Annotated in this window: 50 protein-coding genes and 2 pseudogenes (2 of these 52 cut by a window edge); 24 read left to right on the forward strand and 28 right to left on the reverse strand. The window is 62.0% G+C overall.

Features of this window, described 5'->3' with window-relative positions:
- A protein-coding gene (locus NKH78_RS16860; protein WP_352506172.1) for an acyl-CoA dehydrogenase crosses the window boundary here: on the reverse strand, positions 1-387 show its beginning. It extends 1,410 nt beyond the left edge of the window; only the first 387 of its 1,797 coding nucleotides appear in the window; it begins with the start codon at positions 385-387; its stop codon lies beyond the left edge, outside the window.
- Between the two features lie 248 nt (positions 388-635).
- Complete coding sequence (locus NKH78_RS16865) at positions 636-1,097, reverse strand: MerR family transcriptional regulator (RefSeq protein WP_352506231.1); 462 nt, start codon at positions 1,095-1,097, stop codon at positions 636-638.
- A 552-nt stretch (positions 1,098-1,649) separates the two neighbouring features.
- On the opposite strand from NKH78_RS16865, the gene NKH78_RS16870 reads away from it, so the two are divergent.
- From NKH78_RS16870 to NKH78_RS16885, 4 genes are all read left to right on the forward strand, one after another.
- Entirely contained in the window at positions 1,650-5,504 is a 3,855-nt protein-coding gene (locus NKH78_RS16870; RefSeq protein ID WP_352738425.1) for a peptidoglycan-binding protein, read from the forward strand.
- A gap of 190 nt (positions 5,505-5,694) precedes the next feature.
- Entirely contained in the window at positions 5,695-6,618 is a 924-nt protein-coding gene (locus NKH78_RS16875; protein WP_023676949.1) for a sulfite exporter TauE/SafE family protein, read from the forward strand.
- A complete protein-coding gene (locus NKH78_RS16880) occupies positions 6,618-7,409 on the forward strand; it encodes a TIGR02186 family protein (protein ID WP_352448631.1) in 792 nt (263 codons plus the stop codon). Before NKH78_RS16875 ends, NKH78_RS16880 begins: the two co-directional genes overlap by 1 nt.
- Positions 7,410-7,518: 109 nt before the next feature.
- A complete protein-coding gene (locus NKH78_RS16885; RefSeq protein ID WP_352777893.1) occupies positions 7,519-8,775 on the forward strand; it encodes an Hsp70 family protein in 1,257 nt (418 codons plus the stop codon).
- 5 nt (positions 8,776-8,780) lie between these two features.
- Here NKH78_RS16885 and NKH78_RS16890 read toward each other — a convergent pair whose 3' ends face one another.
- Positions 8,781-9,683, reverse strand: coding sequence for a LysR substrate-binding domain-containing protein (locus tag NKH78_RS16890; protein WP_352738420.1), 903 nt, complete (start codon positions 9,681-9,683; stop codon positions 8,781-8,783).
- 279 nt (positions 9,684-9,962) lie between these two features.
- On the opposite strand from NKH78_RS16890, the gene NKH78_RS16895 reads away from it, so the two are divergent.
- From NKH78_RS16895 to NKH78_RS16905, 3 genes are read left to right on the forward strand one after another with little or no spacing between them, the layout of a single operon-like run.
- On the forward strand, positions 9,963-12,896 hold the full coding sequence (locus tag NKH78_RS16895; protein WP_352738417.1) for a molybdopterin oxidoreductase family protein: 2,934 nt from the start codon (positions 9,963-9,965) through the stop codon (positions 12,894-12,896).
- Positions 12,893-13,627: a 4Fe-4S dicluster domain-containing protein gene (locus NKH78_RS16900; protein WP_254816304.1), complete on the forward strand. Its 735-nt coding sequence runs from the start codon at positions 12,893-12,895 to the stop codon at positions 13,625-13,627. The genes NKH78_RS16895 and NKH78_RS16900 overlap by 4 nt, the downstream gene beginning before the upstream one ends.
- Before the next feature lie 10 nt (positions 13,628-13,637).
- Positions 13,638-14,573 carry a dimethyl sulfoxide reductase anchor subunit family protein gene (locus NKH78_RS16905; protein ID WP_352738415.1) on the forward strand — a complete coding sequence of 312 codons (936 nt, stop codon included), beginning with the start codon at positions 13,638-13,640 and terminating at the stop codon, positions 14,571-14,573.
- 2 nt (positions 14,574-14,575) lie between these two features.
- Here NKH78_RS16905 and pdeM read toward each other — a convergent pair whose 3' ends face one another.
- The 5 genes from pdeM to NKH78_RS16930 all read right to left on the reverse strand — a co-directional run bounded on the left by pdeM (position 14,576) and on the right by NKH78_RS16930 (position 20,537).
- The gene (pdeM, locus tag NKH78_RS16910; RefSeq protein WP_352738413.1) at positions 14,576-15,292 is read right to left on the reverse strand and encodes a ligase-associated DNA damage response endonuclease PdeM; all 717 of its coding nucleotides are present in this window, start codon (positions 15,290-15,292) and stop codon (positions 14,576-14,578) included.
- Positions 15,289-17,811: a ligase-associated DNA damage response DEXH box helicase gene (locus tag NKH78_RS16915; RefSeq protein WP_352702300.1), complete on the reverse strand. Its 2,523-nt coding sequence runs from the start codon at positions 17,809-17,811 to the stop codon at positions 15,289-15,291. The genes pdeM and NKH78_RS16915 overlap by 4 nt, the downstream gene beginning before the upstream one ends.
- A 67-nt stretch (positions 17,812-17,878) precedes the next feature.
- Entirely contained in the window at positions 17,879-18,790 is a 912-nt protein-coding gene (locus tag NKH78_RS16920) for a C40 family peptidase (protein WP_502896125.1), read from the reverse strand.
- Positions 18,753-19,103: a MarR family winged helix-turn-helix transcriptional regulator gene (locus tag NKH78_RS16925; RefSeq protein ID WP_023676939.1), complete on the reverse strand. Its 351-nt coding sequence runs from the start codon at positions 19,101-19,103 to the stop codon at positions 18,753-18,755. Before NKH78_RS16925 ends, NKH78_RS16920 begins: the two co-directional genes overlap by 38 nt.
- Positions 19,104-19,172: 69 nt before the next feature.
- The gene (locus NKH78_RS16930) at positions 19,173-20,537 is read right to left on the reverse strand and encodes a leucyl aminopeptidase family protein (RefSeq protein ID WP_352506160.1); all 1,365 of its coding nucleotides are present in this window, start codon (positions 20,535-20,537) and stop codon (positions 19,173-19,175) included.
- Positions 20,538-20,660: 123 nt separating this feature from the next.
- Between NKH78_RS16930 and NKH78_RS16935 the strand changes: the two genes are divergently transcribed.
- Positions 20,661-21,482 carry a tetratricopeptide repeat protein gene (locus tag NKH78_RS16935; RefSeq protein WP_254816398.1) on the forward strand — a complete coding sequence of 274 codons (822 nt, stop codon included), beginning with the start codon at positions 20,661-20,663 and terminating at the stop codon, positions 21,480-21,482.
- Positions 21,483-21,596: 114 nt separating this feature from the next.
- Here NKH78_RS16935 and NKH78_RS16940 read toward each other — a convergent pair whose 3' ends face one another.
- The 9 genes from NKH78_RS16940 to NKH78_RS16980 all read right to left on the reverse strand — a co-directional run bounded on the left by NKH78_RS16940 (position 21,597) and on the right by NKH78_RS16980 (position 30,660).
- Positions 21,597-22,613: a type II secretion system F family protein gene (locus tag NKH78_RS16940; protein ID WP_254816298.1), complete on the reverse strand. Its 1,017-nt coding sequence runs from the start codon at positions 22,611-22,613 to the stop codon at positions 21,597-21,599.
- Positions 22,614-22,622: 9 nt separating this feature from the next.
- Positions 22,623-23,636 carry a type II secretion system F family protein gene (locus NKH78_RS16945; protein WP_352506159.1) on the reverse strand — a complete coding sequence of 338 codons (1,014 nt, stop codon included), beginning with the start codon at positions 23,634-23,636 and terminating at the stop codon, positions 22,623-22,625.
- 29 nt (positions 23,637-23,665) lie between these two features.
- Positions 23,666-25,171: a TadA family conjugal transfer-associated ATPase gene (locus NKH78_RS16950; RefSeq protein WP_352475953.1), complete on the reverse strand. Its 1,506-nt coding sequence runs from the start codon at positions 25,169-25,171 to the stop codon at positions 23,666-23,668.
- A gap of 29 nt (positions 25,172-25,200) precedes the next feature.
- Positions 25,201-26,484, reverse strand: coding sequence for a CpaE/TadZ family protein (locus NKH78_RS16955; protein WP_352738411.1), 1,284 nt, complete (start codon positions 26,482-26,484; stop codon positions 25,201-25,203).
- A gap of 55 nt (positions 26,485-26,539) precedes the next feature.
- Positions 26,540-27,274, reverse strand: a complete 735-nt coding sequence (locus NKH78_RS16960; protein ID WP_352506158.1) for a CpaD family pilus assembly protein — start codon at positions 27,272-27,274, stop codon at positions 26,540-26,542.
- A gap of 14 nt (positions 27,275-27,288) precedes the next feature.
- The gene (locus tag NKH78_RS16965) at positions 27,289-28,818 is read right to left on the reverse strand and encodes a type II and III secretion system protein family protein (protein WP_352506157.1); all 1,530 of its coding nucleotides are present in this window, start codon (positions 28,816-28,818) and stop codon (positions 27,289-27,291) included.
- Positions 28,815-29,630, reverse strand: a complete 816-nt coding sequence (gene cpaB, locus NKH78_RS16970; RefSeq protein ID WP_254816292.1) for a Flp pilus assembly protein CpaB — start codon at positions 29,628-29,630, stop codon at positions 28,815-28,817. The genes NKH78_RS16965 and cpaB overlap by 4 nt, the downstream gene beginning before the upstream one ends.
- A gap of 188 nt (positions 29,631-29,818) precedes the next feature.
- Positions 29,819-30,337 (reverse strand): A24 family peptidase, encoded by a 519-nt coding sequence (locus NKH78_RS16975; RefSeq protein WP_254816291.1) that lies wholly within the window; start codon positions 30,335-30,337, stop codon positions 29,819-29,821.
- 152 nt (positions 30,338-30,489) lie between these two features.
- Positions 30,490-30,660, reverse strand: a complete 171-nt coding sequence (locus NKH78_RS16980; RefSeq protein WP_254816290.1) for a Flp family type IVb pilin — start codon at positions 30,658-30,660, stop codon at positions 30,490-30,492.
- Positions 30,661-30,995: 335 nt separating this feature from the next.
- Between NKH78_RS16980 and NKH78_RS16985 the strand changes: the two genes are divergently transcribed.
- From NKH78_RS16985 to NKH78_RS16995, 3 genes are all read left to right on the forward strand, one after another.
- Positions 30,996-31,418, forward strand: coding sequence for a pilus assembly protein N-terminal domain-containing protein (locus NKH78_RS16985; RefSeq protein WP_352506156.1), 423 nt, complete (start codon positions 30,996-30,998; stop codon positions 31,416-31,418).
- Between the two features lie 152 nt (positions 31,419-31,570).
- Complete coding sequence (locus tag NKH78_RS16990; RefSeq protein WP_352506155.1) at positions 31,571-32,131, forward strand: TadE/TadG family type IV pilus assembly protein; 561 nt, start codon at positions 31,571-31,573, stop codon at positions 32,129-32,131.
- A gap of 30 nt (positions 32,132-32,161) precedes the next feature.
- The gene (locus NKH78_RS16995) at positions 32,162-32,782 is read left to right on the forward strand and encodes a TadE/TadG family type IV pilus assembly protein (RefSeq protein ID WP_254816287.1); all 621 of its coding nucleotides are present in this window, start codon (positions 32,162-32,164) and stop codon (positions 32,780-32,782) included.
- Positions 32,783-32,884: 102 nt separating this feature from the next.
- Here NKH78_RS16995 and NKH78_RS32630 read toward each other — a convergent pair.
- Positions 32,885-33,013 (reverse strand): annotated as a pseudogene (locus NKH78_RS32630) (phosphate/phosphite/phosphonate ABC transporter substrate-binding protein); the annotation flags it as partial.
- A 157-nt stretch (positions 33,014-33,170) separates the two neighbouring features.
- On the opposite strand from NKH78_RS32630, the gene NKH78_RS17000 reads away from it, so the two are divergent.
- The 9 genes and pseudogenes from NKH78_RS17000 to NKH78_RS17040 form a co-directional block, all read left to right on the forward strand.
- The gene (locus NKH78_RS17000) at positions 33,171-34,412 is read left to right on the forward strand and encodes a phosphopentomutase (RefSeq protein ID WP_352738409.1); all 1,242 of its coding nucleotides are present in this window, start codon (positions 33,171-33,173) and stop codon (positions 34,410-34,412) included.
- Positions 34,405-35,295, forward strand: coding sequence for a bifunctional DNA-formamidopyrimidine glycosylase/DNA-(apurinic or apyrimidinic site) lyase (mutM, locus tag NKH78_RS17005; RefSeq protein ID WP_352506154.1), 891 nt, complete (start codon positions 34,405-34,407; stop codon positions 35,293-35,295). Before NKH78_RS17000 ends, mutM begins: the two co-directional genes overlap by 8 nt.
- Positions 35,296-35,319: 24 nt before the next feature.
- Complete coding sequence (locus NKH78_RS17010) at positions 35,320-36,093, forward strand: enoyl-CoA hydratase (RefSeq protein ID WP_352506153.1); 774 nt, start codon at positions 35,320-35,322, stop codon at positions 36,091-36,093.
- Between the two features lie 159 nt (positions 36,094-36,252).
- The gene (rpsT, locus tag NKH78_RS17015) at positions 36,253-36,519 is read left to right on the forward strand and encodes a 30S ribosomal protein S20 (protein WP_023676922.1); all 267 of its coding nucleotides are present in this window, start codon (positions 36,253-36,255) and stop codon (positions 36,517-36,519) included.
- Positions 36,520-37,358: 839 nt separating this feature from the next.
- Positions 37,359-38,906 carry a chromosomal replication initiator protein DnaA gene (gene dnaA, locus NKH78_RS17020; protein WP_502899814.1) on the forward strand — a complete coding sequence of 516 codons (1,548 nt, stop codon included), beginning with the start codon at positions 37,359-37,361 and terminating at the stop codon, positions 38,904-38,906.
- A 199-nt stretch (positions 38,907-39,105) separates the two neighbouring features.
- Positions 39,106-40,224 (forward strand): DNA polymerase III subunit beta, encoded by a 1,119-nt coding sequence (gene dnaN / locus NKH78_RS17025; protein ID WP_023676920.1) that lies wholly within the window; start codon positions 39,106-39,108, stop codon positions 40,222-40,224.
- 26 nt (positions 40,225-40,250) lie between these two features.
- Positions 40,251-41,399 carry a DNA replication/repair protein RecF gene (gene recF, locus NKH78_RS17030; RefSeq protein ID WP_352506151.1) on the forward strand — a complete coding sequence of 383 codons (1,149 nt, stop codon included), beginning with the start codon at positions 40,251-40,253 and terminating at the stop codon, positions 41,397-41,399.
- 79 nt (positions 41,400-41,478) lie between these two features.
- Positions 41,479-42,240 carry a molybdopterin-synthase adenylyltransferase MoeB gene (locus tag NKH78_RS17035; RefSeq protein ID WP_352506150.1) on the forward strand — a complete coding sequence of 254 codons (762 nt, stop codon included), beginning with the start codon at positions 41,479-41,481 and terminating at the stop codon, positions 42,238-42,240.
- Positions 42,237-42,719 (forward strand): annotated as a pseudogene (locus tag NKH78_RS17040) (GNAT family N-acetyltransferase); the annotation flags it as partial. The gene NKH78_RS17035 and the pseudogene NKH78_RS17040, both read left to right, overlap by 4 nt.
- Positions 42,720-42,790: 71 nt before the next feature.
- On the opposite strand, the gene NKH78_RS17045 reads toward NKH78_RS17040, so the two are convergent.
- Positions 42,791-43,792, reverse strand: coding sequence for a 2-hydroxyacid dehydrogenase (locus tag NKH78_RS17045; protein WP_254816279.1), 1,002 nt, complete (start codon positions 43,790-43,792; stop codon positions 42,791-42,793).
- A gap of 155 nt (positions 43,793-43,947) precedes the next feature.
- On the opposite strand from NKH78_RS17045, the gene NKH78_RS17050 reads away from it, so the two are divergent.
- A complete protein-coding gene (locus NKH78_RS17050) occupies positions 43,948-44,505 on the forward strand; it encodes an SH3 domain-containing protein (RefSeq protein WP_023676915.1) in 558 nt (185 codons plus the stop codon).
- A gap of 253 nt (positions 44,506-44,758) precedes the next feature.
- On the opposite strand, the gene irrA is transcribed toward NKH78_RS17050, so the two are convergent.
- The gene (gene irrA / locus NKH78_RS17055; protein WP_023676913.1) at positions 44,759-45,190 is read right to left on the reverse strand and encodes an iron response transcriptional regulator IrrA; all 432 of its coding nucleotides are present in this window, start codon (positions 45,188-45,190) and stop codon (positions 44,759-44,761) included.
- A 240-nt stretch (positions 45,191-45,430) separates the two neighbouring features.
- Between irrA and fabA the strand changes: the two genes are divergently transcribed.
- From fabA to fabI, 3 genes are all read left to right on the forward strand, one after another.
- The gene (gene fabA, locus NKH78_RS17060; RefSeq protein WP_352506149.1) at positions 45,431-45,949 is read left to right on the forward strand and encodes a 3-hydroxyacyl-[acyl-carrier-protein] dehydratase FabA; all 519 of its coding nucleotides are present in this window, start codon (positions 45,431-45,433) and stop codon (positions 45,947-45,949) included.
- Between the two features lie 124 nt (positions 45,950-46,073).
- Entirely contained in the window at positions 46,074-47,294 is a 1,221-nt protein-coding gene (fabB, locus tag NKH78_RS17065; protein WP_352740344.1) for a beta-ketoacyl-ACP synthase I, read from the forward strand.
- 13 nt (positions 47,295-47,307) lie between these two features.
- Positions 47,308-48,120, forward strand: coding sequence for an enoyl-ACP reductase FabI (gene fabI / locus NKH78_RS17070; protein ID WP_352506146.1), 813 nt, complete (start codon positions 47,308-47,310; stop codon positions 48,118-48,120).
- A gap of 36 nt (positions 48,121-48,156) precedes the next feature.
- On the opposite strand, the gene NKH78_RS17075 is transcribed toward fabI, so the two are convergent.
- The 8 genes from NKH78_RS17075 to infB all read right to left on the reverse strand — a co-directional run.
- Positions 48,157-49,170, reverse strand: coding sequence for a class I SAM-dependent methyltransferase (locus tag NKH78_RS17075; protein ID WP_352506145.1), 1,014 nt, complete (start codon positions 49,168-49,170; stop codon positions 48,157-48,159).
- 88 nt (positions 49,171-49,258) lie between these two features.
- On the reverse strand, positions 49,259-51,406 hold the full coding sequence (gene pnp, locus NKH78_RS17080; RefSeq protein ID WP_352702325.1) for a polyribonucleotide nucleotidyltransferase: 2,148 nt from the start codon (positions 51,404-51,406) through the stop codon (positions 49,259-49,261).
- A 407-nt stretch (positions 51,407-51,813) separates the two neighbouring features.
- Positions 51,814-52,125, reverse strand: a complete 312-nt coding sequence (gene rpsO / locus NKH78_RS17085) for a 30S ribosomal protein S15 (RefSeq protein WP_280940423.1) — start codon at positions 52,123-52,125, stop codon at positions 51,814-51,816.
- Between the two features lie 140 nt (positions 52,126-52,265).
- Positions 52,266-53,360: a magnesium/cobalt transporter CorA gene (gene corA / locus NKH78_RS17090; RefSeq protein WP_352740340.1), complete on the reverse strand. Its 1,095-nt coding sequence runs from the start codon at positions 53,358-53,360 to the stop codon at positions 52,266-52,268.
- A gap of 146 nt (positions 53,361-53,506) precedes the next feature.
- The gene (gene truB / locus NKH78_RS17095) at positions 53,507-54,460 is read right to left on the reverse strand and encodes a tRNA pseudouridine(55) synthase TruB (protein WP_352740338.1); all 954 of its coding nucleotides are present in this window, start codon (positions 54,458-54,460) and stop codon (positions 53,507-53,509) included.
- Positions 54,460-54,885, reverse strand: coding sequence for a 30S ribosome-binding factor RbfA (gene rbfA / locus NKH78_RS17100; protein ID WP_352475973.1), 426 nt, complete (start codon positions 54,883-54,885; stop codon positions 54,460-54,462). Before rbfA ends, truB begins: the two co-directional genes overlap by 1 nt.
- 96 nt (positions 54,886-54,981) lie before the next feature.
- Positions 54,982-55,332 carry a hypothetical protein gene (locus NKH78_RS17105; RefSeq protein WP_352506142.1) on the reverse strand — a complete coding sequence of 117 codons (351 nt, stop codon included), beginning with the start codon at positions 55,330-55,332 and terminating at the stop codon, positions 54,982-54,984.
- A gap of 214 nt (positions 55,333-55,546) precedes the next feature.
- Positions 55,547-57,407 carry the 3' portion of a translation initiation factor IF-2 gene (gene infB, locus NKH78_RS17110; protein ID WP_352740335.1) on the reverse strand. It continues 707 nt past the right edge of the window, so only the last 1,861 of its 2,568 coding nucleotides appear in the window; its start codon lies off the right edge, out of view — the gene reads right to left on this strand; the stop codon is at positions 55,547-55,549.

Genomic DNA, 57,407 nt, shown 5'->3' on the forward strand with positions numbered 1-57,407 from the left:
GCCGGCATACATCATGAGCGACATATTGGCCGACACCATGTATTCGGCAACCGCGGTGTGCACCGCGTAGGGCAAGCCTTGCCCGCCAAACTCGACAGGTGCGGCGAGCCCCATCCAGCCGCCTTCGCGATACTGGTCGAAGGCCTCCTTGAAGCCTTTCGGCGTCGTTACCGAACCGTCGTCATGGCGCACGCAACCTTCCGTGTCGCCGACACGGTTCAGCGGCTGCATCACGTTTTCAGCGAGTTTCGCCCCTTCGGCAAGGATGGCCTCGAGCACATCCGGCGTGGCGTCGGAAAATCCGGGAAGATTGGAATAGCGCTGATACCCCAGCACTTCGTTCAGCACGAACAGCGTGTCCCGGATCGGCGCCTTGTAGATCGGCATGCGTTTTCCTCCACCATGCGGTCTTGGCCCCGAAATCAGCCCCAGTGTACCAGTGTATGAGGATAGCAGGCGGGCCAGTATGACGGGTCGGAGATACCAAATGTTGACGTTTGCGTAAACGTCAATTCTGCGGTGCGACGAATTTTCTCCCGCGCGCCAAGACCGCAAACGGCGAAGGACGGCAAACGACGAAGAACCCCGCAGCGAAAGCCGCGCGGCTCTTATCCGTCGGAAATCGAAAGCTTAGTTTAGCTCGCCACGCTGGCCTGCGGCGTCGAGCGCTCGATCAGCATTTGCCGGACAGTCAACATCGAAGCACTCAGTTCGCTGATGGCATCGTCGATCAGCGCCCGCTGCTTCTGCAGACGGGCAAGCTGCTTCTCCGACTTGTCGAGCGCCAGCCGCAATTGCTTTGTGTTGGAGCCGTTCGGATCGTAGAGGTCCATCATCTGCTTGACGTCACGCAGCGAGAATCCGACCTTGCGGCCAAGCAGGATCAGCTTCAGCCGGGCCCTGTCGCGGCGCGTATAGAGGCGGGTCGAGCCGTCGCGCTGCGGGTTGAGTAAACCCTTGTCCTCATAGAAACGCAGCGTACGCAGCGTCACTCCGTATTTCTTGGCCATTTCGCCGATGCGGACAAGCTCTTCACCGGTTTCGCTCGACATATCGTTGGTATTGGCCGCGGCTTGACCGGGCGAAATAAGTTTCATGGTCACTGGCTTTCCCCGTCTGGTGGCGTCGCGGTCGCGGACCTTGCGTCGCCTGAGTGAAAGCGGGGGCGTGCTTCCACTCGTGGTTTCAGCTAACAAATCGCAAACGGCGTAATCCGCTCATTTACGTTTACGTCAATTCTATATCGATAGCCGCCTTACCACGCAAGAGCGTTCTAGGTTTGGAACTTTATGCCGCAGCGCCGGCGGATGACCTAAAAAGTCGTTGCCGATTTCGGGGACGATCATGCGGCTGATCAAACTTCCACGGCGTCTGTTGTGCGTCCAATAGAAGACACCCGGCGCCGTCCGCAGCCAGCCGACAAAGTTGCAACTTCTTAAGCTTGGTTAACGCGTTGTTTACCACGTTGGGGCGAAATGTGCGCATGTCGGTTACCCGTGTCTATCCTGTATTGAATTTTTCACGGTTTTCGGAGCGCGGATGAGACCCGGGAAGCTCGTCTTCCACTGCAACAAGCCACGCAGTCGCCTTCGTCCCGGCAGGACTTTGGGAACCTGGTGAAAGCCAGCAATTCTGAAACGGGCGCATTGATGAACAGCAAGCGGTCCTACCTCGATACACTCAACGCCGGCAGGCAACGCCGGCCGCACACGACGCTTGAAGAGCTCAACCGCTCCCTGGAAACTCTGGAGCAGCGGCTGGAGCGGACGCGCGAGGAGACGACAAACCACCCCGATCCGCGCCGACCCGCGGCAGAACCGCGCTATCCCAGCGCTCAACCCTATGGCCAGCAGCGCCGGTATGAAGACCCACGCGAGGCGCAGCAGCCGAAAGGTCCCGCAGCGGCCTTCGACCAGAACTACCAGGCGATCGCCCGCGATATCGACCGGGTGCGCGGTCAGGAGGACAGCGTCGCCTTAGCCGGCAAGATCGCCGGGGAATTGCGCGGCCTGCGCGAAGAGCTGCGCCAGCAGATGACCTCCGGCCTGCAACGCGAGTTCGACGTACTGCGCAAGAATATTGAGCGAGCCTTCCAGTCAAATGGCGGCGGCAAAGGCAGCGCCGAACTCGGCGTCGAGTTCGAGCGGCTTTCCGGCGCCATCCAGACACTGGCCGAAAAAAGCGACGACAGAAGCGTCAATATGCTGCGGCTCGAGCTTGAGCAGGTCAAGGCCGCGCTCGATACGCTAGCGCGCGAGGAGAGCGTGCAGGCGGTCGGCCGCCGCTGGGACGAATTCGACCGCCGCTGGACTGCCTTCGAGGACCGCGTCGACGCCGATCAGCGCAAGCGCTCCGACGCACCCGGCCTGTCGGCGCTGACGGAGCGGCTCGAACAGATCAGCAATGCCGTCAGCAATCTGCCGGAATCGCTGTCGCTGCGCTCGCTCGAAGAAAAGGTCCGCACGCTTGCCGGAGCGGTCGATCATTTCGCCCGCCAGCAGGACAATCGCGGCAGCGACACATTCAGCCAGATCGACGAGCGGCTCGACGAGATTTCCCGCGCGATCGTCGCCTCGACGGTTGCCGCGCAAGCCAATTCGTTCGACCCCGAGCCCTTCGAACGCATCGAGAAGCGGATCGATTCACTGGCCCAGCAAATCGAAGAAGTGTCGCAGGATCGTCCGGGCCGGGAGGTCATCGACCGGCTCAACACATTGTCGAGCCGCGTGGACGAACTGGCCGGCCGAGCCAATCTGCCGGAACAGGCGATGGAGCGCCTTGCCAGGCAAATCGCGCTTATCTCCGACAAGATCGACCACGCACCGGCCATGCCCGACGCCGATTACATCTTCCAGGGGCTCGAGCAGCGCTTCGACGTGCTATCCAGCATGATGGAACGCCGCCAGGGCGACGCCATCGAACAAGGCAACATGCTGTTTCGCGACCTCGAGCGCCGGTTGGACGAGGTCGCCGACAGGCTGGACCAGCGCATGCCGCAGGTCGACAACGCCGACATTATGGATGCCATCGACGCCCGCTTCACCGCGCTGGCCAAGCGGATGGAGACACGCGTTCCAGATCCCGCCAACGAGGCGGCGATCCGCGGCCTGGAGAGTCGGCTCGAAGACATCTCAAGCCGGCTGGATTCGTCCGCCGCACAAGTCGCCAGCATCGACCCGGCTTTGATCCGCAGCCTCGAAGCGCAGGTCGCCGGCCTGACGGCGCACCTTTCCAAGCCCGGCACGCCGCTGCCGGAATTCGACGACATCAGCCCGCGTCTCAACGAAATCGAGAAATCGCTGGCCGGAACCCGCGATTCCATCCTCGGCGCGGCGCGCGAGGCGGCCGAGAGTGCCGTCCGCTCGCTGGCCGGATCAAGCGCCAACACGGCGGCCGTTACCGGCCTCGCCCAGGACCTGAAGACGCTCGAGGCGCTGACGCGCCGTTCGGACGAGCGCAATTCGAGGACGTTCGAGGCTATCCACGATACGCTGCTCAAGATCGTTGACAGGCTTGGTTCACTGGAGACCAGCGAACCGGCAAGCGCCGAGTTGAGTAAGCGCTCCGGCCGGGCATCCAAGATCTCGGTGCAGGACGCACCGTCGATGGACATCGACCAGTCGCTGCCGTTAACGGGTAACATGGCCGATCTCGACGGCCGCGCCGCGGCGCTCGTGCGCGGAGAGCCAGGTCCGCGAACGCCGGCCGAGGCCGCCGCCGCAGCCGCACTGGCGGCTCTCGGTTCAGACACGACACGTGAAAAGAACGAACAAGGCGGCGGCAGGAAATCGATGTTAGGCGGGCTGGCGCGCGCCCTGAAGGGCAAGAAGGAGGCCGAGACGCCGCCGCTTGCAGGCTCGGCGCCGAGCGCCGAGATACCGAGCGTCGATCTCGACGAGCCCCTCGACCCCAAGCTCGCCAACCGGCCACTGGAACCCGGCTCCGGCGCACCCGACCTCAGCGCCATCATGAAGCGCGTGCGCGACGAGCGCGGGCAGCCGGCCAGAGAAGGCAGCGCCGAGGCGGCGAAATCGGACTTCATCGCGGCAGCCAGAAGGGCCGCGCAAGCGGCGGCCGCCGAGGCGGACGCCCTCAAGCGCCAGTCGACGATGAAAGGCCCGGTCAAGGCACTCAGGATCGGCGACCTGCTCAAGGCGCGGCGCAAGCCGATCCTGATGGGGGCAATCGCCATCATGCTGGCGCTTGCCGGCCTGCAACTGGGCAAAGCCTTCTTCTCCGACCCGGTCGAAGTCGCCGACAATGAGGCGGCGCCGGCCGTGCCCGTACAGCCGGTGGAAACCGCATTGGCCAGCGTTGCCAGCGAGCCGAAGGCGGACGCGCAGACAACAACACAGGAGAGCGAGCCGTCGCCCACCGTCAGGCAGGCCGAGCCATCCGCATCGATGACCAAGGACGACACGGCGGCGCAAACCGGCCCCGCCACACCGGCAGCCGAGGCATCGACGGCGCCCTCGCCTTCCGGAGCGTCCGCTGACCTGGCGGCGCCAGACACCACGGCCGCAGTGCCCGCGCCGGCAGCGGCGACCGCCGAGCCAAAGGCTGCCGCGCCTGCTATTGCCCCCGCTGCCACGCAGGACACGACCGGCACTGTGCCGCCGGCGGATGCTGCCCCGGCAGGCGTTGCCAAGATCGACGTTCCGGCCGATGCCGGGCCGGCCGCCCTGCGCGATGCAGCGGCCGGCGGCGACGCCAAGGCGCTGTTCGAGATCGGCTCGCGTTACGCCGAGTCGCGCGGCGTTAAGGAAGACATGACGGCGGCGGCCAAATGGTATGAGAAAGCTGCCGAACTCGGTTTCGCACCGGCAGAATACCGCATCGGCAACTTCTACGAGAAGGGCATCGGCGTCGCACGCGACATCAAGAAAGCGAAGACCTGGTACCAGCTTGCCGCAGAGCAGGGCAATGCCAGCGCAATGCACAATCTTGCCGTGCTGTTTGCGATGGCGGCGGACGGCGTGACCGACAACGAATCGGCAGCACGCTGGTTCCAGGCGGCGGCGGATCTCGGCGTCAAGGATAGCCAGTTCAATCTCGGCATCCTCGCGGCGAAGGGCGTCGGCATGAAGCAGAACCTCGAGGAGAGCTACAAATGGTTCGCACTCGTCGCCAAGACCGGCGACAAGGATGCGGCGGCCAAGCGCGACGAGATCGCCAAGGCGCTGAGGCCCGAGCAGCTGGAGCGTGCGCGGGCCGCGGCTGAACTGTGGAAGGCCAAGCCGCTCGATCCAGCCGCCAATTCGGCCGACGTTCCTGAATCGTGGCAGGACGGCACACCGCAGACGACCGCCGGCATCGACATGAAGAAAGCGGTCCAGAACATCCAGCGCATTCTCAACAAGAACGGCTACGAGGCCGGCAATCCCGACGGGATGATGGGCCAGAAAACCAAGAACGCGATCATGGCCTTCCAGGCCGACAACGATATGAAGGCAACCGGCGCGATCGACGAAAAGCTGGTCAAGGCGCTGCTTGCGAGTAAATAACGGCGGATGCGTCGTTTCCGCGACGCCCTTGCCACAGATTTGCCTGTTAACTGATTGAGTTGTTTTTGTTTCGGCGGTGCGGCGAAGTTTGACTTCACGGCCCGGCCGGCGCAAGAACGAGATAGCCTTCTGACGCAAAATGCCCGCAACGGTTGCATTCGCCAGGAGGCAAACTGATCGAGACTGACGGGTGGGCATCTATCTCCCGATCGCGGAAATTTCCGTCAACATCTTCGTGCTGCTGGCCATGGGTGCGGCGGTGGGTTTCCTGTCGGGCATGTTCGGCGTGGGCGGCGGCTTTCTCATTACGCCACTGCTGATCTTCTACAACATACCGCCGGCAATCGCGGTCGCCACCGGCGCCAACCAGGTCATCGCTTCCTCCTTCTCCGGCGCCCTGTCGCACATGAAGCGCGGCACGCTCGACTTCAAGCTTGGGGGCGTGCTTTTAGCCGGCGGCATCGTCGGCTCGACTGGTGGTATCTATGTCTTTGCGCTCCTGCGCCGGCTCGGCCAGCTCGACCTGTTCATCTCGCTGCTCTACGTCGTGCTGCTCGGCACCGTCGGCGGACTGATGCTGGTCGAGAGCGTCAATGCGCTGCGCGCTACTCGCAGCGGCGCCGCACCGGTGTTGAAGAAATCCGGCCAGCATAATTGGATCCACCGCCTGCCGCTGAAGATGCGGTTCAGGGCCTCGAAGCTCTTCGTCAGCGTCATTCCGGTGCTTGGGCTGGGCGCGGCGATTGGCTTCCTGTCCTCGATCATGGGCGTCGGCGGCGGCTTCATCATGGTGCCGGCCCTGATCTACCTTTTGAAAGTGCCGACCAACGTCGTCATCGGCACCTCGCTGTTCCAGATCATCTTCACCTCGGCTTACACCACGCTGGTCCACGCCACCACCAATCAGACGGTCGACGTCATGCTCGCCTTCCTGTTGATGGCAGGCGGCGTCGCCGGCGCGCAATATGGCGCCAAGGCTGGTCAGAGGCTGCGGGGCGAGCAACTCAGGGCACTGCTGGCGCTGCTCGTGCTGGCGGTAGCCATCCGGCTTGCCATCGATCTTTTCGTCACGCCGCCCAATCTCTATTCTCTGTCCGGCGTGGGCCTGAGCTGATGGCCGGCCTAAGGACGCTCGCGGCCGCCGTCTTGCTGTCGCTGCTGGCTGCTGCGCCACCGGCGAAGGCGCAGGCGCCACTAACCGAAAACATCCAGATCGGCCTTTCCACCGACAATGTCTCGATTACCGCCGGCTTTTCCGGCGCCGACCTGACCATTTTCGGCTCACTGGAAAATGCCGATCCGCTTGTCGCGCGGCAAGGGCGCTACGACGTGATCGTCGTGCTGGAAGGCCCGGCTCGGCCGGTCGTCGTGCGCCGCAAGGACCGGGTGCTCGGCGTCTGGGTCAATCTGGAGTCGGAGACCTTCAAAAACGTACCTGTCTCCTATTCGGTGGCGACGACGCGGCCGCTGCAGGACGTCACCGATCCGAACAGCTACAAGCAGCTGTCGCTTGGCGCCTCCAACCTCTATTTGCAGCCGGCCGACGCGGAGGACAGCCCGGCGACAATCGAGGAGTTCACCGCCGCGCTGCGCGAACGCAAGGCGGCGACCGGCCTCTACAGCGAGAATGTCGGCGGTGTGCAGTTCCTGTCGCAGAACCTGTTCCGCGCCACCGTCAGGCTCGCCCCAAACGTTCCGGTCGGCACCCATAAGGCCCGCGCCTTCCTGTTCAAGAGCGGCTTGTTCATCAAGGAAAGCTCCGCCCAGCTCGAAATCCGCAAGTCCGGTTTCGAACAGTCGATCTTCCGCGTCGCGCACGACTATTCCTTCCTCTACGGTGTCTTTGCCGTATCGCTGGCCATGCTGACCGGCTGGCTCGGACGACTGGTGTTCAGGAAAGACTGAACTCTCGTAAAAGTGGTTTCCCTTTCCGAGGGTATGGGTTAGACCGCGACCCCCGGGCCCGACCGGACACGAGCTGCTGCTCCCCAAATCAGAAATACAGGAACGCACGATGCGACCAGCATTCGCCGGGATCGACTTCGGCACTTCGAATTCCACCGTAAGCGTGGTCAGGAACGGGCAGCCGCGGCTGGTGGCGTTGGAAGACGGCCAGGTCACGCTGCCCAGTGCGGTGTTTTTCAATTTCGAGGACAACCGCACCTATTTCGGGCGACGCGCCCTTGCCAACTATACGGACAGTATCGAAGGCCGCCTGATGCGCTCGTTGAAGAGTGTGCTCGGCAGCTCGCTCGCCCACGAAAAGACACGCATCAAGGCGCGCTCGATCGGCTTCATGGAGATTGTCGGCCTGTTCGTCGGCCATCTGAAAAAGAAGCTGGAAGAAGAAGCCCATGACGCGGTCGACAGCGTCGTGCTGGGACGGCCCGTGCAGTTCGTCGACGACGATGCCCAGGCTGACGCGAAGGCGGAGCACGAACTCGAAAATGCCGCTCGTGCCCACGGCTTCAAGCACATCGCCTTCCAGTTCGAACCGATTGCCGCGGCACTCGACTACGAACAAAAGGTGACGCGCGAGGAACTGGCGCTGATCGTCGACATGGGCGGCGGCACGTCCGACTTCTCCATCGTGCGCGTCTCGCCCGAGCGCGCCCGCTCGCTTGACCGCAAGGACGACATCCTGGCCAGCCGCGGCATCCACATCGGCGGCACCGACTTCGACCGCCTGTTGAGCATCGCCCATGTGATGCCGCAGCTCGGCTATCTCTCACTGACCAAGGATGGCAAACGTAATCTGCCGGCGAGCTACTTCATCGACCTGGCGACGTGGCAGCGCATCAATCTGGTCTATACCGCGAGGGCGATGACGCATCTGCGCCAGATCCGCTATGAGGCGGAGCGCGCAGACCTGGTCGACCGCTTCATCCACATCGTCGAGCATCGTTATGGCCACGCGCTGGCGGCGCTGGTCGAAAAGGCCAAGATCGAGCTGACGGACCGTTCGTCGGCCGATGTCGAGGTCGCGCTGCCGGAGGTGAGGTTCACGGCAGAAATCACGCGCAAGGGTCTCGAAGCCACCATAGCCAGGGACATTGAGCGTGTTGCGGCTACGGTCGAGCAGACCATCCGCGACGCACAGGTGAAGGCCTCGGACATCACCGCGGTGTTCTTGACCGGCGGATCGACCGCGATCCCGCTGGCCAGGCAGCGGATCCTGGCGCTGGTGCCGCAGGCGTCGGTAATCGAAGGCGATGTGTTCGGCTCGGTCGGGCTTGGGCTGGCGCTCGACGCGCAGCGGAAGTTCGGCTGATCGGCTTAAAGCGGCGCGGGTATCTCAGCTTTGCCGCCAAGATGCGCCTTGAGCGCCATCTGGGCCAGGCTTGGCTGCCGGTCGCGATGCGTGATCATGGCAAATTCGCGCTTCGGCAGATCGACCGGCACAGAACGTAGGCTACCTTCGGCGACCGCGCGGGCGACGACGAGTTCCGAGATGATGCTGGCGCCGGCGCCGGCCTCGACCGCCTGGCGAATAGCCTCATTGCTCGGCAATACCAGGAATATCTGCAGGTCCGCGAACGAAATCCCGTCGCGTCGGGCAAGGTCCTCCAGCGCCTCGCGCGTGCCCGAACCGCCTTCGCGAATGATCCAGCGAAGCCCGCCAAGATCGGGATGTCCAGGCGAAACTTCCGCGATCTCAGGGTGCGAGCGCGCCACGACCAGCATCATGCGATCGATATCGACCTTGGCACGCCGCAAAATGTCGGATTCGGTGCGTCCCTCGACCAGGCCAAAATCGGCTGCGCCATCAAGTACATTGGTCTCGACCTGCCTGGTGTTGCCAATGCTCACGCTCAGCCTGACGGCAGGATAGGCTTCGTGGAAAGAGGCGAGCCGGCGCGGCAGCCAATAGCTGGCAATGGTCTGGCTGGCAGCGATCGAGAGACTGCCGGTGATCGTTTGCGAGACATGCTCCAGCACGTTGTGGGCGGCCGCAGCCCGCTCGAGGACCGCCTTGGCCTCGGGCAAGAATCGGCGTCCGGTTTCGGCGAGCTCGATGTTGCGGCCGACGCGGTTGAACAACTGGACGCCATGCTGCTGTTCGAGCGAGCGAATCGCGGCGGATGCGGCCGACTGTGAGATGCCCAGCAACTCGGCCGCTTTGGTCATGTGCGCCCGTTCGGCGACGGCGACGAAGATCCGCAACTGGTCCAGGGTCATTCCGACACTAAGAAGCAAATCCGATTGGAATTACAAGAGCAAGTTGTTAGACGGATCGGTCGCTTTGTTCTAAATTTTGGCCCGAAATTGGAAAAAAGTCGCGCCAGAGCAGTCGAGGGTAGAATTGGTGGGGCGGTTCAAATCCGCGTTTGCGCACTGGACCCGCAGCCTGCGGCGGCGGCTCTTGGGTGAACGCTATCGGCCGGAAGAGCATTACATGCGCGGCCCAGGCCCGAAGACGAGAGCCAAGTTCGCCGAGCGCAAGAGCATCACCGAACCATGACCAACAACCTGCTGCGCGGAGCCAATTCGGCACCATCACAACGGCCGCTTGCCGATACGCGAGCGCCCGCTGAACGCGACGGCGTCGATACTTCGCCTGATGTCTCCGACAGCATCGCCAAGACCACCTGCTATATGTGCGCCTGCCGCTGCGGCATCGACGTCCATATCAAAGATGGCAAGGTCCGCTACATCAACGGCAACAAGGATCATCCAGTCAATCGCGGCGTGCTGTGCGGCAAAGGCAGCGCCGGCATCATGCAGCATTACAGCCCGGCCCGGCTGACGAAACCATTGCTGCGCACCGGACTGCGCGGCTCGGGCGAGTTCCGCGAGATCGAGTGGGAGGAAGCTTTGTCGCTCGCGACAGAACGGCTTTCGAGCATCCGCCAGACCGATCCGAAGAAACTCGCCTTCTTCACCGGCCGCGACCAGTCGCAATCGCTGACCGGTTGGTGGGCGAGCCAGTTCGGCACGCCGAACTTCGCGGCCCATGGCGGTTTCTGCTCGGTGAACATGGCAGCCGGCGGCCTCTACACGATTGGCGGCTCGTTCTGGGAATTCGGCGAGCCCGACTGGGACAACACCAAATATTTCATGCTGTTCGGGGTTGCCGAAGACCATGATTCCAATCCGATCAAGATCGGCCTCGGCAAGCTCAAGGCGCGCGGCGCCAAGGTGGTTTCAATCAATCCCTGCCGCACCGGCTACAACGCGATTGCCGACGACTGGATCGGCATCCGGCCCGGCACCGACGGCCTGTTTGTGTTCGCCCTCATCCACGAATTGCTGAAGGCAGGGCGCGTCGATCTCGACTACCTCCTGCGCTACACCAACGCCCACATCCTGGTCATTCAGGAGCCTGGAGCCGCCGATGACGGGCTGTTCATGCGCGACGGCGACGGCAATCCGCTGGCTTGGGACAGGGTGGCGAAGACGCCTGTCGACGCCGGCGATACCGACGCAAAGCCCGCACTGACCGGCAGCGTTCTCGTCGACGGCCGCCGCTGCGTGCCGGTCTTCCAACTCGTCGCCGACCGCTATCTGGACGAGTGCTATTCACCCGACGCCGTCGCTGACCGGTGCGGCATCTCCGCCGACACGATCCGACGCACTGCTGCAGAACTCGCTCATGTCGCCTTCGAACAGCAAATCGAACTGCCGGTGGCCTGGACGGACTGGGCCGGCCGCCGGCATAAGACCATCAAGGGTCGGCCGGTGTCGATGCATGCGATGCGCGGCATCTCGGCCCATTCGAACGGGTTTCACACTTGCCGCGCCATTCATCTGCTTCAGGTGCTTCTCGGCACGGTGGACGTGCCGGGCGGCTTCCGCTTCAAACCGCCTTATCCGCGGTCCGCGCCGCCGGGTCCAAAGCCCGCCGGCAAGAATGTGAAGCCGATGACACCGCTCGAAGGCATGCCGCTCGGCTTCGTCTGCGGACCTGAGGACCTGCTGATCGATGAAGGCAGCAGGCCTGTTCGTATCGACAAGGCATACTCCTGGGACGCGCCGCTGGCCGCCCATGGGCTCATGCACACGGTCATCCGTAACGCCTGGGCAGGCGATCCCTACAAGATCGACACTCTGTTCATGTACATGTCCAACATGGCCTGGAACTCGTCGATGAATACGGTCGAGACGATGGCGATGCTGACCGATATCGATGCGGCGGGCGAGTACAAGATCCCGTTCATCATCTATTCCGACGCTTATTATTCCGAGACCGTGCCCTTTGCCGATCTGGTGCTGCCGGACACGACCTATCTCGAGCGTCATGACTGTATCAGTCTGCTCGACCGGCCGATCAGCCACGCCGACGGTCCGGGCGACGCCATCCGCCATCCCGTCGTCGAGCCGGACCGCGACGTCAGGCCGTTCCAGACGGTGCTGATCGAACTCGGCGCGCGGCTCGGTCTGCCCGGTTTCGTCGATGACGACGGCTCCGCCAAATACCGCGACTATGCCGACTACATCGTCAATCACGAGCGTACGCCAGGTGTCGGTCCACTCGCCGGCTGGCGCGGCAAGGACGGGACCTTGGTCGGTAAGGGCGACGTCAATCCCGACCAGTTGCAGCGCTACATCGACAACGGCGGCTTCTGGCACCAGGATTTCGCGGCCGATCAGCGCTACTACAAGATGGCCAACCGCTCCTATCTCGACTTCGCGGAGAGCATGGGCTTCATCCCGAAAGCCGAGCCGATCGTGTTCCAACTCTATTCCGAGCCGATGCAGCGCTTCCGCCTGGCGGCACGCGGCCATGGCCGGGTGCTGCCGCCGGAAGCCGAGCGTAGCCGCATCGAGACCTATATGGATCCGCTGCCGTTCTGGTATGCGCCCTTCGAAGAGACTGCGGTCGACAGCCAAGCCTATCCGCTGCACGCGCTGACGCAGCGGCCAATGCACATGTATCATTCCTGGGGCTCGCAGAATGCCTGGCTAAGGCAGATCACCAGCCAGAACCGGCTGTTCGTGCATCACCGGACCGCCGCCAGCCTCGGGCTTGTCGATAACGACTGGGTGTGGATCGAGAGCATCAACGGCAAGGTCAAAGGACAGGTCAAGCTGGTCGACGGCGTCAACGCCGATACGGTGTGGACGTGGAATGCGATCGGCAAGCGTCGCGGCAGCTGGGGGCTCAAGGATGACGCGGCCGAATCCAATCGCGGCTTCCTGCTCAACCACATCATCGGCGACCAGACCTCCGCCGATGCCAGCGGCAAACGCTATTCGAATTCCGATCCGGTGACCGGCCAGGCGGCGTGGTTCGACCTGCGCGTGCGCATCGTCAAATGCGCGGTCGAGGAAGCCGGCTTCACCGAGCCGCAGTTCGAGCGGTTCCGGCAGCCACCGCATTTCGAACCCTCGCCCGATAAGCTCACTTTCGGCGCAGAGTTCCGCCGGGAAAGAGAAGCTGCCAGACCATGACCTGCCTTCCCGCCCAAACCGACAAGAAGCTCGGCCTGGTCATCGATCTCGACACCTGTGTCGGCTGTCAGGCTTGCGTCACCGCCTGCAAGGAATGGAACACCGGCGGCCACATGGCGCCGCTGACCGACATCGATCCTTATGGCGGCGACGCCGACGGGGTCTGGTTCAACCGCGTGCACAGCTATGAGCACATGACTGAGATGGGTGGGCGCACGGTCAATTTCCCGCGCTCCTGTCTGCATTGCGAGACACCGGCCTGTGTCACCGTATGTCCGACCGGCGCCTCCTACAAACGGGCCTCGGACGGCATTGTGCTGGTCGACGAGGACAAGTGCATCGGCTGCAAATTGTGCAGCTGGGCCTGCCCCTATGGCGCGCGCGAGTTCGACACCGATGTCGGCGTGATGAAGAAATGCACGCTGTGCGTCGACCGTATCTACAACGACAATCTGGCGGAAGAAGATCGCGTGCCGGCCTGCGTCGCTGCTTGCCCGACCAGCGCGCGGCATTTCGGCGATCTGGGCGATCCGGCATCGGCTATCTCGCAACTGGTGGCCGAGCGCGGCGGTGTCGATCTGATGCCGGAAATGGGCTATAAGCCGACCAACAAATATCTGCCGCCACGTGCCCACACCACCCGCGCCGCATCGGTGCCGGCGCCGGCGCTTGAAGCGGTGCGGGCCGAAGGCGGCTTCCTCGGCTGGGTCGACCGCATGCTTTCGAACTAACCCGCGTCTCATGCATCCAGCATTTTCCGTCGTCTTTTTTACCACCGCCACGGGCGCCGGTTACGGCCTGCTCTCACTACTTGGCGTGCTCGCCGGACAGGGCTTTATCCCGCCCGATTTCTGGCTTGGCCTCACCGGCATGGGGCTGGCGCTTGGCCTGATCTCGGCAGGCCTGCTGTCGTCGGCCGGCCATCTCGGCCGGCCCGAACGCGCCTGGCGTGCCTTCTCGCAATGGCGAAGCTCCTGGCTGTCACGCGAAGGCGTTGCGTCGGTTGCGACCTTCATCCCGGCGGGACTGTTCGGTATTGGCTGGGTGGTCCTCGGCCGTACGAGCGGCTGGGTGGCTGTCGCCGGGCTGCTCGCTGCCATCGGCGCGGTCGCAACCGTCTGCACCACCGGCATGATCTACGCGTCGTTGAAGCCTATCGCCCAATGGCACAGCCGCTTCACCCTGCCCGGCTATCTGATCTTTTCGGCAATGACCGGCTGCGTGCTGCTCAATGCGCTGCTGCAGGGTTTTGCCGTCGGCTCGAATACGCTTCTCGCGGCTGCCCTATTGCTGACCGTGCTCGGCTGGGGCTGGAAGCTGGCGACCTTGCGGTACAACGACCGGCTGGAAATCCCGACCACCGCCAACACGGCGACGGGTCTGGCCGGCGGCGCGGTGCGGTCGATGGAATGGCCGCATACCGAAGAAAACTACTTGCTCAAGGAGATGGGTTTCCGCATCGCGCGCAAGCACAGCGTGCGGCTACGCCAGATCACGCAGGTGCTGGCCTTTGCTTTGCCTGCGTTGCTGTTGGTGGCGGCGTTCGCCCTGCCGTGGCCCTATGCGGCGGTTTCGTCGATGCTCGCCGCAATCGCCCAACTCGCCGGCATGCTGGTCGAGCGCTGGCTGTTCTTCGCCGAGGCCAAGCACACCGTCACTTTGTACTACGGCAGGTAGGTTCAGCCCGGCCTGAGCATCGCGTGGGAAATCGCGAAGATGCGTTCGGTGCCAAGCATGTAGGCCATCAGCGTTTCGCGGCGGAACAGCCCGGCATAGGCGCGATCAAGCAGATTGAGCGAGCCGGTATAGGCGCCGAAGGCCGGCATGATCATGCGGCCGCCATCGCCGGCAAAGCAGCGCCGCCGCACCGAGCGACCTTGCTGCACGATGCGGGCGCAAGGATGCAGATGGCCTGATATCTCGCCCTCCACCCTTACCGCCGAAGGCTCGTGCCGGAAGAGCAGAGAGCCGATGGCCAATTCGCGCACGGTCTCGCCGGGCAAGTCGGCCGGTGCTTCAGGATCATGATTGCCGGTGGCCCAGAACCAGTCGCGCCCAACCATCAGGCCTTCCAGCCTTTCGCGAAAGCTTGCGTGCATGCGCGCAGCGCCGCCGCCATCGTGAAAACTGTCCCCCAGGCTGATGACGATCGAAGGCTGGTAGTCGGCGATTACCGCTTGCAAGCGGAGTAACGTGGCTCCGGTGTCGTAAGGGGGAACCAGCATGCCGCGCCTGGCCAGCGAGGAGCCTTTTTCCAGATGCAGGTCGGACACGGCCAGAAGCCGAAATTCGGGAAAGTAGAGCACGCCGCGGCGGTCGCAGACCGCGCGTTCGCCGGCGATATCGACAGAGCCCACCTCCGCCAGAGGTGCAGCCATGGCCAGCGCGACAGTCATTTCGTCCCCATGGCCTCCTCGACCAGCGTGGCTGCATCCATCAGCAGCGTGTCATCGGCCTCGCCGTGCACAGGCATTTTGCCGATCTCGAGCATGATCGGCACGGCGAGCGGCGATATCTGCTCGAGGTTCTTATGCATGATTCGGCCCTGGACGCGCGAGAGCATCTCGGCAAGTCTGCTGACATCCAGCAGACCGGTCGCGGCGTCGGCACGCGTCGCCTGCAGCAGGATATGGTCAGGCTCATGGCTGCGCAGCACGTCGTAGATGAGATCCGTCGACACGGTCACCTGGCGGCCGCTCTTCTCTTGGCCCGGGTGGCGTTTCTCGATTAATCCCGAGATCAGCGCGCAATTGCGAAAGGTGCGCTTCAACAACCAACTGCCGGCGAGCCAAGCTTCGAGGTCGTCGCCCAGCATGTCCTCATCGAAGAGCGCTGCCAGCGACGGTTTCTTCGCCCTGAACATCCGGCCCATATCGGCAAGCGACCATATGGCAAGCGCATAGTCTGTGGCGACGAAGCCGAGCGGCTTGGCTCCCGCCCTGTCGAGGCGGCGGGTGAGCAGCATGCCGAGCGTCTGGTGCGCCAGCCTGCCCTCGAACGGATAGGCCACCAGATAGTAGCGGTTGCCGCGCGGAAAAGTCTCGATCAGCAGATCGTCGCGTTTCGGCAGCACCGACTTGTCGGCCTGGAAACGAAGCCAGTCGGCGACCTGCTCCGGCAGCTTCTTCCAGCGCTGCGGATCGTCCAGCATGGCGCGGACCTGTTCGGCCAGGTACGTCGAAAGCGGGAATTTGCCACCGCCGTAATACGGGACCTTGGCGTCGCTGCCGGGTGCATTCGAGACAAAGCACTCATTCTCGCGGATACCTTCGAAGCGCAGCACCTTGCCGGCGAACATGAAGGTGTCGCCATGCGTCAGCGTTTCGAGGAACGCCTCCTCGATCTTGCCCAGAACCCGGCCGCCACGCGAAGCCGCGCCTCTGCTGCCGGCCTGGACGTAGCGGACGTTGAGCGCCGGCACTTCGATGATGGTGCCGACATTGAGCCGGTATTGCTGGGCGACGCGAGGATTTGAGACCCGCCACAGCCCGTCCTTGTTCAACCGGATGCGGGCATAGCGCTCGTAGTTCTTCAGCGCATAGCCGCCAGTGGCGACGAAATCGATGACGCGATCGAATGTCGGCCGATCGAGATTGGCGTAGGGTGCTGCCGTCCGCACTTCCCCAAACAGCGCATCGGCATGGAACGGCGCACCGCAGGCACAGCCCAGCACGTGCTGCGCCAGCACGTCGAGCCCGCCATTGACCAGCGGCGGCGTATCCTGGGCACCGAGATAATTGGCATCGAGCGCCGCCCTGCATTCCAGCACCTCGAAGCGGTTGGCCGGAATCAGGATCGCCTTGGACGGCTCGTCCATACGGTGGTTGGCGCGGCCGATGCGCTGCGCCAGCCGGCTGGCACCTTTCGGCGCGCCGACATGGACGACCAGGTCGACATCGCCCCAGTCGATGCCGAGGTCGAGCGTCGAGGTGGCGACGATCGCACGCAAGGCATTCTCGCCCATCGCCTTTTCGACGCGCCGGCGCTGGGCGACATCGAGCGAACCGTGATGCAGCGCGATCGGCAAGGTGTCCTCGTTGACCCGCCACAACTCCTGGAACAGCAGCTCCGCCTGGCTGCGTGTGTTGACGAACAGCAGGGTTGTCTTGTGGCGCTTGATCTCGTTGTAGATCTCCGGCGTTGCATAGCGGGCCGAATGTCCCGCCCACGGCACGCGCTCCTCCGAATCGAGAATGGAGATGTCGGGCTTGGCGCCGCCGGTGACGACGATCAGGTCGGCCATCGGCCCTGGTGGATTCTGGCTGACCAGCCACCGCCGCAATTCGTCGGGCTCGGCGACCGTCGCCGACAGGCCTATCGTCTGGAGGGCCGGCACAAACGAGCGCAGCCGGGCCAGCCCGAGCGACAGGAGATGCCCGCGCTTCGAGGTCACCAGCGAATGCAATTCGTCGAGCACGACATAGCGCAGGTCCTCGAAGAAGCGCCTGGCATCGGGCGCGGCAATCAGCAGGGCCAATTGCTCGGGCGTGGTCAGGAGAATGTCGGGCGGCGCCAGCTTCTGCCGCTGGCGCTTGTGTGCGGGCGTGTCACCGGTGCGCGTCTCGACGGTGACCGGCAGCCCGATTTCTGCGACGGGTTTGCCGAGATTGCGCTCGATGTCGACGGCCAGCGCCTTCAGCGGCGAGATGTAGAGTGTATGGATGCCTCGATGCGCCTGCCCCGGCCTTATCCTCGGTCGGCCGGCCAGTTCGGTCAGCGATGGCAAGAACCCGGCCAGCGTCTTGCCGGCGCCGGTCGGGGCGATCAGCAATACCGACTGCCCGTCCTGGGCTTTGGCCAGCAAATCGATCTGGTGAGCGCGCGGCGACCAGCCCTTTTCCGCAAACCATTTGACGAATGGCTCGGGCAGGACGACGGCGGCATTCTGTTGGGCAAGGCGCGGCTGCTCTGTCACGTGCCAGAGGTAGCGCGGCGACGCGCAATCGCCAAGCAGAATCAGAACAAAAGGTGATCGATTCGCGTTATGGCCGGCGAAACCCGGTCGGGCCGCCATAGAGATAACCGATACGGGCGACCGCCTCCCTCATTCCTTCGCGCGACACCAGCATGGTGTGGCCGTTGGCGTGGATCATGGTCTCCGGATCCGTCATGATCGCGACGTGGCCTTTCCAGAAGACCAGGTCGCCGCGCCGCAACCCGGCAAAATCCGGCCCGGGATCGAGCGGTTCGCCGACGGTCGCCGCCTGCATGTCGGTGTCGCGCAGCACTTGCCTGCCAGCCATGTGCATTGCAAGTTGCACGAGACCGGAACAATCGATGCCGAATCCGGAGACGCCACCCCACAGGTAGGGCGTGCCGAGAAACGACTCGGCGACCGCGACGTAGTCGGGGGCAAACTCGGCGACAGGCCTGAGATGACCCGAGATGACCGCCTGGCCGGACGGCAGCAGAGCATAATGCGTGCCGCGCGTTTCCGCTGAGCCCGTCACCGCCACCAATGACCCCATCGAGAGCTCCCCGCTCACCGGGAACCGCAAATCCGGTCCCGGATACAGGAAAGTGCGCGGCACCGAGACAACATGCGTGGCCGCATGATCCCGACCGCCCAGCACAGTGTCGGCGACATAGCCGACGTAGCCGTCGCGCTCGGCCTGTATCCAGGCCCAGCCCCCAACGTCCTCGAAGACGAGGACGTCTTCGCCGAACAGAAGCTGGGTATCGACGCCGGCGTCCGGCCGCGGCGCCCTGCGGATGTCAGCGACGGAGGCTGATATGCGAGCCGGCCGGCCGGCGACGAAACGGTCGGCGGAAACCTCGCCTTTCAGCCTGGCGTCGGCGAGATCGGAGCGGAAGGCATGGAGGCGGGCATCCCTGGCGGTCAAATCGGCAACTCGTTCAAATGGGCAACTCTTGGGCTCTGGCAATGATAACATCGCCAAAGCGCTCGACAAAGAGCGCGCCTTCTACTGTGCGCCTGACCAGCACGTTGCGCTTGTCGAGCTCGTCGCGGTGGCGCGACACCAGTTTCAGCGCCCCCATCGTATCGAGCGCACGGGTGATCACCGGCTTGGTGACGTTGAGGCGGGCGGCTAACCCCCGCACCGTGTGTGGCGGTGGATCGAGATAGATGGTGAACAGGATCGCCGTCTGGCGCATGGTGAGATCGGGCGCGTCGTCACGCACCTCGGATAACACCACCTGTTGCCATAGTCGCAAGGCCTGGCTTGGACGCATGATAATCGACATCCGTCCAGCATGACTGAAAATTGTTTCGGTTCCGTTTCAGTCAATACCTTCGTCGGCTATGCCCGAGAATCAACCGTAGCGGTTCGAAATGGCCTGCTCCAGCGCCCGGATGCCTTGCGCTTCGCCACCGGCAAGACCGTGCGGGCGGTCGGACGGGTTCCAGGCGTAGATGTCGACATGCGCCCAGCCGGCGGTCTTTTCCACGAAGCGCTTCAGGAAAAGCGCCGCGGTGATCGAGCCGGCGAAACCGTCTGACGTGACATTGTTGATGTCGGCCACCTTCGACGCCAGCTTGGCGTCATAGGGCTTCCACAACGGCATGCGCCATAACGGATCCTCGACCGCAACGGAGGCGTCCGCCAGCTCGGATGCAAGCGCCTCGTCACCGGTGTAGAACGGCGGCAGGTCGGGACCGAGCGCAACACGGGCAGCGCCTGTCAGCGTCGCCATATCGACCAGCATCTGCGGCTCTTCGTCATCGGCCAAGGCCAAGGCATCGGCGAGTACCAGCCGTCCTTCGGCGTCGGTGTTGCCGATTTCGACGGTGATGCCCTTGCGGCTCACCAGCACGTCGCCTGGCCGGAAGGCGTTGCCGGCTATCGAATTCTCGACAGCCGGGATGAGCACGCGTAGCCGGACCTTCAGCCCGGTGGCCATAATCATGGAAGCGAGGCCCAGCACGTTGGCAGCGCCGCCCATGTCCTTCTTCATCAAAAGCATGCCCGAGGACGGCTTGATGTCGAGACCGCCTGTATCGAAGCAGACGCCCTTGCCGACCAGCGTTATCCTGGGGGCATTGTTCGGCCCCCAAATCATGTCGATCAGGCGCGGCGCGTCGGCAGATGCCCGACCGACGGCGTGGATCATCGGAAAGTTGGCGGTAAGAAGATCGTCGCCTTTGGTCACCGATATTTCGGCCTTGTGCGTCGCGGCCAAGGTCCGGGCGGCTTTTTCCAGCTGGCCGGGGCCCATATCGCTGGTCGGCGTGTTGACCAGATCGCGCGCCAGGAAAATGCCATTGGCGATGCGGCGGATGCGGGCAGCGTCGGTGCCTGCCGGCAGCGCGAAGCGAAGGCTCTTGCCTGGCTTCTTGCCGTAGCGGGTGAAGACATAGCCGCCGAGCGCCACGGCGAGTGCCGTAAGCTCCGGCTTGGCGGGTGCCGACGCAAAACGCCAGTCGCCCGCGGGCAAGGCTCTCGCCAGTGCGCCGACGGCCAGTGCGCCCTCGTCATCACCGGTGCCGAACAGGGCTCCGGCAATCGCGCCGTTGTCGCCAGGCACGATCAGCGTCCTGCCAGCTTCGCCGGAGAAGCCGTTGGCCTTGGCCCAGGCGACCGAGGATGGCGCAAGGCCCGCTGCCGCCAGAGCATCCTTCGCCACCAGATGGACCGGCAGCGCATTGCTCAATTCTTTCTCGACGAGTTCGACAGGCATTCGCTGGTCTCCGGGTTTTCCGAGTCGGCGTTTCTTAACTCTCCGTTAGGGTTAACAGAATATTTCTGCGGGAGGGAAGATGACCACGCAAATGGTCACGCGATGAACGGAGCCTTGGTGCCGATGCTGACCAACCGCAGGATGAACGCCAGCGCAAACAGGCTGATCAGCACGGCGTTGATGATGGCGCTTGCCGCAGGCGTCGCTGGCTGCGGAACCAGCAAATTGACGACTGGTTCGATTTCTCGTCCAAGCGGCAGGCCGCTGGAAACAATGTCGGCGGGCGAACTGCACAACGCTACGATGGCGCTCGGCCAGTCCTATGCGAAAAACCCCAGCGACAAGCGCATCGCCACAAATTATGCCGCGGCGCTGCAGATGGACGGCGACGCAGACCAATCGCTTGCGGTGATGCGCAAGCTGGCGATCGCCTTGCCGAAGGACCGCGACGTGCTCGCCGCCTATGGCAAGGCACTTGCCGCCAACGGACAGTTCGAACCGGCTCTCGATGCCGTGCGCCGCGCGCAGACCCCTGAATATCCTGATTGGAAACTGGTGTCGGCGGAAGCTGCTATTCTCGACCAGCTGGGCCAGAAGGATGAGGCGCGCCAAGGCTATCGCAAGGCGCTTGACCTCAGGCCGAACGAACCGTCGATCCTTTCCAATCTCGGCATGTCGTACGTGCTGGAAGGCGATTTGCGCACGGCCGAAACCTATATGCGCTCGGCCGCCCAGCAGCCGAATGCAGATAGCCGCGTTCGCCAGAACCTGGCGCTGGTCGTCGGTCTGCAAGGCCGTTTCGACGAGGCCGAGAAGATCGCCTCGCAAGAGCTGTCGCCGGATCAGGCGCAGGCTAACGTCGCTTACCTTCGCCAGATGCTGGCGCAGCAGAATGCCTGGAGCCAGCTCAAGGACCAGGACAAGGCAAAGCCTGCCACCAACTGACCGCTTCGACCGCCGAACCGGCGCGCGAATTCCGCAACATGTCTAACGCAAAGAGCCGCGCTGCACCGGCAGCGTGGCTGAATCGTATCAGCGTTTCTGGCAACGCCGCTGGTGCTACTCGCTGCTGGATTTCGGCTGGTCGCCGAAGATGCCGCGCTGGCTCACCTGGATGCCGGCGGGACCAAGAATGATGGCGAACAGTACCGGCAGGAAGAACAGGATCATCGGCACGGTGAGCTTCGGCGGCAGCGCGGCCGCCTTCTTCTCGGCGGCATTCATGCGCATGTCGCGGCTCTCACTGGCAAGCACCCGCAACGCATGCGCCACGGGCGTGCCGTAGCGCTCGGCCTGAACCAGCGCCTGGGACACCGACCTGACGGATTCCAGGCCAGTTCGGCTTGCAAGGTTCTCGTAGGCTTGCTTGCGCTCCTGCAGATAGGAAAGCTCGGCGTTGGTCAGGATGAATTCTTCCGCCAATGCCACAGATTGCGCGCCGATCTCATCGGCGACCTTGCGAAGCGCCGCTTCCACCGACATGCCGGACTCGACGCATATCAGCATCAGGTCGAGCGCGTCCGGCCACGCCATCTGAATCGACTGCTTGCGCTTGGTAGCGCGGTTGTTGACGTAGAGCACCGGCGCGTAGAACCCCGCATAGGCAACCACGATGCACACGAACAGCTTCACGAAAAACGGCTGCTCGGGCAATCCGCCGAGCACGAACAGATACATCGCCGCCAATGCAAAGCCGATGAAGGGCAGGACGAGACGGAAGAAAAGGAAGCGCGTCAGCGGATTTTGCCCGCGAAAACCCGCCACTTTCAATTTCTGCAAGGTACCTTCATCCGCCAGCGCACGCCTGAGATCCAGGCGATCGACAATATTGCGCATGCCGACCGACTGTTCTTCGCGCAGGCCCTTGCGGCGGCGGTCGGCTTCGATTGCCAGCCGCGCCCGCTGCTTGGCGCGCAGCTCATCGCGCTCCAGCGCCACGGATTTCATGCGCGCCTTGAGCTGGTTCCCGCCAAAGGCGGGCAGCAGCGTGAAGACGGTCGCAAACACCGCTATTCCGACCAGCAGTGCGATCAGCAGGGACGGATCGGTGAGAGTTCTGACGACGTGATCGGTCATACGCGAGTCCTAGACTTCGAAATTCATCATCTTGCGCATTACCAGGACGCCTATCGACATCCACACGCCGGAACAACCGAGGATCAGATTGCCGGTGCTGGTGGTGAATAGGGGCATGATGTAGTTCGGGCTCGTCAAATAGACGAGACAGGCGACGACGAAAGGCAACGCGCCGATAATCACGGCGGATGCCTTGGCTTCCATGGACAACGCCTGGACCTTGGCTTTCATTTTCTTGCGATCGCGAAGCACGCGCGAAAGATTGCCCAGCGCTTCGGAAAGATTGCCCCCGGCCTGAGACTGGATCTGGATGACGATGCCGAAGAAGCTCGCCTCGGTGCACGGCATCGTTTCTGGCATGCGCATGGCCGCGTCGGGGATCGACAAACCCATTTGCTGCGAATCGACGATGCGGCGGAACTCGGTCTTGACCGGCTCCGGGGATTCGTTGGCGATCAGGCGCACGGCATCGTTCAGCGGCAGGCCGGATTTTACCGCACGCACAATGATATCGAGCGCGTTCGGAAATTCGTTGAGGAACGCCTTGACGCGCCGCCCGCGGCGAAACGAGACGAACCAGCGTGGCAGACCCAAGACGCCGACCAGCAGCGCAGCCGGCAAGACCAGCAGCGGTGCGCCGATGAAATATATAAGAGCCGTCAAGACGACGCCGCAGGCCGCCGAGTAGACATAAAAGCGCTCAAGCGAGATCTTCATGCCGGCCTGACGGATTTGGATCTTCAGCGGTGGTTTTTTGACCAGGCTCTGATTGGACTTTTGCTTTTGATCGAGATCCTTCAGCGAATCCTGGACGGACTTGCGACGCTTGGCCGCTTCCGCGACGCGATCGCGCGAAGCCTTGACGACGGAACGATCCGTCTCGGCGGTCTTGATCGATTCAAGCCGCTTACCGACCTGCTTCTCGGTGCTGATCCGGTTGAACAGGAAAGCATAGGCCACAGCGCCGGCGCTGAAGCCGGCGAGCACGACGAATGCCAATACGGTGCCGTCAATTCCGAACATCGATCCTGGCCCCCACGGTTCCGGACGGATCAGTCAGCGCGCTTCTCCATTGCCTCGAGCGCAACGGCGAGGCGCTGCTCCTCGCCGTAATAGCGGGCACGCTCCCAGAAATGCGGACGGCCGATGCCGGTCGACACGTGCTCGCCCAGCAACCTGCCGTTCGCGTCCTCGCCCTTGATGTTATAGAGAACGATGTCCTGGGTGATGATGACGTCGCCCTCCATGCCGATCACCTCGGTGATGTGGGTGATGCGCCGCGATCCGTCGCGCAGGCGTGCAGCCTGTATGATCACGTCGACGGAGCCGACGATGATTTCGCGCACGGTTTTTTGCGGCAGCGTGTAGCCGCCCATGGCGATCATCGACTCTATACGGTTGAGGCATTCGCGCGGGCTGTTCGAATGGATCGTGCCCATCGAGCCGTCATGGCCAGTGTTCATCGCCTGCAGCAGGTCGAACACTTCGGGTCCGCGCACTTCGCCGACGATAATGCGTTCGGGCCGCATGCGCAGACAGTTCTTGACCAGGTCGCGCATGGTCACTTCGCCCTCGCCTTCGAGGTTGGGCGGGCGGGTTTCGAGACGCACCACATGCGGCTGCTGCAATTGCAGCTCAGCCGAGTCCTCGCAGGTGATGACGCGTTCCTCGCGGTCGATATAGTTGGTCAGGCAATTGAGCAGCGTCGTCTTGCCCGAGCCGGTACCGCCCGAGATGACGATGTTGCAACGGACACGGCCGATGATCTTGAGAATCTCGGCCCCTTGCGGCGAAATCGAGCCGAACTTGACCAACTGATCGAGCGTCAGCTTGTCCTTCTTGAACTTGCGGATGGTAAGTGCGGTGCCGTCAATAGCCAAGGGCGGTGCGATGACGTTGACACGCGAGCCATCAGGAAGACGCGCATCGCAGATCGGGCTTGATTCATCGACGCGGCGGCCGACCTGGCTGACGATACGCTGGCAGATGTTGAGGAGCTGCTGGTTATCACGGAACCGGATGCCGGTCTGCTCGACCTTGCCGTTGACTTCGATGTAGACGTTCTTGGAGCCGTTGACCATGATGTCGGCAATATCGTCGCGCGCAAGCAGTGGCTCCAGCGGCCCGTAGCCCAAAACGTCGTTGCAGATGTCCTCGAGAAGCTCTTCCTGCTCGGCGATGGACATCGCGAAATTCTTGATCGCGATGATGTCGTTGACGATGTCGCGGATTTCCTCGCGCGCGCTTTCGGGATCGAGCTTGGCCAGCTGCGACAGGTCGATCGTGTCGATCAGTGCGGCGAAGACCTGGCTTTTGGTGTCGTAGTAGGTTTCGCTCTTTTGGCGCTGGATAGTTTTCGGCTCCGGCGCCAATGGCGGCGGCTCGACTGCACGGCGAACCTGCGCTGCAGGCGCGCCGGACGGCGGCAGCGTCGCGGGTCTGGCAGCTATAGCCGCTTCCATGGGGTTCGCGGCAGCCGGCGCAGCAGCTGCGGGTGCGGGCTGACGGAATTCCGGGATGGTCCGGTTGCCGTCATCGCTGCCTCTTTTACCAAACATGATCGCTTACCAATTCCACCGCTGAGGCATCACTTCTTGTTGCGCGAAAGCTTGCCTATCAGGTTGCCGAGGCCAGCCTTTTTCTTCACCTTGATTTCGCTGCGCCCTGTCAGCACATGGGCGATCTCGTTGATCGTGGCGACGACCGGACTCTTGGCATCCATTTCACCAAGCATACGTCCGTTATTGGCAGCATTTCCGAACAAAAGCGGCTCGAACGGGATGACTGACATCGTCGAAAGGCCGAGGGATTCGGAGAAGTCGGACGGCGTAATCTCGGGACGCTTCGGCACACCGGCCTGGTTGATCACAAGCTTTGGCGCAGGATCGTTCGGACGAAGCCGCTTCAGCATGTCGACCAGGTTCTTCGTGTTGCGCAGATTGGCCAGTTCGGGCGTCGCCGTGATGACGATCTCATCGGCCTTGACCAGCGTGTTCTTGGTCCAGCCCGCCCACAAGTGGGGAACATCGAGCACGAGGAGCGGCGCGCTACGCTGGGCTATGTCGATAAGCTGGGTGAAAGCGTCGGGATCGAAATCGTAGACCCGCTCCAGGGTCGAAGGGGCCGCAAGCAGCGACAGGTGCTCGGCGCATTGGGCGAGCAGTCGGTCGAGATAGACCTCGTCGACGCGTTCCGGCGAGAAGACCGCCTCGGCAATGCCTTGGGCCGGGTCCTGGTCGAAGTTGATATTGGCCGTTCCGAAGGCGAGGTCGAGATCGGCGACAACCACTTCGGATTTGAAAAGGGACGACATGGCCCAGGCCACATTATGGGCTATGGTCGAGGAGCCGACGCCGCCCTTGGCGCCGATGAACGCAATCGAGCGGCCGATCGGCTCAGCTTCCGGATCAACGAAGATCGAAGACACCACGCTGACGATGTCGGCCATCGATACGGGCGCGATGACATATTCGGAGATGCCCGAACGAATGAGTTCGCGATACAGGCCGACATCGTTGTAGTGGCCGACAACCACCACCTTGGAGGTCGGGTCACAATGCTCGGAGAGCTGGGCGAGTTGTTCAAGCAACAGCTTCGGCTCGCTGCGGGATTCAAGCAGGATCAGGTTCGGTGTCGGCGCCGACTGATAGAATTCGATAGCGGTGGGGATGCCCCCCATATGCACCTTCAGATGGGCCTTGGCCATGCGGCGATCCTCGCCGGCGCGCTCGACCGGATTGGCTACGCCTTCGGTCTCGCAAAATGCCTGGATCGAAATGCGCGGGATCGGCCGCAACGCCTGCATCGCGGCAATATCCTGCTCCGAGGTTTCGCCGCCCGGTACCTCTGTGTCATAGGCAAGATTGCTCATTGTCATCACTTTCCGTGACTTGCGCGGCTTAGAGTTTGTTGAGCCTCAACACTCGTTAATAATCGACTTCCGAATTGCCGAGGAATTCGTCCGAAATACCCCTGTCACGATAGACGTCGATCACCGCGCCGCGATTTTCCGCGTCGATCGGCGACGGTTTGCGTGGCCCGATCAGATCGGACGGATTGGCCATCTGGGCAGCCAGGTTGTTCTGATACGAACAGCCGAAATCGGCATAGTGCTTGTTTTCCGAAGTCTGCAGCAGGTCTTCGGGCCAGCGCCCGCATTTATCCGTCTGAGCCTTCACCGAGACATAGGCAACGCGGACCGGTGCGGACGCTTCGGCTGAAACAGACTGATAGGACCGCATGGCGATCCGCTTCCGGCTGATGCCGCTGGCTATGGCGAGCCTGGCGAAATCGCGGCCGGCCGCGGCCGCTGCGATTTCGTTAGCTGAGCCGCTCGGAATCTCGATCGTCAGCACCGGAGCCGCGCTCCTGTCGTATCCGTTGAGAAAGCCCAGGAGCGTGTCACGCTGGGATCTGGTCATGCCACGGTCGCCGGCGCCGACCGGAAGGTCGATCTTCTGGACCTTCTCGGCGATGACGATAGGATGGGTGGTGCGATAGTCGTCCGGTATGGCACCGACCGTGACGCTGTCGCGATTGGCGCAGCCGGCCAGTGATGCCGCTACCGCGATCGCTATGATCGGAACGGCCGGCCGCCAGATCCGCGAATGAACGGACTGTATCGCGGTGACCGCCCTTGCCTTCGATACTGCCTGAGACATGTCGACTTCCCCGCTTACTTGTAGATAAAGCCGACAACGCCGTGATAGCGGCCGTTGGGCTTGTCGGTCTGCATGGTGCCGTAGACGCGGTTGACGCGGCCAAGGAACATGCCGGCGCCATCGCTGGCTGCGTTGAAATTGTCATCCGGCTTGGCAAGATCGTTGCGCGCCACCGGCTTCACCAGATAGGGCGTGATGATGATGACGAGTTCGGTCTCGTTGCGGACGAAATCCCTGCTGCGGAACAGCGTGCCTAGCACCGGTATTTTGGTCAGGCCGGGCAGCCCGGCAACCGCCTGCCTGATGTCGTCGCGGACAAGGCCCGCGATCATCATGGAACCGCCGGAGGGCAATTCCACCGTGGTGTCGGCCAGGCGTTTGCGGATCGACAGCAAAGTGGTGCCGGGTAAGTCGCCGGCTCCTTCCAGGACTGCGGCGCCTTCGGTCGTAGGTTCCGAAACCGACGTCCTCACTTTAAGGCTGATGCGGCCCGCCGAGAGCACGACCGGCTGGAATTCGAGCCCAATTCCATATTCAAGGCGTTCGTGCTCGTAGGTAATCTGGCCAGTTTGATTGTCGTTTGAAACGTTGCTTGTTCGGCCGGTGATGATATTGAATTCGCCGCCGACCTTGAAGGTCGCCTTCTCGCCGGAAACGGCGGTGAGAGTCGGCTCGGCCAGCGTCTTCATGACACCGCTTTGCTCCATGGCGTTTATGTACGCTTGAAGAGTTGAGCTGCCGATCGCCGCCCCCGAATATTGCGACAGTGGCTTTCCCAATCCGTATGCAGGCGTGGTGAGAGCGCTCCAACTGATGCCGTTGCTGCTGCCGTTGCCGACCATGTTGACGCCGAGCTGCTTCATCACCGTGCGGCTGACCTCGGCAACCGTCACCTTCAGCGTCACCTGGTCGTCGCCGATAATCTGCAGCAGGTTGATGATCTGGCTGACGCGGCGCTCGGCATCCGGGTTGTCGATGGCGACGCCGGCTTCGGCCGAACCGCCGGCAGCGGTCTGCGAATATTGACCCGTGGTAGCCTCGCCGCCGGACACGAAGATATTTGCCAGATCAGCCGCGCGCTTGGCGTCAAGAGGAGTGTCGACGGTTCCGGTCAGAACGACGTTGTCGTTCAGCAACTCGACCTTGACCTCCGATGACGGGATGAAGCGCTTGATATAGTCCTCCAGCCCGGCAACATCGCGTTCGACCGCTAGGTCAAGGCTGACGATCTGCTCGCCATTCGGGCCAAAGACGAAGATGTTGGTCTCGCCGACCGCCTTTCCGAACAGATAGATGCGGCGGGCAGTGCGGGTCACTGCGTCGGCTACAGCGGGGTTGGCGACGAGAATATCATAGGCATCGCTCGGCAGGTCGATGACCACCGATTTATTGAGTCCGAGTTTGACCCGCTGGGTGGCGGTCGAAGCCGTGACCCTAGCATTGCCCGCCGCACTGGCATCGAGGATGCCATATGCATTCGTTCCAACGAGAAACAGGCCGATCGCCGCAGCCAGGGTGAGCGGCAGTTTGGTTTTTAGCCTCATTTCCTTGCCCCCACCTCGGAAACTTCGCCCGACTTGATCAACCGCACGGTGCCGCGCCGGCCATTGCCGGAAACCAGGTAGTCGGCCTCGCCCACATTCTTGTCCTGGCTGTCCTTGATCGAGCGCAGCGCCAGTGTCAGGCGATCCGCCATCTGCTGTGCGACGGTGATGATCTCGGACTGCTGCGGCGTCAGCTCCAGGGTGGCGGTCTGGCCGACTCTGGTCTTCTTGCCTTCCTCATCCTCCTGGATGGTCTGGTCGATCGCCAGGACACGAATGTTTTTGAGGATAGTTTCGGTCGTGAAGCCCGGACCACCGCCATTGGCGGCATCGGTTCTACGGGTCATGATGACGTCGACGAAATCGTTTGGAAGAATGAAGCCACCGGCCGAGGTGTCGGCCGAAATGCTTGTGGCGACAGCCCGCATGCCGGAGGGCAGGATCGACGACATGAAGCTTTGCCCTTCACCGATCAGCTTCGAGCGGCGCAGCGGCTCGCCGGCATAGAGCGCCACGCGGGCGACGGCGCCCTTCAGCTTGTCCAGCGCTTCAGGCTCGGCAGCGCGGGTGATGAAATTTGCGTTGATGCCGGCGGACGGCCATGACTCCCAGGAAATGTTGTTTTCAAGCGGACTGCCCATCGGAACGTCGCCGGAAAGAACAAGCACATCCTGCAGCGCGATCGCCGGCGCCTGAGGACCGGAATCGACAACCGGAGGCGGCGGAGCCACAACCATGTTCTTCGCGACATAGCCTGCACCACCGGCCGCGGCTATCGCCACGCCTAGAATAATTAATCGGGATGCTGGCATCTGTCCGAACCTCGCCTTGGCAAACCACTAGCCAAGCCGGACTTTGCAGCGGCAATCGTCAAAACAAGGTTAATGTTATACTTACGATCGTGATTAATTTAAGGTTTACATAAATTAGAGCGACAACTCTGGCCCGAAGGAAAACGGGGCCAATTCGCCTGCTCGGCGCCAACGGCGGAAAGCGAAATTCAGCCCGCCAGCCTGGTAAGCGCCCAGGCCATCAACGGTGAGTCGGAATAGGTGAGCAGACCGCCAATGCCAAGCGCAATGCCGTACGGAACGCCGGTCGCCTCATCGGCGAAATGGCGCAGGAACCGATTGTGGCTTGTGACGGCGGCAAGCAGCGATTTTCGATAGGCGATGATGGCAAGGGTCAGCAGACCGCCGATGAACGTCGAGGTGACGAGATACTCGACGAGATGGATGTTCAGTCCCATCCATACGGCAGTGGCGGCCAAGAGCTTGGCGTCACCGCCGCCCATGCCGCCAAGCGCGAACAGGCCGAATGTCACTACAAGAACCAGGCCGCCGGCGGCGAAGTGCCCGCCATAAGTGGCCCAGTCCATGCCGGTCAAGGGCGCAACCAAGGCAAAGACAACGACGAGCAGCACAGGCACGCGATTGGCGATCGTCATCGACAGCATGTCGGAGATCGCGGCAAAAAGCATGCAGAATGGAAAGACGACGAAGATCACGGCTTCAAGCATGGGCGTGGCGCCTGTGGTCAAACTGTACCCGGTCCCAGCCTAGGTATGTTCGATTAACGATTGATGAGGTCTAAAGTTCAAAATCATGCGTAGGACTAAATAAGGGCCGCCAGTGCGGCGGCCCTTATTGGGAAGCAACGGAATGTTGTTGCTTACGAAGCGTTGACCTTGGTGGCAATCTTGTCAAACTTGGCGTTCAGCGCGGTGCCGAGCGAGGTGGCGCCGACCATGATGGCGAGCGCGATGAGAGCGGCGATCAGACCGTATTCGATAGCGGTCGCGCCGGATTCGTCCTTCACAAAACGTGCGATGAGGTTAGACATTTGAGCTCCTACTCCAATTGTTACAGCACTTCCGTCAACTTCTCTTGGTGGCTGATCGGATACTGCGAATCTAAGGAGAAGCTGTTTCAATCGGCTTAATAAACAGGCTTACCGATTCCTTTCCCGCTTCGATGGCATTGCGTGGTTAACCCAGAACTAAAATCCCCGCCGCTAGGACCCCGGGCCGACAAAAGGCGCAAAAGGCGCAATTCGGCAAAGACGTTCCAGCCGTGCCGGCTAGGCCCAATGCCGGTTCCTGTGAACTCCAGCCGCTTAACGGTTGGTTCACCAATCTCGTTCATGTTCCGTTGAACAGTTTGCCAGGGGGCGCCTCAATGGCCGGGCCGAGATCATCATTTCCAGTTGCCGTGCTTTGTGCCGCAGCGGCTTTCGCCTTTCCAGCCAAGGCCGGCGTCGGCATCGAGGTGACGATGAACCAGGCAAAGATCATCAAATTGTCGCGCGCCGCCGATACGATTGTCGTCGGCAATCCGGCGATCGCCGACGCCTCCGTGCAGGACGCATCGACGATCGTACTGACCGGCAAGGGATTTGGCGTCACCAATCTTGTCGTCCTCGATCAGGAGGGCAACCCGATCGTCGATGAGCAAATAACCGTCGTGCGGCAGGCGGCGGCGTCGGTCCGCATCTATCGACGCGCCGAAGTGCAGACGATGTCCTGCGCGCCATATTGCGAAAGCTCGTATAAGAGCGATGCCGAAAAGGCCTCTGAAGCCGAGATGAGCGCCGGGCATTAGCTAGCCGACGTCTCCGTCTTTGGCGAGAACGTGCTTCGGTTATGGCCGGGTTAAGGCCTTCCCGTTGAATTTAACGGTCATTCCAACCGGACTTCAATCTGTTCCGACTAAGGGTGGGACCGATACAGAAGCGGCATCGGCGGGCAGAGGACATGAGCAAGGCTGGACGAGCAGGTTCTCCAAGACGGTTTTTAGGCGACCGCCGCGGAAGCACGGCGATCGAATTCGCCATGCTTGCAATTCCTTTCGCACTTCTTGTATTCGCCATACTGGAGAGCTGCATTTCTTTTGCCGCACAGGAAGTGATGGCAAACGCCACAGACGACATCGCGCGTCAGTTGCGTACCGGCCAGCTAAGACCGGCCGATGTGTCCGGGACCAAGCTGCGGGACAAGATCTGCGCCAAGCTGGAGATCATGGTCGCCAAGACCTGTCCCGGACTGCTGGTGGATTTGCGCGAGTATCCGACCTTCGCCGATGCGGCGCTGGCCGGTTTCAAGATCCAGGATGGCGACGTCGTGCTGACCAAGGGCACGAGCACACAGACCTTCACCGTCGCACCTGGCCTGGCGGAGTCGAGAAACATGCTGCGGGTTTTTTACAAATGGCCGGTGATGACCGACTTTATGGCCAAATCGATGGCCAACCTGAAGGACGGCAAAACGCTGCATTTTGCCTCGATCACTTGGCAGAACGAGCCGTTCGACAACTGAGCCACCTAGTCGCTTGAAAAGGGCAAAGCCATGATTCGTGCGGGGGCACAGTTGGGCATCGCAGGGATTTGTACAAGAGCAGTCCGGCTTTGCTCGGACCGCCGCGGTATTGCGGCCGTCGAGTTTGCCCTCATCGTGCCTGTCCTGTTGATCATGTACTTTATGACAATGGAGGCCTCGCAAGCCATCGAGACCAGCAAGAAGGTCAGCCGCATCGGCAGCATGGTAGCGGACCTCGTCACACAGCAGCAGACCATCAAGGCGGCCGATGTCGATGCCATCATGGCGATCGGCAGTTCCACGCTCCAGCCCTACAACCGCTCGAAACCGAAGATCATTATCACGGCGATACAGGTGACGAACGAGACGACGCCGAAAGTCCTGGTCGTGTGGTCGCGCAAACTGGTGGATGGCGTCTCTAGCCTCGACGCGGTCAAGGATTCCACCACAACGGTCCCGAGCGCGCTCAAGATCAAAGGCACTTTCCTCATTCGGGTCGAGAGCGATCTCGCCTACAAGCCAATCATCACCTGGTCGGCGGACGGCCAAAGCCGGTTCGGGTTGAGCTCGGTCTTCAATTCGATATCGATGGCGGAAACTTATTATCTGCGGCCGCGCAGGAGCCCGACCATTCCGTGCAGTGATTGCTGACGCCTGAAGCCCGCTAACCGGTCTTTTGCTATTGGTTGCAACCGCGGGCCGAGACTAGACGCACGATGGCTGCAGCCAGCACATAGTCCCTCGGACCGGCAACGGTTCGGCGACGATACCGATACGGAACGTTCCGATAACATAGCGCCAATCGGCGCGCGCCAGGTTTGCGCAAGACGCATCTAGCAGCAAAGCCAGTACGGCGGCGAATGCTGTCAGGGCAAGCCTCATGCGAGCTCCGCGCCGCGCATTTCCATCCGCAGATCGACCATGCCGCGATTCGTCTCTCCGGGACCAGCATGCCAACCGTGCTGTTTGGGTTTCCGAATTGCCAATGGCGACGCGGAACCCTATGTCTGAGCCAACACAGGCAATGATGAACCTTTCGATGGCACGCGCCTTCCTTTTTGTCCTCGACTCCTTCGGCATCGGCGGCGCGGCCGATGCCGAACGCTATGGCGACACCGGCTCCAACACGTTCGCACACATCGCGCGGGCCTGCGCAGAAGGCCGCGCCGATCGCGAAGGCCTGCGTGACGGGCCCCTTCTTGTACCAAACATGTTTGCGCTCGGCCTCGGCCATGCGGCGGCAACGGCGACGGGTTTCAGGTTCGAGAATGCCGGCAGTGCGCCGCTTGCCGCCGCCTTTCACGGCGCGGCCCAAGAGGTTTCGAGCGGCAAGGACACGCCATCGGGCCATTGGGAAATAGCCGGCCTGCCGGTCCGTTTCGACTGGGGTTACTTCCCGGACGCGATTCCCGCCTTTCCGGCCGAGTTGACCGAAGCAATGGTGCGTGAAGGGAAGGTGCCCGGCATCCTCGGCAATTGCCATGCTCCGGGCACCGAGATTATCGAACGGTTCGGCGATGACCATATCCGCACCGGCAAGCCGATCTGCTACACCTCGATCGACTCCGTCCTGCAGATCGCCGCGCATGAGGTTCATTTCGGCCTGGAACGGCTTTACGAGTTCTGCAAGGTGGTGCGCAGGCTCGTCGATCCGCTGAATATCGGCCGCGTCATAGCACGGCCGTTCATCGGTGAAACCGCCGCCACGTTCGAGCGAACGCATAATCGTCGCGACTATGCCGTACCGCCCGCGGAACCGACGCTGCTCGACCGTCTGACGGCGCGCGGCAGCCGGGTTATCGCGGTCGGCAAGATCGGCGACATTTTCGCCCACCGGGGCATCTCGGAAGTCCGCAAGGCTGCCGGCAACATGGCGATGTTCGACAAAGCGCTTGGCGCCATGGAAGACGCCCGCGACGGCGACCTCGTCTTCGCGAACTTTGTCGATTTCGACACCGAGTTCGGGCATCGGCGCGACGTTGCGGGGTATGCCGCCGCACTCGAAGCTTTCGACCGGCGCCTGCCCGAGGCATTCGCACGGCTGAGGTCAGGCGATCTGCTCATTTTGACCGCCGATCACGGCAACGATCCGACGTGGCGCGGCACCGACCACACGCGCGAGCGGATTCCGGTTATCGGGACACAGCCGGGTTTCAAAGGCGCAGACATCGGACTGAGGATGACATTTGCCGACATCGGCGAAACCGTGGCCGAACATCTCGGGCTGGCGCGCGGCCCTTACGGCACCTCCTTCCATGCGATGATAGGCGGCCATGCCTGAGCTGCCGGAGGTGGAGACGGTCAGGCGCGGTCTGCAGCCGGCCCTTGAAGGTGCCCGCATTGTCGGTGTCGAGGCACGCCGGCCGGATTTGCGGTTTCCGTTCCCCGCGAAATTTTCGGAGCGGCTGACCGGCAAGACGATTGCGGCGCTCGGCCGCCGTGCCAAATATCTGACAATGCACATGGACAACGGCCCGGTTCTGATCTGCCATCTCGGCATGTCGGGTTCGTTTCGCATCGAAACGGCCGACGAGAGCGCAACGCCCGGCGCGTTCCACCACGAACGTTCGAAAAACACTGCTCACGATCACGTCGTCTTCGACATCGCATCCCCTGCCGGCGTCCGCTCTCGCGTGATCTTCAACGACCCGCGCCGCTTCGGGTTCATGCTGTTTTCGGAAGGCGAGCCCGACATGCATCCGATGCTGGCCGGATTAGGCGTCGAGCCTACAGGCAACGCACTGGACGGCACGCTGCTCGCTTCGTTGCTGAAAGGTCGCAAGTCACCGCTGAAAGCGGCACTTCTGGACCAGAGGCTAATTGCCGGGCTAGGCAATATCTACGTCTCGGAAGCGCTTTGGCGGGCCGGCCTGTCGCCGCTGCGCGAAGCGGGCACCCTCGCGAGAGCCGGCAAGAAAGCCAAAGAGCAGAGCGAACGCCTGGCCGAAGCTATCCGCTCGGTCGTCACCGATGCGATCGCCGCCGGCGGCTCGTCGTTGCGCGACTATATGCAGACCGATGGATCGCTGGGCTACTTCCAGCATTCCTTCGCGGTTTACGATCGCGAGGGCGAAGCCTGCTCCAAGCCTGGTTGTGGCGGCCACATCGAGCGTATCGTGCAAAGCGGTCGTTCGACTTTCCACTGCCGGGCCTGTCAGGCTTAAACCAGAAGCGAGGAGGAGCAAAGCATGGGCTATGAAACCATCATCGTCGAAACCCGCGGCAAGGTCGGGCTGATTACGCTGAACCGGCCGCAGGCGCTCAACGCACTGAATTCACAAGTGCTGGCGGAACTGGTCGCGTCGGTGAAAAGCATGGGCGCCAATGCCGACATTGGCGCCATGGTCATCACTGGTTCGGAGAAGGCTTTCGCGGCAGGTGCCGATATCAAGGAAATGCAGTCGATCTCCTATGTGGATGCCTATGTGCAGGATTTCTTCGTCGGCTGGGAAGAATTTACGCGGGCACGAAAGCCGATCATCGCGGCGGTGGCGGGCTATGCGCTGGGGGGCGGCTGCGAACTGGCGATGATGTGCGACTTCATCATCGCCGCCGACACCGCCAAGTTTGGCCAACCCGAGATCACGCTGGGCGTCATGCCCGGCATGGGCGGATCGCAGCGCCTGACCCGCTTTGTCGGCAAGTCGAAGGCAATGGATATGTGCCTGACGGGACGAATGATGGACGCAGCCGAGGCCGAGCGTTCCGGGCTTGTCTCGCGCGTCGTGCCAGCCGGCGAGTTGATCGAGGAAGCGCTTAAGGCAGCAGCGAAGATCGCCGATTTTTCCTTGCCGTCGGTGATGATGGCGAAGGAGGCCGTCAACCGCGCCTATGAGACGACGCTCACCGAGGGTCTACGGTTCGAGCGCCGGCTGTTTCATTCGCTGTTTGCGCTGGATGACCAGAAGGAAGGCATGGCGGCCTTCACCGGCAAGCGGAAGCCGAATTTCACGAACCGATGAGATGACGAGGCACCGGTCAAAAAGAAAACACTGCAGCGTTGACGTGCCGGAAAAGCTGAACTATAAGCCGCAACAACCGAGGCGGCCCTGTGGCTGCCCGTTTGTTTTTTGCGCCCCGCGGTATCCCGCAAGCGCCCACCAGATCAGAAGAGAGGCACCATGGCCAATACCTCCTCGGCCAAAAAGGCAACGCGCAAGATCGCCCGTCGCGCAGCGATCAACAAGAACCGCCGCTCCCGCGTCCGAACCTACATCCGCCAGGTCGAAGAGGCGCTCGCGGCTGGCGACAAGGCGGCCGCACAGGCTGCCTTCAAGGTGGCCGAGCCGGAACTGATGCGCGCCGCGACCAAGGGCGTGGTGCACAAGAACACGGCATCGCGCAAGGTGTCGCGGTTGGCCCAACGGGTCAAGGTGCTGTCAGCCTGATATATCCATTCTTGAACTGCGCTACTTCAAACCCGGCCAATCGCGCCGGGTTTTTTCGTTTGCCGGCAAGTACTTAAAAGAAAGCCCGCAAAATGGCGCTCCGCGAGCATTTCAAAGTTCGAAATGCTTTGCCGGCATATACATGCCCGCTCATATTCGGAGCCTCCGAAACCGCCAATACGAAAATTTCCGAGCGTCACGGATTACCGTTTCCTTTCAGAAGCTTACCGATGGTGATCCACAGCTTGTTCACATCAGCTGCGGCTGATAGGCGACAATTGGCTGTCAAGTGAATTATTTCAGAAAATTTCGCGTTGTGTGGCCTTTTTCATATTCGCCGGAAAAGGGTTTGAATCACAATGGCTTTGTCAAAATCAACTATTGCAGCATGGCGTTCGAAACGTCCCTTGCTAGTCAGATTCCTTAAAAATCCGTTAGGGGTGGCCTTGCCCTATCCACAGCGATTTCGGTAATGTCTGTCCATCGAAGGGATGGGCCCTTGGCCCTTGACCAGCCTGAAACCGGCCAGCTCAAATTGGCAGAGTTTACAGCGCGGCTTCAACTCCGCGGACGGGGTTGGTTTGTCTTTTCGATACGGTAGGGGACTGGCGTAATTGTACATGGCAGGTCGATGGTGCGCCGGCGGTTTTTCGCCGGACGGCATTTTGTTGCCCTGACATGACCAAAGCGGATCGGCTCTTCGGCGCCGGACCGACAACGAGGCGATTCATCAGCCGGCGACGGCGATGGTGTCGCAGCGAAGACACGGTCGCCGGAAACATGGATGCAGGAGGCGCATCCCCGGCGGAAAACAGGTACAAGAGACAAGGAACTCGATCATGCAGAGCGGCGGCATCGAAAGGGAGCTTACAGGCGACCTCCCATTTCCTGGAACGTTAGTCGGAAGGAACGACATGGCGGCTTCCAATGAAGCTGAACAGAAGTTCGATCGGGTCAAGGCCCAGTTGAAGGCGCGTCTGGGAACCGAGGTCTATTCGAGCTGGTTCGGGCGCATGAAGGTCGCTGAATGCTCTAAGGGCATTGTTCGCATCTCAGTGCCAACCGCATTCCTGCGTTCATGGATCAACGGCCATTATCTCGATCTCATCACCGAGTTGTGGAAGCACGAAGATCCGGAGATCCTCAAGATCGAGATCGTGGTTCGCACCGCCACACGGCAGGGCCGCAACAGCGTCGAGCCAGAAGTGGCGCCGGCGCGCAAGATGACCAGGCAGACGCAAACCGCGCTCTCTGCGGGCACGGCGAGCCCCAGCAGGGTCGAACGGGTCCCGGCACCCCGCCCGGGGATGCCGGCAGAAACCGAGTTCCGGCACAATGTTCTCGGTTCGCCACTCGATCCACGCTACACTTTCACCTCCTTCATCGAAGGACCATCGAACCGAGTGGCTTTTGCCGCCGCCAAGGCGGTCGCGGAATCGCAGTCGAGCGCGGTGCGTTTCAATCCGCTCTTTCTTCACGCAACGGTCGGACTGGGCAAGACGCATCTGTTGCAGGCGATCGCCGCAGAATCGCTGAAGCAGAATCCGAAATCGCGGGTCGTCTATCTGACGGCTGAGTATTTCATGTGGCGGTTCGCCACCGCGATCCGCGACAACAACGCACTGACGTTGAAAGAACAGCTGCGCGATATCGACCTCCTCATCATCGACGACATGCAGTTCCTGCAGGGCAAGTCGATCCAGCACGAATTCTGCCATTTGATCAACATGCTGCTCGACAGCGCCAAGCAGGTGGTGGTCGCTGCCGACCGGCCGCCGTCCGAATTGGAGTCGCTGGAGCCACGCGTCCGCTCGCGCCTCAACGGCGGCGTCGCGCTGGAAATGTCGGCCCCGGATTTCGCCATGCGTATCGGTATGCTCAAGCTCAGGCTTGCCACCGCCAAGCTCGACGATGCGTCGCTGGATATTTCCGAAGAGATCCTCAACCACGTCGCCCGCACGGTGACCGGCAGCGGGCGCGAGCTCGAAGGTGCCTTCAACCAGCTTTTGTTTCGCCAATCCTTCGAACCGCAGATCACCATCGACCGCATCGATGAGATCCTCGGCCACATCTATCGTTCGGGTGAACCGAAGCGGGTGCGTATCGAGGACATCCAGCGCATCGTCGCGCGCCACTACAACGTGTCGAAGACCGAACTGCTGTCCAACCGGCGCACACGCACCATCGTCAAGCCGCGGCAGGTCGCTATGTATCTGTCGAAGGTTTTGACGCCGCGCTCGCTGCCGGAGATCGGGCGGCGGTTCGGCGGCCGCGACCATACGACCGTGCTGCATGCGGTGCGCAAGATCGAGGATCTTTCCGGTGCCGACAACACACTGGCGCAGGAGCTCGAATTGCTGAGAAGGCTGATCAACGACCAGGCCTGATGGCCCGAGAAACGCCGGCTCGCGAACTTCGGCCTTTTTATGCCTAGAAAGCCCGCGCAGCCGGTCCGAACCGGTGGCGCGGGCTTGCGTTTGCCGGGTTTTTCCTGTCAGTTTACGCAGATTCTGAGCCTGTTCAGACCTTTCGCGGGGCACCGCTTGCCGGAGACCCGTTCATTCATTCAAGCGAGCCTGTTTCGTCATGCGTGTTATCCTGGAACGGTCAAATCTCCTGAAGTCTCTCAACCATGTTCACCGCGTGGTCGAGCGGCGCAACACCATTCCGATCCTGTCGAACGTGCTGCTCAGCGCCGAGGGGGCCAGCCTTGAAATGAAGGCGACCGACCTCGACCTGGAGGTGACCGAAGCGACGCCGGCAAAGGTCGAGCGCGGCGGGGCGACAACGGTCCCGGCGCATCTGCTCTACGACATCGTGCGCAAGCTTGCCGACGGCGCGGAGGTGGCGCTGAAGACCGACGAAGACGGCAACGCCATGACGGTGACGTCGGGGCGCTCGAGCTTCCGCCTGCAGTGCCTGCCGCAGTCCGACTTTCCCGAACTTTCAGCCGGGTCGTTCTCGCATATTTTCCGGCTCGATTCCGTCGGACTAAAGGGCCTCATCGAAAAGACCCAGTTCGCCATCTCGACCGAGGAGACGCGCTATTATCTGAACGGCATTTATCTGCACACGCACGAGGCCGGCGGCAAGCTGAAACTGCGCTCTGTCGCGACCGACGGCCACCGGCTGGCGCGGGCCGAGATCGATGCGCCGGCAGGCTCTGAGGGCATGCCTGGCGTCATCATCCCGCGAAAGACGGTCAGCGAGTTGCAAAAGCTGGTCGACGATCCCGATGTTGCAGTCACCACCGAGTTGTCCGACACCAAGATTCGTTTCACCATCGGCAGCGTTATCTTGACCTCCAAGCTGATCGACGGCACTTTCCCGGACTACCAGCGCGTCATTCCGACCGGCAACGACAAGAAGCTGATTATCGATCGCCAGAGTTTCGCCGCTGCCGTCGATCGCGTTTCGACCATTTCGTCCGAACGCGGCCGGGCGGTGAAGCTTTCGATCGCCGAAGGACAGGTCACGCTTGCGGTCAACAACCCGGATTCGGGCAGTGCCACCGAGGAACTGGCGGCCGACTATTCGTCTGATCCGATCGAGATCGGCTTCAACGCCAAATACCTGCTCGACGTTGCCGCGCAACTGACCGGCACGGAGGCGAAGTTCATGCTGGCGGATGCCGGTTCCCCGACGCTGATCCACGATATGGCCGACGAGACCGCGCTCTACGTGCTGATGCCGATGCGGGTGTAGGGCCCGAACGGGGCCATCTTGCTGCCGTGACCAAATCTGCAAAACCGCAGCAGACCTACATAAGTAAGCTCACACTTACGAATTTCCGCAACTATGCGGCGTTAGCAATCGACCTTGATCCCGGCGCCGTGGTTTTTTCCGGCGACAATGGCGCCGGAAAAACCAATCTGCTTGAGGCGATCTCGCTGCTCACGCCTGGCCGCGGCTTGCGCCGCGCACCCTATGCCGAGGTGGCGCGCGAAGGCGGTGATGGTGGCTTTGCGCTGCATGCCCGGCTTGACGGGCCGGAAGGCCAGGTCGAGATCGGTACCGGAATAGCGGGCAGCGACGGCGAAGGCGGCCGGCGAGTGCGGATCAACGGCGCGGCGGCACGCTCAGCCGAAGACATGCTGGAATGGCTGCGCGTGGTCTGGTTGACACCGGCTATGGACGGCCTGTTCCCCGGGCCGGCGGCCGATCGTCGGCGCTTCCTCGACCGGCTGGTGCTTGCGATCGATCCCGGCCACGGCCAGCGCGCGCTTGACTACGAAAAGGCAATGCGCGGCCGCAACAGGCTGCTCGCCGACGGTTCGCGCGACAGTGCGTGGTTCGATGCGATCGAGATGCAAATGGCTGAGACCGGCGTGGCAATTGCCGCGGCGCGTGCCGAACTGGTGCGCCTGCTCGCCGCCATGATCGACCGGCTGCCCGGCGACGGACCGTTTCCGCAAGCCGACATCGGCATCTCGGGCGAACTGGAAGGCGAAATCGGTGTTTTACCGGCCGTCGACGTAGAGGAACGGTTCCGTCGCGCCCTTGCCCAGGGGCGCGACCGCGACCGCACCGCCGGGCGCACGCTCGACGGCCCGCACCGTACCGACCTCGTGGTGCGCCACCGGCCCAAAGCGATGCCAGCCGAGCTCTGTTCGACCGGCGAGCAGAAGGCGCTGCTGGTCGGCATCGTCTTATCGCATGCGCGGCTAACCGGCGAAATATCGGGCATGACGCCGATCCTGCTGCTCGACGAGATTGCCGCCCATCTCGACGGCGGTCGACGGGCGGCCTTGTTCTCGATCCTGGAGGAACTGAACTGCCAGGCCTTCATGACCGGGACCGATGCCGCGTTGTTTGACAGCCTCAAGGGACGAGCGCAGTTCCTGACCGTAGATCACGGTAAGGTCAGGCCGACCATTTGACCTTCGGCCATGGCGCGCACTTCTGAGCGGCACGCATTGATGCCTGACAAGTTTTTTCCTCCGTTATATGGTCCCGGGGATGATCACAGCCGCCCTTACCGACGAAGAGCTCGAACGCTACGCCCGCCACATAGTGCTGCCCGAAATCGGCGGCGCCGGCCAGCAGCGGCTAAAGCGGGCGCGGGTGCTGGTCATTGGCGCCGGCGGATTGGGTGCGCCGGTGCTCGAATATCTCGCCGCTGCGGGCGTTGGCACGCTCGGTATCGTCGACGACGACAGCGTCTCCCTTTCCAACCTGCAACGACAAGTGATTCACGGCACGGACATGGTCGGCATGGCAAAAACCGACAGTGCCAAGGCTGCGATCACCCGCATCAATCCAAACGTAGTCGTGGAAGAGCACAATTTCAGGCTGACCGCAGACACCGCCCCTGCCCTCATCGCCCGTTATGACATCGTCGTTGACGGCTCCGACAATTTCGAGGCACGCTACGCAGTGGCCGACGCCTGCGCCGCCGAAAGCCGGCCGCTCGTGCACGCCGCCGTTGGCCGCTTCGACGGCTCGGTCACCGTACTGAAGCCTTTCGAGACCGGCCCGGACGGCAAGTTGAACCCAAGCTACCGCGATCTTTTTCCCGAAGCACCGCCGCCGGGACTGGTGCCGTCCTGCGCGGTGGCCGGCATTGTCGGCGCGCTGACCGGGGTCATCGGCACGCTGCAAGCAATGGAAGCGATCAAGCTGATCACCGGGATTGGCGAGCCGCTGGTCGGGCGACTGTTGCTCTACGATGCGCTGGCGGCACGCTTCGACACGATCCGCTACAAGCGAACCAGCCCGTGAGCCAGTCTGCCGAGGTCTCCATTGTGCAGCTTGCGGCCGATTTCGACCGGTGGGACGAGGTCCTGGCTCTGATCATGCGCGCCTTCGCCTTCATGGACGGCGTCATTGACCCGCCGTCCTCGGCGCATCGCCTTACCGTTGAAAATCTCAGGGCTAGAGCGCTGGAGGAGACAGCATTCCTGGCCCTGAAGGAAAACGAGATCGTCGGTTGCGTCTTCGTCCTTAAGCGCGCAAACGACCTCTATATTGGAAAGCTCGCGGTCGAGCCGACGCTTCAGGGACAAGGCGTCGGAAAACAGCTGATGCAGGCCGTCGAAGATCTTGCCCGCAGCCACAACAGGACCGCCATCGAGCTCCAGACCCGGATCGAGCTGACCGGAAATCACGCAGCCTTTGCCCGCCTCGGTTTTCGTGAAACCGAACGGACAGCGCACAAGGGCTACGACCGGCCGACCTCGATCACCATGCGCAAGATGCTTCCCGTAGGCAAACGCTATCCAAAGACGAACGCGCGGTTGCCGCGGCAAGACCATGCCGGCGCGATGGCAGGTCACGCCCTCAGCGGCAGCACACGGTCGGGCGGACGATGACCATCGAAGAAGGCGCGGATGTTGATGATTACCTTCTCGCCCATGTCGATACGGCCTTCGAGGGTCGCCGAGCCCATATGCGGCAACAGCACGACCTTGCCTTTGTGGGCAAGTTTCAGCAGCTTGCTGTTCAGCGCCGGCTCGTGCTCGTAGACGTCGAGGCCGGCGCCGGCGATCTTGCCGTCATGGATGAGCTTGACCAGCGATTCCTCATCGATGATATCGCCGCGCGCGGTGTTGACTATGTAAGCTGACGGTTGCAGAAGCGCCAGCCGCCGCGCCGAAAGCAGGTGGAAGGTTGCCGGTGTCGATGGGCAATTGACCGAGATAATGTCCATTCGGGCGAGCATCTGGTCGAGGCTTTCCCAATATGTCGCTTCCAACTCGTCCTCGATTGCCGGAAGCACGCGGTGGCGGTTGTGGTAGTGGATCGAGAGGCCAAAGGCCTTGGCGCGCCTGGCGACGGCGGTGCCGATGCGACCCATGCCGACAATGCCGAGCCGTTTGCCCCAGATGCGCCGGCCGAGCATCCAAGTCGGCGACCAGCCCGCCCATTTCTTGTCGCCGGTCAGCACGTTGGCGCCTTCGGCCAGCCGCCGCGGCACGGCCAGCATTAGCGCCATGGTCATGTCGGCCGTATCTTCGGTCAACACGTTCGGCGTGTTGGTGACGGTGATGCCTTTCTTGGCCGCTGCCGCAACATCGATCTTGTCAACGCCATTGCCAAAATTGGCGATCAGCTTGAGGTTGTCGCCAGCCTGGGCAATCAGCGCCGCATCGATATTGTCGGTGACGGTCGGCACCAGCACGTCGGCCTCCTTGACCGCCGCCACCAATTCCGGCTGCGTCATCGGCCTGTCCTCGACATTCAAGCGGGCGTCGAACAACTCGCGCATGCGGGTCTCGACCGGGTCGGGCAATTTGCGCGTGATGATGACGAGGGGCTTCTTTTTGCCTGCCATTGTTTCCTCGAACCCGATCTCGTTGAGACCTCTTTAACCAAGAACGGCGAAACTGAGAGCCGATCGCGGTACCGGTCATTCATGTAACAAGCGGTTCCGCCGAAGACAAAGAAAAAGGGGCGAAGGCCGATGGGCCGGCGCCGAAAGGAACGAAAGTGTCTGGTTTCGCGTCGCTCCGCCTGACCCTCAGTGCAGCATTCCTCGGCGCTCTCATCCATAGCCCACTGGTGATGGCGCAAAGTGCCGCGGCACCCGCCCAGAGCGTCACGCTCGGACCAAGCGGCTTGCCGCTGCCGCGCTTCGTCAGCCTGAAATCCGGCCGCGTCAACTCGCGCGTTGGGCCGGGCGTCAATTATTCCGTCGACTGGATGTATATGAAGCCAGGCCTGCCGATGGAGATCATCCAGGAGTTCGATACGTGGCGCCGTGTGCGCGATGCCGACGGCTCGGAAGGCTGGATCAATCAGTCGCTGCTTTCGGGCCGCCGCACGGCGATCGTCGCCCCCTGGCAGCGCGGCAAGGACGCTCGCGTCAACCTCCTAGACGACCCGGCAAAAGATGCTGGCGTCATCGCGATCCTCGAACCGGGGGTGATGGGCACGATCAAGTCCTGCGATGGCCAGTGGTGCGAAATGACCTTCGACGGTCATACCGGCTGGCTCGCGCAGTCGCTCGTCTGGGGTGCCTATCCCGGCGAAAAGGTCAAGAACTGACGTTTCTGGACCGCAGGTCGGGCCAGCACGGCAAGCACCGGATCCGGCACTTGTTTCGCTGATCTTCGGTTCGGGGATGGTTTAGCGGCCGATGCGGCCGAGATGGGTATCCTGGAAACTGCTCGACAGCTTCAAGCCATATCCCAAACAACCACCAGGAACACCAGCGATCGCATAGAAGACAAAAGCCGCCACCGCGACGGCGACCCATTCAAAGCCGGAGCGTCAAATCCAGGAATTCATAAGGCGCCGGTCAGTCGCAGCGTTTCGGACGCAGTCTCACCACGATATCGACATTGGCGATCTCCATGCCTTCCGGCGGTTCCGGCAGGTTGGAAACCGTCACCGGGCCGCTGTCGATATCGAAGATCCTGTTTTCGCCCTCGATATAGAAATGATGGTGATCGGATGTGTTGGTGTCGAAATAAGTCTTCGATCCCTCGACGGCAAGGATGCGCAGAAGACCTGCCTGGGTAAACTGGTGCAGAGCATTGTAGACGGTGGCCAGGGACACCGGCACGCCGGCGGCAAGCGCCTCCTCGTGCAGTTCCTCGGCCGAAAGATGGCGGTCGCCCTTGGCGAAAAGCAGATCGGCCAGCGCGATGCGCTGGCGTGTCGGCCTCAGACCGGCCTCGCGAACCCGCTTGTCCACAGCGACATTATCCTTCCGGCAACCCAGATCCATCTACCCGTCGCGCTCACAGTTCCGCCTCAGACACGCCCAAAATGGCAGAAATAGAGCATCTGCCGAAACTGAACGTGTCGTGACATATATTCTGTCGACCGAATGCGATCAATAGCGCGCATTGACCCGGGCAGACGGGCAGGTTAAGCGCAAACGCCGGTTTCCGGCCTGAAACAGATTGTGTTAGGAAACCACCGACAAGGGCGCCTATCGCCCGGGACGATCACGGGGACGAGATTGATGGCGGGTTCGAAATCCAGCTACGGTTACGAGGAATTGCTTGCCTGCGCCCGCGGCGAGCTGTTCGGACCGGGAAATGCGCAGCTGCCCTATCCGCCGATGCTGATGTTCGACCGCATCACCGAGATCAGCGAAACTGGCGGTGCGTTCGACAAGGGTTTCATCCGCGCGGAATTCGATATCAAGCCGGATTTGTGGTTTTTCGCCTGCCATTTCATTGGCAATCCGATCATGCCGGGATGCCTGGGCTTGGACGCCATGTGGCAGTTGACGGGGTTCTATCTCGGATGGCTCGGTGAACCCGGCAAGGGAATGGCGCTGTCGACCGGGGAGGTGAGGTTCAAAGGCATGGTCACGCCAACGGTCAAGAAGGTGGAGTATGGCGTCGACTTCAAGCGGGTGATGCGCGGTCGGCTTGTGCTTGGTATCGCCGATGGCTGGCTGAAGGCAGATGGCGAGCCCATATATGCGGCAACGGATCTGAAGGTCGGTCTTTCCAAGCAATCGGCCGCCGTCTGAACGAAGACCCTACAGTGCCACGTCTTGGACGTCCAAAGGACGCTGTAGCACTTTAATTTTGCGCATGGTTCCGTTCCGCAAATCGATTTCAGGTTTCGGAGGTCCGCGCTGGAAGGAGTTGCGAATGAGACGGGTCGTAGTCACAGGTCTCGGCATCGTGTCGTCGATAGGCAATAATGCCAACGAGGTGCAGACCTCGCTGCACGATGCCAGATCCGGCATCAGCTTCTCCGACTCTTTCGCCGAGCATGGCTTCCGTTGCCGGGTGTGGGGTGCGCCGACACTGGATCCGTCGGGCATGATCGACCGTCGCGCCATGCGCTTCCTGTCGCAGGGTGCTGCCTGGAACCACGTCGCAATGGACCAGGCGATCGCAGATGCCGGCCTCGACGAGACCGACATCACCAACGAGCGCACCGGCATCGTGATGGGCTCCGGCGGACCGTCGACCCGTGCAATCGTCGAGGCGGCCGAGACCACGATCAAAAACGGTAGCCCCAAGCGGATCGGCCCGTTCGCGGTGCCAAAAGCGATGTCGTCGACCGCGTCGGCGACGCTTGCCACCTGGTTCAAGATCCACGGCGTCAACTATTCCATCTCATCGGCCTGCTCGACGTCTGCGCATTGCATCGGCAATGGCTACGAGCTGATCCAGTGGGGCAAGCAGGACATCGTCTTCGCCGGCGGCCATGAGGATCTCGACTGGACGATGTCGGATCTCTTCGATGCCATGGGCGCCATGTCGTCCAAGTTCAACGACAGGGCATCGGTCGCCTCCCGCGCCTACGACGTCGATCGCGACGGATTCGTCATTGCCGGCGGCGCCGGCGTGCTGATTCTTGAAGAGCTCGAGCACGCAAAAGCGCGCGGCGCCAAGATCTATGCCGAGATCGTCGGCTATGGCGCCACCTCGGACGGCTACGACATGGTGGCGCCATCGGGCGAAGGCGCGGCACGCTGCATGCGACAGGCAATGGCGACCGTCACTTCACCAGTCGACTACATCAATACGCACGGCACCTCGACGCCGGTCGGCGACTCCAAGGAAATGGGCGCCATCCGCGAGGTGTTCGGCGACAACATGCCTTTCATCACATCGACGAAATCGCTGACCGGCCATTCGCTAGGTGCGGCCGGCGTGCAGGAATCGATCTACTCGATCCTGATGATGCAAGGCGGCTTCATCGGCGAGAGCGCCCACATCGAGAACCTCGATCCGGAATTCGAAGGCATGCCGATCGTGCGCAAGCGCATCGACGACGCAAGGATCGACACTGTTTTGTCCAATTCGTTCGGTTTCGGTGGCACCAACGCTACGCTGATTTTCCAGCGCTATTCCGCATAAGGATTTGCCGACCATGGACGGATTGATGAAGGGCAAGCGCGGGCTTGTCATGGGTGTCGCCAACGATCATTCCATTGCCTGGGGTATCGCCCGCAAACTGTCCGAACATGGCGCGGAACTCGCCTTCACCTATCAGGGCGAGGCCTTCGGACGCCGGGTCAAGCCGCTCGCCGAGAAGCTGGGCGCATCGCTGGTGGTGCCTTGCGACGTCGAGGACAGCGCATCGGTCGCCGCAACTTTCGAGACCTTGGGCAAGGCATGGGGTGGGCTGGACTTCATTGTCCACGCCATCGGTTTTTCCGACAAGAACGAGCTGAAAGGCCTCTACGCCGATACCAGCCGCGACAATTTCATCCGCACCATGGTGATCTCCTGCTATTCCTTCACCGAGGTTGCCCGCCACGCCGCCACGTTGATGAAGGACGGCGGCTCGATGATCACGCTGACTTATGCGGGTTCGGTTCGCGTCATGCCGAACTACAACGTCATGGGTGTTGCCAAGGCCGGGCTGGAGGCCAGCGTCCGCTATCTAGCCAACGACTACGGCCCGCGAGGCATCAGGGTGAACGGCATATCGGCGGGACCGGTACGGACGCTTGCGGGCGCCGGGATTTCCGACGCACGCCACATGTTCTCCTACCAGCAGCGCAACTCGCCGCTACGCCGTACGGTGACGATCGACGAAGTCGGCGGCTCCGCGCTCTATTTGCTGTCCGACCTGTCGTCCGGCGTCACCGGCGAAATCCACTATGTCGATTCCGGCTATCACATCGTGTCCATGCCGACGCTTGACGAGTTGAAGCAGACCGACGCCGGACGGGAATAGCGCGAGCGACACGTCGCCGGCTTGCCCCGCAGCGTTTCAGCGTCGCGCCGAGAAGACCGTGAACATGCCGTCGCGGGCGAGCTCCCCATGGCTGGAGAAGGCGGCCGCCAGCACCGGTTCGTAGGGAAGCTGACGGTTTGCCACCATGAACAACCGGCCGCCCGGCTTCAGCGCTTTGCCTGCCGCGCGGATCATACCGGCACCGATTTCCGGCTCAGTCGCCCGGCTGCGGTGAAAGGGCGGGTTCATGACGACCACATCGTAGCGGCGCTCGACCGGTTCGCTCAAAAGATCTGTCCAGAAGAAACGTGGTTCCACGCCTGTGCTGCCGACATTGGTTTTGGCCGCCTCCAGCGCCTCGAAATCCGCTTCGTAAAGGTCAAGCGCCGATATGCCGGGTGAGCGGGCGGCGACCTCGGCAGCGACATAGCCCCAACCGGCACAGAAATCCGCAACACTGCCACGCAGATCGTTGGGCAGATTTTCGACCAGCAGCTTCGATCCCGCATCGATCTTGTCGAAGGAAAACATGCCTGGGGCCGTGCGGAAGCGGTCCTCGACCACCAAATCCGGATTGGCGGCTCGAAGCGTTGCCGCGGCAACGGTATCGGCCGGCCGGCGAAACCAGAAGGCAATGCCGTGATGCTTCGGCAGGTGGCCTTCGAGCGGCACAAGGGCGCCGACATGCTTGCGCAGGCTGGCGACGCCATCGTCCTTGCCGCCGGCGACGACGATCAACCCCCCTGGTGCCACGCGTTCGACCGCTTCGGCGACGCGCAACTCGTTTTGGCCGCGATGGCGGCCGGCGAGCACAAATGCCGCGTCGAAAGCCTCGCCTTCGACCTGCGGCGTGACAGTGAAGCCGGATGCCTGCAAGGCACGAAAATGCGGCCTGAAGCCTTGGACGAGATGAAGCTTGGCATCAAAGCCTTCGGGTAAGCGAAAGCCGGGCTCGGCACCGAGAAAGAGAATGCATTCATCCTTTCGTGGCAGGGACACAGCCCCCGCCTCGAATGGATGGAAAAGCGTCTTCAGCGGCTCGGCGGACATTCACCACTCTTGAACTGCAAGGCTGTTGTTGAATGCAAACGGGCGCGACCTTCCGGCGCGCCCGCTTCGATTGCATAGTTAGATCAGCTTAGGCGGCGTTTTCTTCGCCTTCGCTCTTTTTGTCGCGAGCGATTTCCTTGCCGGTGGCCTGGTCGACGACCTTCATCGACAGGCGGACCTTGCCGCGCTCGTCGAAGCCCATCAGCTTGACCCAGACCTTGTCGCCTTCCTTGACGACATCGGAGGTCTTGGCGACACGATCATTGGCGAGCTGCGAGATGTGGACGAGACCGTCACGCGGGCCGAAGAAGTTGACGAAAGCGCCGAAGTCGGCGGTCTTGACGACCGTGCCTTCGTAGATCTCCCCGACTTCCGGCTCAGCGACGATGGTGTGTATCCACTTCTTCGCCGCCTCGATCTCCTTGGCGTTGGCCGAAGCGATCTTGACCGTGCCGTCATCCTCGATGTTGATCTTGGCACCGGTCTTTTCGACGATTTCGCGGATGACCTTGCCGCCCGAGCCGATCACATCGCGGATCTTGTCGGTCGGAATGTGCATGACCTCGATGCGCGGTGCGAACTCGCCGAGTTCGGCACGCGCGCCGGACAGCGCGTGGGCCATTTCGCCGAGAATGTGCTGACGGCCCTCCTTGGCCTGGTCAAGCGCGATCTTCATGATCTCCTCGGTGATGCCCTCGATCTTGATGTCCATCTGCAGCGAGGTGATGCCGTAGGCGGTGCCGGCAACCTTGAAGTCCATGTCGCCGAGGTGGTCCTCGTCGCCAAGAATGTCGGAGAGCACGGCGAAGCGCTCGCCTTCCTTGATCAGGCCCATTGCAATACCGGCGACCGGCTTGGCCAGTGGCACGCCGGCATCCATCAGCGCCAGCGAGGTGCCGCAGACGGTAGCCATCGATGACGAACCGTTGGACTCGGTGATCTCCGAAACGACGCGCAACGTATAGGGGAACTGGTCGGCGGTCGGCAGCATCGGCCGGATGGCGCGCCAGGCGAGCTTGCCATGACCGATTTCGCGGCGGCCCGGCGAACCCATGCGGCCGGTCTCACCGACCGAATAGGGAGGGAAGTTGTAGTGCAGGAGGAACTTCTCCTTGTACATGCCGGTCAGCGAATCGACATACTGCTCGTCCTCGCCGGTGCCGAGCGTGGCGACGACCAGCGCCTGGGTCTCGCCACGGGTGAACAGCGCCGAGCCGTGCGTGCGCGGCAGGACGCCGACTTCCGAGACGATCTTGCGGACCGTCTTCAGGTCGCGGCCGTCGATGCGCGAGCCGGTGTCGAGGATGTTCCAGCGCACGACCTTGGCCTGGAGTTCCTTGAACACGGTGCCGATCTGTTCGGACGTGTACTTGGCCTCTTCGCCTTCTGCCGGCGCGAACGCGGCCTTGACCTTCGCCTTGACGGCGTCGACGGCGGCATAGCGCTTCTGCTTGTCGGTGATCTTGTAGGCGTCGCGAAGCTCGCCTTCGACGATCTTGAGCATCTCGGCTTCAAGTGCGGAATAGTCTGGGGCGGTGAAGTCGCGCGGGTCCTTGGCCGCGACTTCAGCCAGCTTGATGATCGCGTCGATCACCGGCTGGAATCCCCTGTGGCCGAACATGACGGCGCCCAGCATAAGGTCCTCGCCGAGTTCCTTGGCTTCGGACTCGACCATCAGCACGGCGTCGGCGGTGCCGGCGACGACCAGGTCGAGCTTCGATTCTTGCATCTCGTCGACGTGCGGGTTGAGCACATATTCGCCGTTGATGTACCCGACGCGGGCGGCGCCGACCGGACCCATGAACGGCACGCCGGACAAGGTCAGGGCGGCGGAGGTGGCGACGATCGACAGGATGTCCGGATCATTTTCGAGATCGTGCTGGACGACAGTGACGACGATCTGGGTGTCGTTCTTGTAGCCTTCGGCGAAGAGCGGGCGGATCGGGCGGTCGATCAGGCGGGAAACCAGCGTTTCCTTCTCGCTCGGACGGCCTTCCCGCTTGAAATAGCCACCCGGGATCTTGCCGGCGGCGTAAGTCTTTTCCTGGTAGTTGACCGTCAGCGGGAAGAAATCGAGGCCGGGTTTCGGCTCCTTCATCGAGACGACGGTGGCGAGAACCTTGGTTTCGCCGTAGGTAGCCAGCACCGCGCCATCAGCCTGACGCGCGATCTTGCCGGTTTCGAGAATGAGCGGGCGGCCGCCCCATTCGATTTCCACTTTGTGGTAATTGAACATGTCTTGTCCTTCGTATGCGGAAAGGGCCGCGCCGTTTCAGCGTGCGCGGATGCCCTTTCCCTTGGCTTCCTTTCTCGGGCAGCCACGGGCAAGACAACGGGAAGCTCGGCTATTCGGCGCGGTGCCGCACGAGCGTCCTGCAATCCTGCCCCATGACCGTCCATGGGCGGTTTCGAATGGCCCTCTGCTGTTTCGAAACCGGGTTGGCCAATCGATCCGACTGGCCTTGCGCGTGAACCCGAAAACCAGGTTTTCGGAAAGTATCCTGCGCAAATCTAAAACTTCAGAGCGTCCTTTGCGCAGCCAAACCGGTGCGCGGCGCTCTGCTTTCTTCATTGGAGCCTTGGATGATCCGATGCTCCAATGCGCGACCGGCGGGCTCTCGAAAGAACCCGCCGGTCAATTCGTCAACGGCGCAGACCGAGCTTCTCGATCAGCGTCTGATAGCGCGCGTCGTCCTTGCGCTTGAGATAATCAAGCAGGCTGCGGCGCTGGGAAACGAGAGCGAGCAGACCACGGCGGGAATGGTTATCCTTCTTGTGGTCCTTGAAATGATCGGTCAGGTTCTTGATGCGCTCGGAAAGGATGGCCACCTGAACTTCCGGAGACCCGGTATCGCCCTTGGCGGTTGCGAATTCGCCCATCAATTCCTTCTTGCGTTCGGCAGTAATCGACATCGTGTTTTTCCTTGTCTGTTTGAGGAAACGGGACGCCCTCAGCCGGGATGTCGTCCAGCAGGGGCCGGTGCAAGCAACGCGTCAAAGCGCGAAGCTGCGGCGCATATAGTGCAATTCCGACAAAAAGGCCAGCCTAATTCACAAGCCGGCTTTTCGCTGCATAAACGGGCACTTCCGCCTAGTCAGAGCCATTTCTTCCATTTGAAGTACGCAAAGAGCCCGACCGCAACAAGCGCCATGAAGGCGAGCGACAGGGGATAGCCGTAATAGGCCTTCAGCTCCGGCATATTCCAGGGCGAGGTGTCGGGGTCGAAATTCATGCCCCATACGCCGACGAGAAAGGTAAGCGGCATGAAGATCACCGAGACGATCGTCAGATAGCTGATGACGTCGTTGGTGCGCGCCTGGCTGAGCGACAAGTGCATCTCGATCAGGCCGGTCAGCATGTCGCGCTGGGTTTCGACCAGTTCGATCAATCGCAGCGAATGATCGAGCGTGTCGTTCAGGAATATCTTGGTTTCGGCCTTCACATAGGGCACGTCGTTGCGGATCATGGTCGCCAGCGTATCGCGCATCGGCCAAAGCACTCCCTTCAGCACATTGGCATCGCGCCGCAATTCGTGAAGCTGCCGCATCTGGTGCTTGTGCGCCTGGTGCAGCATCTGGTCCTCGATGCTATCGACCAATTCGCCAGCAGCCTCGATCGGCGGGAAATAGCTGTCGACGATGGCGTCGATCAAAGCATAGGCGAGATAGTCGGCGCCGCGCGAGCGCAAGCGGTTGGGCACCGAGCTTGCGATCCGCTTGCGCACGGGGTCGAATGGGTCGCCTTCGCGCTCCTGGAAGGTGACGACGAAGGTCTTGCCGAAGAAGACGGCGATCTGTTCGTAACGGTGCGCGGTGACGTCGTCGATCATCCTGACGACGACAAAGGCGTGGTCCTCGAAGAAATCCACCTTCGGCCGCTGACCGGTGTTGACGACGTCTTCCAGCGCCAGCGGATGCAGGTTGAAAATCCGGCCGATCTCCTCGATCAGCTGGATATTGGCGAGGCCTGTGCAGTCGAGCCAGATGACCGGCCAATTGTGGCAATGGGTGTTGACGTCGTCGATGCTGGCATTCTCGATCGTCTTGAACTTTTCAGGCGAGATCAACGTCAGCCTGAGCTCGGAGCGGCGCGCCGCCGGGTCGGCGATCAGCGTGCCCGGCGAAGCCCCGACCGGCGGCCTCCGTGTTTTGAGCGCCGCTCGTTTGTTGACCGTGTCAGCCTTTGCCATGTGCCCCCTCGAGTGCAGCGTCGAACGGCACTACAGCGCAGCGCATCCTTTCGGACGGCAAACGGCACCGTAGCCCCGTTGATTTAACGCATGATCGTTTCCCAAAATAGAATCCGGTTTGGAGATCATGCGCCGGGCCACAGCTGTTACCCGATAAAGACCCGCTTTGGCTTGAACATGCCTTGCTCAATGGCGCCGATGGCGACCAACTTGCCGCGCGCGGTGGCGCAGGCCTCCTCCGCTTCCACCGGCGCGTCACGGCCGCGAATGATGACCGGATTGCCGAGGCGGATTTTGGTTGCCGCATCATCGCTGATCGCGACCTGCGGCAGGCATTCGAGCGCCGCGGCGGTGTCGACCAGGAGTGCATCGATGGCACCGAAGTCGATCGGGGCGTCCGCTGCTTGCGGCTCGCCCTGCTCGCCGAAGCGGGCGATTTCCAGCTCGGCCAGGGTGACGAAATCTTCCTGCGTGAACGGCTCGACCTCGACCCGCCGCAGCTCGGCAATGTGGCCGAAGCAGCCGAGGTCGCGGCCCATGTCGCGCGCCAGCGAGCGGACATAGGTGCCCTTGCCGCATTCGACCTCGAAGACGGTGCGATCGACCATATGCTCGACCAGGTCGAGCCGGCCGATCTCGACCTCGCGTGCCGGAATGTCGACCGTCTCGCCATCGCGGGCAAGGTCATAAGCGCGCTCGCCGGCGATCTTGATCGCCGAAAATTGCGGCGGCGTCTGCATGATGACGCCGGTATATTTCGAAAGCAGCGCCAGCACGTCGGCTTCCGCCGGACGGCGGTCCGAGCTTTTGGTCGCCGGGCCTTCGAGGTCGTCGGTCGAACGCTCCTCGCCCCAGGCAACCGTGAAGCGGTAGACCTTGGCGCCGTCCTGGACGTAAGGCACGGTCTTGGTCGCTTCGCCGAGCGCGATCGGCAGCATGCCGGACGCGAGCGGGTCGAGCGTGCCGGCGTGGCCGGCCTTTTCCGCCTGGAACAGCCATTTGATCTTGGACACGGCTTCGGTCGAGCCCATGCCGACCGGCTTGTCCAGTACCAGCCAGCCCGAGATCGGCCGGCCCTTCTTCTTGCCGCGACGCGCCACTATTCGCTATCCTTCCGGTCGTCTTTGTCTTTGTCGTCGGCGCTGAGATCGCGCGCCACTTCGGGCGAGTGCAGCAATTCGTTGATCTTCTGGAAATTGTCGTAGCTGGTGTCGAGCCGGAAGCGGAATTCCGGCATGTACTTCATCTGCCGCAGCGCGCCGGAGACACGGCCGCGGACGAACTTCGCATGCTTGTTGAGCGCTTCGACCACCACGCCGGCATCCTTGGCGCCAAGCGGTGAGACGAAGGCGGTGGCGATCTTCAGATCGGGCGACATACGCACTTCGGAAACCGAGACCACGGCATTCTCGATCAGCGGATCGAGAATTTCGCCGCGCTGCAAAGTCTCGGAGAGCGCATGGCGCACCTGCTCGCCGACGCGCAGCATGCGCTGGGATGGGCCAGCTGTTGATGGTCTTGGCATGAAAATCTCTTCTCTCAGTGCGGGTTCGAACCGCCTCAAACGGTTGACTTAGCGCCGTTGATCCGGCTTGGCTACCCCAAGGAACCTGCACCTCAGCTAATGTAAGGTGCGCGGCACTGAATGCTCTGTCTCCGGGCCGGCCTGTAATGAGACCATGAACGAAACGATCCTGTCGTATTCGGCTTTCAAATCGCTCTCGGACCCAAATGCACTCATCGGAATAAACCAGCCACCCTCTTGCGTCACAAAACCGATGCCGAATTCGGTCAGAGTAACTCGGCTTACGGATTTCCATCCGATGTGGATCTCTGTATCTGCGGCACGCTTTGAGATGCCGGCGACATCCACTCGGATCATGGTGGGTTCAGGCTCGAAATGAGCAACCTCGACTCGCCTCGCCAGAATGGGGCCGAGATTGATCATGATACCCGTGACAATGGTCATCATGCCCACAACTCCCGCGACTCCGGCCAAAGCACCGGAGCCGTCGAGATAGTTTGTGGCAAGCACAAGCGGAATGCCAACGAGAAAGCAGTAAAACAACCGTCTCAGGGCGCCGAGACGACTTTCGCTCCGCGCCCTTGAGTAGACCCCTGAAAAATCGGCAGGAGACAAGAACAAAGCGGTACTCAAGGCTTCGTTCTTGCTCCATATGCCGACACTACAGCGTCCTGGTCACCATCTCGACGCGGAAGCACTCGATGACGTCGCCGGCGCGCATGTCCTCGTAGTTCTGGAAGGCCATGCCGCATTCCTGGCCGGCCGGAACTTCCGAAACTTCGTCCTTGAAGCGCTTCAGGGTCTTCAGCGTGCCTTCGTGGATGACGACATTGTCGCGGATCAGGCGCACGCCCGCACCACGCTCGACCTTGCCTTCGGTGACACGGCAGCCGGCGATCTTGCCGACCTTGGTGATGTCGAAGATCTCGAGGATCTCGGCATTGCCGATGAAGGTCTCGCGACGCTCCGGCGAGAGCAGGCCGGAAAGAGCCGCTTTCACATCATCGACCAGATTGTAGATGATCGAATAGTAGCGGATCTCGATGCCTGCCGCAGCCGCGGCTGCGCGGGCCTGCGCGTTGGCGCGAACGTTGAAGCCGATGATCGCAGCCCCGGACGTTTCCGCCAGCGACACGTCGCTTTCGGTGATGCCGCCGGCCCCGGCATGGACGATGCGGGCGCGCACCTCGTCGGTGCCGAGATTGTCGAGCGCCGCATTGATCGCCTCGATCGAGCCCTGCACGTCGCCCTTGATGACCAGCGGGAATTCCTTCAATCCGCTTGTCTGCAATTGCGACATCATCTGTTCAAGCGAGCCGCGCTGGCCGGCATGCCTGGCCACCGCCTTCTCACGCGCCAGACGCTGGCGATATTCGGTGATCTCGCGGGCGCGGGCCTCGTTGTTGACAACGGCGAAACGGTCGCCGGCCAGCGGCGTACCTTGCAGACCGAGGACTTCCACCGGCATTGCCGGCGGCGCTTCCTTGACCTGCTCGCCGCGATCGTTGACGAGCGCGCGTACCCGGCCCCATTCGTTGCCGGCGACGAGAATGTCGCCCGGCATCAATGTGCCGGTCTGCACCAGCACGGTAGCAACTGGGCCGCGGCCCTTGTCGAGCTGGGCTTCGATGACCACGCCTTCGGCGGTGCGGTCCGGATTGGCCTTCAGGTCGAGGATTTCGGCCTGCAGCAGGATCGCTTCGAGCAACTTGTCGAGATTGATACCCTTGGTAGCCGACACCTCGACATCCAGCACCTCGCCGCCCATCGATTCGACGAACACCTCGTGGCGCAGCAGTTCCGAGCGCACCTTCTGCGGATCGGCGTCATGCTTGTCGATCTTGTTGATCGCCACAATGATCGGAACGCCGGCCGCCTTGGCGTGATTGATCGATTCGATCGTCTGCGGCATGACGCTGTCGTCGGCTGCCACCACGAGGATGGCGATATCGGTCGCCTGGGCACCGCGGGCACGCATCGCCGTGAAGGCGGCGTGGCCGGGCGTGTCTATGAACGTGATCTTGTGACCGTTCTTCTCGACCTGATAAGCGCCGATATGCTGAGTAATGCCGCCGGCTTCGCCGGACACGACGTTGGCATTGCGGATGGCATCGAGCAACGAGGTCTTGCCGTGATCGACATGGCCCATGATCGTTACCACCGGCGGACGCGGCTGCAGGTCCTCGGGGCGATCGGCGATGTTGAACAAGCCCTCTTCGATGTCGGACTCGGCGACGCGGCGGACCGTGTGGCCAAATTCGGTGGCGACCAGTTCGGCCGTGTCAGCGTCGATGACGTCTCCAGGCTTCAGGATCTGGCCCTGCTTCATGAAGAACTTGACCACGTCGACAGCGCGCTCGGACATGCGCTGCGCCAGCTCCTGGATGGTGATGGTTTCGGGCAGGATCACTTCACGCATGACTTTCTCGCGTGGCTCGTTATGCAACGCGCGCTTGAATTTCTCCTGACGGCGGCGCATCGACGAGAGCGAGCGGGCGCGCGCATCCTCGTCGGAAAGAGCC

The organism is Mesorhizobium sp. M0910 (assembly GCF_040319465.1).
GTDB lineage: Bacteria > Pseudomonadota > Alphaproteobacteria > Rhizobiales > Rhizobiaceae > Mesorhizobium.

What these genes read in the sequence shown, in the direction of transcription:
- NKH78_RS16865 (WP_352506231.1), bottom strand. Translation starts at nt 1,097, where the DNA reads ATGAAACTTATTTCGCCCGGTCAAGCCGCGGCCAATACCAACGATATG.
- NKH78_RS16870 (WP_352738425.1), top strand. Translation starts at nt 1,650, where the DNA reads ATGAACAGCAAGCGGTCCTACCTCGATACACTCAACGCCGGCAGGCAA.
- NKH78_RS16880 (WP_352448631.1), top strand. Translation starts at nt 6,618, where the DNA reads ATGGCCGGCCTAAGGACGCTCGCGGCCGCCGTCTTGCTGTCGCTGCTG.
- NKH78_RS16885 (WP_352777893.1), top strand. Translation starts at nt 7,519, where the DNA reads ATGCGACCAGCATTCGCCGGGATCGACTTCGGCACTTCGAATTCCACC.
- NKH78_RS16890 (WP_352738420.1), bottom strand. Translation starts at nt 9,683, where the DNA reads ATGACCCTGGACCAGTTGCGGATCTTCGTCGCCGTCGCCGAACGGGCG.
- NKH78_RS16895 (WP_352738417.1), top strand. Translation starts at nt 9,963, where the DNA reads ATGACCAACAACCTGCTGCGCGGAGCCAATTCGGCACCATCACAACGG.
- NKH78_RS16900 (WP_254816304.1), top strand. Translation starts at nt 12,893, where the DNA reads ATGACCTGCCTTCCCGCCCAAACCGACAAGAAGCTCGGCCTGGTCATC.
- NKH78_RS16905 (WP_352738415.1), top strand. Translation starts at nt 13,638, where the DNA reads ATGCATCCAGCATTTTCCGTCGTCTTTTTTACCACCGCCACGGGCGCC.
- pdeM (WP_352738413.1), bottom strand. Translation starts at nt 15,292, where the DNA reads ATGACTGTCGCGCTGGCCATGGCTGCACCTCTGGCGGAGGTGGGCTCT.
- NKH78_RS16920 (WP_502896125.1), bottom strand. Translation starts at nt 18,790, where the DNA reads ATGTTATCATTGCCAGAGCCCAAGAGTTGCCCATTTGAACGAGTTGCC.
- NKH78_RS16925 (WP_023676939.1), bottom strand. Translation starts at nt 19,103, where the DNA reads ATGTCGATTATCATGCGTCCAAGCCAGGCCTTGCGACTATGGCAACAG.
- NKH78_RS16930 (WP_352506160.1), bottom strand. Translation starts at nt 20,537, where the DNA reads ATGCCTGTCGAACTCGTCGAGAAAGAATTGAGCAATGCGCTGCCGGTC.
- NKH78_RS16935 (WP_254816398.1), top strand. Translation starts at nt 20,661, where the DNA reads ATGCTGACCAACCGCAGGATGAACGCCAGCGCAAACAGGCTGATCAGC.
- NKH78_RS16940 (WP_254816298.1), bottom strand. Translation starts at nt 22,613, where the DNA reads ATGACCGATCACGTCGTCAGAACTCTCACCGATCCGTCCCTGCTGATC.
- NKH78_RS16945 (WP_352506159.1), bottom strand. Translation starts at nt 23,636, where the DNA reads ATGTTCGGAATTGACGGCACCGTATTGGCATTCGTCGTGCTCGCCGGC.
- NKH78_RS16950 (WP_352475953.1), bottom strand. Translation starts at nt 25,171, where the DNA reads ATGTTTGGTAAAAGAGGCAGCGATGACGGCAACCGGACCATCCCGGAA.
- NKH78_RS16955 (WP_352738411.1), bottom strand. Translation starts at nt 26,484, where the DNA reads ATGAGCAATCTTGCCTATGACACAGAGGTACCGGGCGGCGAAACCTCG.
- NKH78_RS16960 (WP_352506158.1), bottom strand. Translation starts at nt 27,274, where the DNA reads ATGTCTCAGGCAGTATCGAAGGCAAGGGCGGTCACCGCGATACAGTCC.
- NKH78_RS16965 (WP_352506157.1), bottom strand. Translation starts at nt 28,818, where the DNA reads ATGAGGCTAAAAACCAAACTGCCGCTCACCCTGGCTGCGGCGATCGGC.
- cpaB (WP_254816292.1), bottom strand. Translation starts at nt 29,630, where the DNA reads ATGCCAGCATCCCGATTAATTATTCTAGGCGTGGCGATAGCCGCGGCC.
- NKH78_RS16975 (WP_254816291.1), bottom strand. Translation starts at nt 30,337, where the DNA reads ATGCTTGAAGCCGTGATCTTCGTCGTCTTTCCATTCTGCATGCTTTTT.
- NKH78_RS16980 (WP_254816290.1), bottom strand. Translation starts at nt 30,660, where the DNA reads ATGTCTAACCTCATCGCACGTTTTGTGAAGGACGAATCCGGCGCGACC.
- NKH78_RS16985 (WP_352506156.1), top strand. Translation starts at nt 30,996, where the DNA reads ATGGCCGGGCCGAGATCATCATTTCCAGTTGCCGTGCTTTGTGCCGCA.
- NKH78_RS16990 (WP_352506155.1), top strand. Translation starts at nt 31,571, where the DNA reads ATGAGCAAGGCTGGACGAGCAGGTTCTCCAAGACGGTTTTTAGGCGAC.
- NKH78_RS16995 (WP_254816287.1), top strand. Translation starts at nt 32,162, where the DNA reads ATGATTCGTGCGGGGGCACAGTTGGGCATCGCAGGGATTTGTACAAGA.
- NKH78_RS17000 (WP_352738409.1), top strand. Translation starts at nt 33,171, where the DNA reads ATGGCACGCGCCTTCCTTTTTGTCCTCGACTCCTTCGGCATCGGCGGC.
- mutM (WP_352506154.1), top strand. Translation starts at nt 34,405, where the DNA reads ATGCCTGAGCTGCCGGAGGTGGAGACGGTCAGGCGCGGTCTGCAGCCG.
- NKH78_RS17010 (WP_352506153.1), top strand. Translation starts at nt 35,320, where the DNA reads ATGGGCTATGAAACCATCATCGTCGAAACCCGCGGCAAGGTCGGGCTG.
- rpsT (WP_023676922.1), top strand. Translation starts at nt 36,253, where the DNA reads ATGGCCAATACCTCCTCGGCCAAAAAGGCAACGCGCAAGATCGCCCGT.
- dnaA (WP_502899814.1), top strand. Translation starts at nt 37,359, where the DNA reads ATGCAGAGCGGCGGCATCGAAAGGGAGCTTACAGGCGACCTCCCATTT.
- dnaN (WP_023676920.1), top strand. Translation starts at nt 39,106, where the DNA reads ATGCGTGTTATCCTGGAACGGTCAAATCTCCTGAAGTCTCTCAACCAT.
- NKH78_RS17035 (WP_352506150.1), top strand. Translation starts at nt 41,479, where the DNA reads ATGATCACAGCCGCCCTTACCGACGAAGAGCTCGAACGCTACGCCCGC.
- NKH78_RS17045 (WP_254816279.1), bottom strand. Translation starts at nt 43,792, where the DNA reads ATGGCAGGCAAAAAGAAGCCCCTCGTCATCATCACGCGCAAATTGCCC.
- irrA (WP_023676913.1), bottom strand. Translation starts at nt 45,190, where the DNA reads ATGGATCTGGGTTGCCGGAAGGATAATGTCGCTGTGGACAAGCGGGTT.
- fabA (WP_352506149.1), top strand. Translation starts at nt 45,431, where the DNA reads ATGGCGGGTTCGAAATCCAGCTACGGTTACGAGGAATTGCTTGCCTGC.
- fabB (WP_352740344.1), top strand. Translation starts at nt 46,074, where the DNA reads ATGAGACGGGTCGTAGTCACAGGTCTCGGCATCGTGTCGTCGATAGGC.
- fabI (WP_352506146.1), top strand. Translation starts at nt 47,308, where the DNA reads ATGGACGGATTGATGAAGGGCAAGCGCGGGCTTGTCATGGGTGTCGCC.
- NKH78_RS17075 (WP_352506145.1), bottom strand. Translation starts at nt 49,170, where the DNA reads ATGTCCGCCGAGCCGCTGAAGACGCTTTTCCATCCATTCGAGGCGGGG.
- pnp (WP_352702325.1), bottom strand. Translation starts at nt 51,406, where the DNA reads ATGTTCAATTACCACAAAGTGGAAATCGAATGGGGCGGCCGCCCGCTC.
- corA (WP_352740340.1), bottom strand. Translation starts at nt 53,360, where the DNA reads ATGGCAAAGGCTGACACGGTCAACAAACGAGCGGCGCTCAAAACACGG.
- rbfA (WP_352475973.1), bottom strand. Translation starts at nt 54,885, where the DNA reads ATGCCAAGACCATCAACAGCTGGCCCATCCCAGCGCATGCTGCGCGTC.
- NKH78_RS17105 (WP_352506142.1), bottom strand. Translation starts at nt 55,332, where the DNA reads ATGATGACCATTGTCACGGGTATCATGATCAATCTCGGCCCCATTCTG.